This window comes from Paramagnetospirillum sp. (genome assembly GCF_058402745.1).
The window spans coordinates 286,427-343,265 of record NZ_JBZVFI010000019.1; the positions used below are offsets into that span (position 1 = coordinate 286,427).

Here is a 56,839-nt window from a genome sequence, read left to right on the forward strand (position 1 = left end):
CGGAGATGTAGAGCGCCACCTTCGGCGTGGCGCCCGCCCCTCCGTCCAGGATGGTCACCGCCACCGACAGCGGCGTGGAATGGACGCGCGACAGACTCATCACGCCGCCCTCGCCCGTCTCGAAGGCCGACCGGATCAGGGCGTGCAGATGCGACGTTTCCGGCGGAGTGCCGGCACGGCAGACCTGGCGCCCACCGATGACGAGACCATCCTCGGCGGCGCATAGCGCCCCACCCGGTCGATTCATGAACAGGATCCGCGCATCGGCATCCACCACCAGGACGGCAACCGGCAGCTTGTCCAACGCGGTGTCGGCAAGCACCTCCGCCGCCGAGGTCCCCCCGCCGGCGGCAAGGGCGGCCTCGATCCCTTCCACCAGCAGGAACGAGGGGCAGGGCTTGGTGAAGAAGCGGAAGATCTCGGCCTGGTTGATGGCGTCGATGGCGACGCGCAGATCGGCGGTGCCGGTCAGCACGATATAGCGGGCGGCGCCCCCCGCCCGCCGCATGGCCGTCACCATCCCGATGCCGTCGAGGCCCGGCATCTTCATGTCGGTGACGACCACCTGGGGCATCTTCTCCCGGAAGACCTCCACCGCCGTCTCCGGCGACGGCACGAAGGTCATGTCCCACCGCGCCCCATGGGAATGCAGGGACCGGCGCAGGGCCTCGAGCACCCGGACATCATCGTCAACGAACAGAATACGGGCTTTGTGCGACATGACCCCAACATTCCCGGATGTTCACCACCGGCCCTCGGATGGACGGTAACGATAACCCGGTTCCGGTCCGCTCGAAAGGGGCCGGGGCCGCCGGCCACCTGTTCCCCGACACCGGGGGTGGGGGCGCGCGGAACCGCCGCTGTCGCCCTGGCGTCACGAGGTCCGGCTGACGGCGGTGTTCGAGGGGCGGGTCGAGGACAGCGCTCCGGGTGCGGTACCCGCCGCATCCTGGATGCCGGGCAGGCCGCCTAGAATCCGCCGGCGGGGCGGTGCTCGCGAAGCAAGGCGCCGCAAAATGGGCAGGAAGCCACCGCCAGATAGGCCTGACGCTGGGCCTCGGTGGCATCCTGCTCCTCCAGAACGGCATTGATCTGGGCGAGAATGCTCTCGTGCTCCCGCAGCCGCGCACAGCCGGGGCTGACGCTTTCCTCGTCGCACGAAACCACCTGCAGGGCGGCGGCGGAACGGGCCGAGGCCACGCCGCCGACCCCGATCACCAGGGCCGAGGCAAGAAAGCCGCGTCTGTCCATATCATTCCTCCCTATGATCCGGCGCCACTGGGTCCGCACATCAGAAGAACATCTCGGCGAAGGTTCGGATCCGTGTCAAGTGCTCCACGGCTCACCACCGTCACCGTATCGGTGCCCGTCTGGCGCGCTCCGCGTTCGGTAACGCAGTGATGGCGGGCGGACACCACCACCGCGACGCCCCTGGGACGGGCCACCGCCTCGACGATATCGGCGATCTCCCTGGTCAGGCGTTCCTGTCCCTGCAACTGGCGGGTCAAGGCATCGACCACCCGCGCGATCTTGGACAACCCCAACAGATGCCGGTCCGGCAGGTAACCCACATGCGCCACGCCCTCCATGGGCAGCATATGGTGCTCGCAATGGGAATAGATCCGGATTCCGCGCACCAGCACCAGACCGCCATAGCCGTCCGCCGGCTCCATGGCCTCGGCCAGCAAGGCCTGGGGATCGGCATCGTAGCCGCTGAACAGTTCGGCATGGGCGCGAGCCGCCCGACCAGGCGTTTCCACCAGCCCCGGACGCGAGGGATCGTCACCGGTCGCGCCGATCAGGGCGGCCATGGCCCGCGAACGGGCGATCGTCGGGTCTTCCGCGTTCATCCCACCGTCTCCGCCGGGTCCAGCGCCAGAAACATGCGCCAGTCGCCGTCTCCCAGCGGTGGCGAGCGGTGCAGAAGGCCGCCGCCGGTATGGTTGGGCCAGCGCTCGCCCTTCATCACCCCGACCCAGAACGGCTGCAGCGACTGCACTCGCGACCAGTCCCGGACAATGGACTGGTTGTCGCCGGATCCAACACCGGCCCGGTCGCCGGCATCGGCGGGCAGCCACTGGGTTGCGGGACCACGATAGGTACAGACCATGCGGACCGGCACATGGTCCGGATGGAACAGTCGGCAGGCATCGTCGGTGACGCAGTCCAGCCTCAGCTTGACCGAGCCGGCACCGGACAGCCTCGAGAAAGCTACCACCAGACGGGCGATGTCGGCGGCGAAGATCCGGCGCCCATGGCCGGCGGGAAGGCCGGCAGCGACCAGTTCCCGCTCCACCTGAACGGCCGCCCCCACCGCGCGGATCTCGCATCGCAGGCAACGGAAATCGGCTATCGCATGATGTTGCAGGAACGTGGCGATGGCCGGATCCGGCGCCCGGGGCAGGATCGCCATGGTGATGCCGGGCTCGCGGATGGAAGCCAGACCGTCCAGGCTGTCGGCCCAGACCAAATGGGAAAGGGCGAGGTGGGCGGGGGAAACGTTGGTGGTCATGGCGGCCTGTGACGGGAAGGATCTCATTGGAAGCGAATATGTTATGTTATAACATACTGCGCGGATCAAGGGTACCGATCATCTCTTCCGCCGCCGCATCCTCCCTGTTGGCCTGGAGCGCCGCCCGCCGTGTGGTGCCAGCCACCGTGCTGGTCTGGCTGGTGGGCGACGCCATGAGCCTGGGCGGCTTCGCCGCCGGGCTGGCGGTGGCCATGGCCTCTCGGGGCGTCAACACCCGCAAGATGGCGGCCGAGGAGCACGGAGATGACCATGACAATGGCGGCAAGGGTCCGTCCCGCACGGCACCGCCTTGATGACCGTTCGGTGACAACTTCCCGGCATGGGAAGGGTGGCCTTGAATTCGGTCCATGGGTTCATCATGGTCTTTGGCTCCCTACCCCAGTTTTCCGGCGAGAAGCGATGTCGCTGATGGCGGTCACCGAGCTGCTGAACAAGCACCGAATCATCGAGGACATGCTGCGGGTCCAGCCATCGCGCCGTCCCGAACTGGTCGAGACGGTCGTGCAGAACCAGCATACCGCCGAGTTGCGGGCGCTGCTGTCGCGGCTGTCGGCGGGCGAGATCGGCCGCACGCTGGAAAGCGTTTCCCCCGACGACGCCAAGCTGCTGTGGCGCCATGTGGCCCAGGACCGCATGAACGACGTCCTGTGGGAGGTTTCCAGCGGGCTCGGCGCCCATCTGGCCGGCAACGTCGAACCCCTGTTCCTTTCCGGCGAGGTCATGGCCTGCGAACTCATCGACGGCCGGATGCGGATCGTCCAGGTGGTGTCACGCGGCGAGATGGAAGCCCTGCGCCCCATCTGGATCGACGTTCTCGGCGCCTCCAAATCGGAGCGGGGCTGGCTCGGCCGGCATTTCGGCCTCGACCTGCCCGATCCCGAGGATCTGACCGACCTGGAGGTCAGCGCCCGCTTCTATGTGGAGGAGAACGGCGAACTGCACCTCCACTCCAACTTCCTGCTCGACCGCGACGGCCATTCCCGCAGCGTGCCGGTGGCCTTCATCGTCCACGCCGACACCCTGTTCACGGTGCGCAGCGAGGAATTGCCGGTGTTCCGCCTGCAGCGGCTGCGCATGCGCAGCCAGCCGGGAGAGATATCCGATTGCAAGGACCTGCTGCTGGCCCTCTACGGCGCCGACGTGGAATATTCCGCCGACGCCCTTGAAGGCACCTACGAGACCCTGCGCCGGGTCGGCCGCAAGGTCCTGAGCGAGAATGTCAGCGATGCCGACGCCGCCCGCATCCTGGGCAACATCGCCGAGGAAGAGGACCTCAACGGCCGCATCCGCGGCAACATGCTCGACACCCAGCGGGCGGTGTCGTTCCTGCTGCGCGGCAGACAGCTCAACCCGGTGCAGATGGAGGATGCCCGCGAGATCATCCGCGACATCGAATCCCTCAACACCCACACCGCCTTCCTGTTCGAGAAGATCAACTTCCTGATGGACGCCACGGTGGGCTTCATCAACATCAACCAGAACCGCCGCGTCTCGCAGCTGACGGTGGCCGGCGTGGTGTTCATGCCGCTCAACGTCCTGGCCGGCATCGGCGGAATGTCCGAATTCTCCATGATGACCCAGGGCATCCCCTGGCCCGTGGCCTATGGCGCCTTCACCGCCGGGATGATCCTGGTGGGCTGGGGAACCCATACCATCCTGAAGGTCTTCGAGGCCCGGAGCGCCAGGAAGGCGGCCAAGGCCTGACGGCGCCGGCTGACCAAATCCAAGCCACCCTGGGCCAATGGGCTGGCCGAGCGCATGACCAGAACCATCAGGGACGCGACCGTAAGGCGGCGCCTTTACGATAGCCACGGTCACGCTTGGCAGCCACCGCGACGACTAAGTTCTGGCCTACAATTTCGCCAAGCGGCTCAAGCCCCTCGTGCGGGGCACGCCATACGACGACATCCGCAAAATCTGGGCGGCCGATCCGGAACGATTCAGGCACGATCCATTCCAGAAAATGCCGTGACTAGATGTTTAGTCCCGGCATTTGATGGATCGGGTCAAGCTTGAATCGCTTTGGCTCTGTTGTCCAGATTTTGCAGATGTATTCGTATGGTGTGAGGCCCTTGAGGGTCTTGAGGCGCTTGGCGAAGTTGTAGGCCAACACAAAGTCATCGAGGTGGGCGCGAAGCTGAGCGTGGTTGTCGTAGAAGAACCGCTTCACGGTCGCTTCCTTGATGGTGCGGTTCATGCGCTCGACCTGCCCGTTGGTCCAAGGATGCTTGGGCTTGGTCAGGCGATGGTCGATGTCGTTCTGGGCGCAGGCAAACTCGAAAGCATGGGCGCGGAACCGCTCGCCCCGTTGCATCGCCAGCTTGATGTCAGATGCTGCCGAGGCCTTGTTTCCTGGGGTCGTGAAGTGGGTGCCGTTATCGGTCAACACGGTGTGGATCGTGTAGGGCACCGCCTGGATCAAGGCCCGCAGGAAGTCAGCGGAGATACGTGTCGTCGCCTTCTCATGCAACTGGATAAACGCGAACTTGCTGGTGCGGTCTGCCGTGTAGAACCTGGCCCATAGTGCCTCCTTCCACTCCGTGGACAAGAATGCACCATCAAATGCCGGGACTAAACAGCGACCGAACAGATGTTCACCAGCCCGCGGCACCCCTGACTCAGGGCTACATCACCGGCCGGTTCGGTTGACCCTCGCCCTTCGAACGGTGAACTTTTTCTGACGGCCCCTCGCCCCACGTGTTTGTCCATTATCAATTTGGCATGATGCCGCCGTGCGGTCGCCATTTGTGGTGGCAGCGGATCACGAAGCCGTGCCATGCCCCCTCATGTTGAATTGAGCCCTGGATTTCCAGGCCTCCGTCTGGCCTTTCAGGCCATCGTGAACGTCCATACCGGGCAGTGTTTCGGCCACGAAGCACTGCTGCGCGGCTGGAACGGCTGCCAGGAGCAGACCGCCACCGAATTGCTCGACCGTTGCCACGCCGCCGGACGTCTGCTGGACCTTGAACTCGCCGTCCGCGCCCGGATCGCCGAGATGGCCTCGCTGCAGCCCGCCCTGTCCCAGGGGGCGCTGTTCCTCAATTTGGACTCCCGCTCCGCCATCCATCTGGAGACGCTGCTGGGAGATATGCAGCGCGCGCTGCAGACCGTCTTCGCCCACGTGGTGACCGAGATCGCCGCCCTGCCCGCCGAGGCGGATTCACCGGACTATCCCGCCAAGCTCATGCGCCGCGGCGGCGGCATGGTGGCTGTGGACCGGTTCGGAGCCATGCCCCATTCCCTGGCGCTGCTCACCGGCTGCAATCCCGACTTCATCAAGATCGACCAGTCGCTGATTTCCGGCCTGGACAGCGACGCCCGCAAGCGGGTGGTCCTGGCCCAGATCATCGGCATGGCCCACACCCTCGGCGTCGAGGTCATCGCCGTCGGCATCGAGAACGGCCGCGAGCTGATGGTGTGTCGGGAACTGGGGCTGGATCTGGTTCAGGGCAACTTCATCAATCCCCCGCAGGAGGATTTGCAGCGCCTCACCCTCAGCTATACCCATGTGGAGGTGCTGGCACGCGAGGACCGCCGGCAGCGGCAGATCGACCAGAAATGGGTGCTGCAGCAGATGGACCAGGTGCCGGCCATTCTGGCTGATGCCTCCATGAGCGAGATCTTCGAGCGCTTCGCCCGGTCGTCCGACAACGCCTATGCACCGGTCGTGGACCACTCGGGGCGACCGCTGGGCATCGTGCGGGAACGCGACACCAAGAACTACGCCTATTCCAGCTTCGGCAAGGACCTGATCGCCAACAAGTCGCTGGGGCGCCAGGTCCGCGACTTCATCGTGCGCTGCCCCATCGCCGACATCGGAACGCCGCTCGATCAGATGCTGGCGCTCTATGCCGCCGTCGAGGACACCGAGGGAATCCTGCTCAGCGAGCATATGGTCTATCGCGGCTTCCTGAGCGCCCGCTCGCTGATCCGTGCCATGCACGAGAAGACCCTGGCCCGGGCGCGGGATGAAAACCCGTTGAGCAAGCTGCCCGGCAACGTGGTCATCAACGAATACGTGGCCGATCGCGTCACCGCCGGGACCGGAGCGGTGCTCGCCTATATCGATTTCGACAATTTCAAGCCGTTCAACGACACCTACGGCTTCCGTCAGGGCGACCGGGCCATTCTGCTGTTCGCCGAACTGTGCCGCAAGCGGGCCGACCCGCAGACCTGGTTCGTCGGCCATATCGGCGGCGACGATTTCTTCGTCGGAATCAGCGGCGCCGGCCGCGACGAAGCCGCCCAGGCCATCGGCGGGCTGATCGGACGTTTCGCCTCGGACGCCGAGAGCTTCTACGACCACGAGGCCCGCCAGCGCCGCTGCATCACCGCCCAGGACCGCGAGGGCCACGTCAAGTCGTTTCCCCTGCTGTCGGCCAGCGCCGTCCTGTTCGTGCTGCCGCCGGGATGCACCGGCATCACCGTGGACGACGTGGCGTCGGCCATCGCCGCCCGCAAGAAGGACGCCAAGGCATCGCCGGACAAGCTCGTCGTCGTCGAGGCCGGCCTGGATGACCAGAGTCACACCGGAAGTTAATCGAACCTTAACCGCCTGACTGGTCGGACCACGCTATGTTGCGTCGCGGGATGGGGCTTGCGTTTCGTGGATGAAAGGGATGTCCATGCTCGACTCCTCCGCCATAAGGAGAAAGCGGACAGGCTTTTCCGTGCTGGTGATCTGCCTGACGGCCATGATGGCGGTCCGATCCGTCCATGGCGCGGAGAGTCCCCGGACACTGGGGTTCGCCCTCATCTCGCCGCAATCCAGGCAGGAGATGGAAGCCAATTGGGGGCCGGTGGTGACCGCGCTGGGCCGGCATCTCGGCATGCCGGTGACCCTTGCCGTGTCGGCCGACTATGCCGGGGCGATCTGGAGCCTGCGCTCCGGCCGCGCTCATCTCGCCTGGCTGGGCAACAAGACGGCCATCGAGGCGGTGGACCACGCCTCGGCCGAGGTCTTCGCCAAGGAAACCTATCCCTCCGGTCTTGGCGGTTATCACACCTACCTGATCGTCCACAAGGACTCCCCCTATTTCAGCGCCGAGGACGTCATCGCCCACGGGCCGGAACTGACCTTCGCCCAGGGAGACGTCAACTCGACCTCGGGCACGGTGGTTCCCGGCTACTACCTGTTCGCCAGCCGGCAGCTGGAACCCCGCAAGCTGTTCAAGCGAACCGTCCACGCCAACCACGAGGACAACATCCGGGCGGTGGCCGAGGGGCGCAGCCATGCCGCCACGGTAGCCAGCCTGACCTACGACCAACTCCGGCGGAGAGAGCCGGAATTGATCGATGCCGTCCGCATCGTCTGGCGCTCCCCCCTCATTCCGGCCGACCCGCTGGTCCGACGCGCCGACCTGCCGCCCGAACTGAAGACGCGGATCGCGGACTTTCTGTTCGGCTACGGGCAAGCGGCGGCCGGCAAGCCGCCGGCGGTGCTGGCGGAGGAGCGGAAAGTTCTCGACCGCCTCGACATCAGGAGCTTCGTGCCCTCCGACAACCGGCAGCTGATTTCGGTGCGGCTGCTCGAGGTCGCCAAGCGACGGATGCAAGTCGAAATGGACCCGCTGGTGACGCCCGACGACAGACGCCGCCACCTGGAGGATGCCGACCGCCAGATCGCCGAGCTGGAAAGGCTGAACGGCAGGATCGGAAGCGGACAATGAATATCTCCCTGGTCCATCGGGCCCCCCTCGCCATCGGCCGCAAGCTCCTGCTGATCGTCCTGCCGTCCCTGCTGTTCGGAACGCTTGCGATGTTCTCGCTGTTCGAGCATTACAGCGTCCGCGACCGCCTGTCGGCACTCAATGCCCGCCTCGACAGTTTCGCCATCACCCAGGGGGCCTCCCTGGTCAAGCCGCTGTGGGAGTTCGATTCCGCCGCCGTCGACCGGCAGTTCCAGTCCTACGCCGACGTTCCCGAACTCTTCGAGGCGAAGGTCTACGGCGTCGATGAGCAACTCCTGGCCTCGGTCCATGGACGCGACACGGACGGATGGCGCGAGGTTTTCCGCAAGGCCGTGCCCCTGGTGCAGCAGACCCCCGGCGGCAATTATTCCATCGGACGCCTCGAGGTGGCCTTCCATGACGGAAGGGTGCGGGGTGAACTCGGACGCCTGCGCACCGGGGCGGCCATCGTGCTGTCCGGCGCCTTCCTCCTGGTGGCCGCCGTCTCGTTGGCTGCGGTGCGCCATCTGGTCACCGAGCCTCTGAGCCGGCTGCGGCATTCGCTGCACCACAACACCTCGGTTCTGATGCGCGAGCCCCTGGTGTGGTCCAGCCGCGACGAACTGGGCGAGGTGGTCTCCGCCTACAACCAGCTCCTGGCCGAGATCGACCAGCGGACCGAGGACATCCACCAGCTGGCCTACCACGACCTGCTGACCGGCCTGCCCAACCGGCGTCTGCTGGAGGACCGCATCGGCCACGCCATGGCGCTGGCCGAGCGCCAGCACCGTTCCATCGCCCTGCTGTTCGCCGACATCGACAATTTCAAGGTGGTCAACGACACGCTGGGGCACAAGCAGGGCGACGCCCTGCTGAAGATCATCGCCGAACGGATCGGCTCCATCATGCGCGGCATGGACACCGTGGCCCGCTGGGGCGGCGACGAATTCGTGATCATGGTGGAAAGCCTGAACTCGGCGGGCGAGGCCGCCAGCGTCGCCGAAAAGCTGATCGAGACCATCGGCGTGCCGGTCCAACTGGGCAGCAACCTGCTGCGGGTCGGCGTGTCCGTGGGCATCAGCATCTTCCCCCAGGACGGCGCCGACATCACCACCCTGATCAAGAATGCCGACATGGCCCTGTTCGAGGCCAAGGGCCGGGGGCGCAACACCTTCCACTTCTTCGACCAGGCCATGAACGCCCGGGCGCTGCGCCGTCTCGACATCGAGATGGCGCTGCGCCAGGCCATCCCCCAGAACCAGCTGGAACTGCACTACCAGCCCAAGATCGCCTCGGCCGACGGCACGCTGGCCGGGGTGGAGGCGCTGGTGCGCTGGCGCCGGCCGGGCGAGGGGCTGGTGCAGCCCGACGAGTTCATCCCCCTGGCGGAGGAAAGCGATCTGATCGTCGCGGTCGGCGAGTGGGTGCTGCGGGAAGCCTGTGCCCAGATCAAGGCCTGGGACGCCAAGGGCTTGGGCGAGGTCGCCGTTGCGGTCAATATCTCGCCCCGCCACTTCCTCCACGAAAGGGACGTGGATGGTATTTTCCGCATCGTCGAGGAGTCCGGCGTCCGGCCCGAGCTGATCGAGATCGAAGTCACCGAATCCACCTTCATGCACGAGCCGGAAAAGGTGATCGGCTACCTTCGCCGCCTGCGCGAGCGGGGATTCAGCATCGCCATCGACGATTTCGGCAGCGGTTATTCCAATCTGGCCTATCTGCGCCGCCTGCCCATCACCACCCTGAAGATCGACCGTGCCTTCGTGATGGACATCGAGCAGAACGCCGACAATGCCGAGATCATCCGCGCCATCATCGCCATGGCCAACGCCATGGGGCTGGGGTTGATCGCCGAAGGCGTCGAGAACCGGCATCAGTTCGAATTCCTGCGCCGCGCCGATTGCGGCGTGGTGCAGGGATACTACTTCTCCCGCCCCCTGCCGCCCGCCGATCTGGAGGCGCAGCTGGTCCGCATGGAGCCCGAATCGGTCGCGCAGCTGTCGCTGCGCCCGCCGCAAGGGGGGGCTGGAATCCCCCTTTCCGCCGTCCTCGCCACCAGTTGAACCATCACCCTCCGACCTGACGGTGGATGCTCTCGGCCTGCAGGCGCCGGGCAGCGTAATGGCGCCGCACTTCTCGTAGGCCCCAACACGAAGTCCAGGCGGGGGGCTGGCCGCTTGGACAACCGCCCCGCAGTATAATCGGGAGACGTGGCCGGCGGTGCTACGCTTCGCCTGCGCTCATCCTCCTATTTCCGGCCCAGCAGGGTGTTGGTCCGCGCCACCGCCTCCCGGGCCGCTCCCAGCAGGCCCTCCTTGGTGATCACCGCCGCCGTGGAAATGGTGGTGATCTCGGCGGCCCGGTCCAGCAGGTCGAAGGCCAGGGCCAGTTCGCGGCCGGCGTCGATCAATCGGGTCCAGTTTTCCATGATATCCTCCCCTCTTCTTGCTTGGTTCCAGTTCCATCAAAAAATCAGGCGGCCCGGCGGGGCAGCGGCAGGGCGGCGGGTTCCCCCACCTCGACGCGCAGCAGCTCGTCGAAGCCGTTGAACCCGGTCCTGAGGCAGGCGCCATAAGCCCCCATCTGGCCGATCTCGATCCAGTCACCCTCGGCCACGTCGGCGGGCAGCAGGAAAGGTCCCCGCATGCGGTCCAGGGAGTCGCAGGTCGGACCGAAGAAGCCAAACGGGTGCAAGGCGGCATGGCTGGCTCCGGCGGCCTTGATCAGGCGGCAGGGATAGCGCCAGGCCAGCGCCCCGGCGTCGGACAGGGTGCCGTAGACGCCGTCGTTGATGAACAGCATGTCGCCGCGCCGCCCCTGCACCTGGACCACCAGGGATTGGCAGCCGGCCACCAGGGCGCGCCCGGGCTCGCACCACAGGGCGCAATCGGCCGGCAGGTCCATGCGGACCACGCCCTGGCGGATGGCCGCCATGAAGGCCCCCAGCGGCGGCGGCCGCATGTCGGGATAGGCGACGGGGAAGCCGCCCCCCACATCCAGCACGTCCAGCCGGATTCCGGCGGCGCGGATGACCGCGTCGGCCTGGGCCAGGGCGCGTTCCCAGGCCGCCGGATCGCAGCATTGCGAGCCCACATGGAAGGACAGCCCCACCCGGGCGAGGGCGGCGCAGTCGCGCAGCAGCCGGACGGCGGCGTCCGGCGGAGCGCCGAACTTGCCCGACAGGTCGAGGCGGGCCTCACCCTTGGCGAGCCCCAGGCGAACGATCAGCAGCAGATCCTTGGCGCCATCGGTTTCCTCGACGATCTTGCCCAGTTCCTCGGCGCTATCGAGCACGAAGTCGCGCACGCCGTGCGCGGCATAGGCCTCGCGGATGGCCGAGCGGGCCTTGACCGGGTGCATGAAGTGAATTCCGGCATCGGGGAACAGGCGGCGCACCAACCGCACCTCGGCGATGGAGGCGGCATCGAAATGCCGGATGCCGCCCTCGGACAGGGCGCGCAGCACCATTTCGTCGGGGTTGCACTTCACCGCATAGAGGACGGCACCGGGAAAGCTCTCGACGAAGCGGGCCGCCTCCCTGCGCGCCCTGGCCGGGCGCAGGCACAGCATGGGGATTTCTGGACGCAGGGCCAGCACCGCCGCGCGCACCGACGGCAGAGCCCCGTGGTGGCCGGTCAAGGAACGAGGGCGGGTACGATAGCGGGTGACGTTCATGGCGATGACTCCCCCCGAACAGGGATGAATCCACCCGTTCCCCGGACCGAGCCGGGGAAACGGCAACCTTCAGCAAGGAGACGGCCGGAGTTCGGTCAGACGAACGCCGGAACCGTCCTCACAGACTGAGGCGGCGATGAGGATTGAACTGGGGGATTACGCCCAAGACGTGGGTCGTCAACATGTCCACCTCCCTTTCGGGTACCGGCCCATTTCTGCCGGCTCCTCCAAAAAGGACGCGATCGTCGTTGCATAACCTACAAAGGGCCATCGGCACGTGCGTGTGCGTCACTGAATTGACTTATAGCCCCATCCAGGGCAGCGGACAATTGGAGAATTGTTACAATTTTCCAGGAGGTTGCAGGGTCAGGTACTGCCACAGGATCGAGGCCGCCGCCAGGGCGGTGATCTCGGAATGGTCGTAGGCCGGCGCCACCTCCACCACGTCCATGCCGACGAAACGGAGTCCCGCCAGACGGCGCAGGATGGCCATCACCTGCCAGGTGAACAGTCCCCCCACCTCGGGCGTGCCGGTGCCCGGAGCCTGTCCCGGGTCGATGGCGTCGATGTCGAAGCTGAGATAGGCCGGATCGTCGCCAACCACCCGGCGGACGGACTCGGCCACCCATTCCGGCCCCTGAAGGTGAACCTGCTCGGCGGTGACGATGGTCACCCCCCGCCCCACCGTCCAGTCGTACACCTCCCGGGGCATGGGAGAGCGGATGCCGATCTGGATCATCCGCCGGGGATCGACCAGCCCCTCCTCGAGGGCATGGAAGAAAGGCGATCCATGGGCCAGGGGCTGGCCGAAATTATCCGGCCAGGTGTCGATATGGGCGTCGAAATGAACCAGCCCCACCGGGCCGGTCCGCCTGGTCAGGGCGCGCAACAGGGCCAGGGTGACGGTATGGTCGCCGCCGATGGCCAGCAGATGGCCGATACCGCTCGCCTGGCGCTCGATCATCTCCAGGGATTTGGGGATGTCGCCCAGCGCCAGGGAGAAGTCGCCGACGTCGGCGACGGCCAGATCGAACGGGTCCGTCCAGCCGGCCGGATTGGCGCCGTCGGCCAGCATGCGGCTGGCCCGGCGCACCGCGTGCGGCGCCTCGCGGGCGCCGGAGCGATTGGTCACGCCGAGATCAAAGGGAATCCCGGCGATGCAGAAGGTGGCGGAATTCGGGTCCGACGCGCACCCGCCGAGAAACCCCGGCGGCAGGGAAAATGTCGGCAGCACGCTTTCCTCCCTTGAACATTCCACCCGTCCCAACGGGCTTTCCCAACGTAACCCTACCCCACAGCGCCAGAACCTCCATCAGCGATTCCGTCCGGGCGATGACGCTGTTGTGGAAGGCCCGGACCCGGGTCACATCCTCTCCCACCCAAGCGGGCCTGGCGACGGCCTGCCAGGGATGCATCAGCTCCACTTCGGCCAGGCACAGGCCGTCATGACGGCCGAGAAAGCGGTCGATTTCCCAGTGCAGCCCACCCTCGATCCAATCGTGGCGGAATTTCTCGATCGGCCGGTGAGGACAGAGGTCCAGCAGAAGCGCGGCCTGCTCGGGAGGGATCGGATATTCCGCTTCCCAGCGGGTGCCGGCGATGACGGGCGTCTTGGTGGTGATGGTCCCCTGTGCCTCGGTCCACCGCACCCGCAGGGTGATGCCGGGAGCGGCGGGGAAATAGCCCTGGCGGATCAGGCGTCCCGGCGCATGGCGGGGCCACCCGTCAAGAACCAGGAACTTGCGCTCCGTCTCAGTGCCGAGCATCAGGTTTGCCATGGCCAGGTCCGCCGATCCCGCCAAGAGGAAGGAGCGAGTATCCCTCCGATCATCGGCGCGACGCAAGGGTCGAGACCGCCGCCTTGTCGGTCTTGAAGACATGATCCATCAGCCATTCACGCAGAAAGGCCATCATCTCCATGGACAGATTGGCCTTGCCCTCGTGGAAGTCCCGGATAAAGCCGCCGACCCGGTCCAGAAGGTCCCGGTGGACCCGTCGGTGCCCGTCCAGGCTGGGCAGGCCGCCCTCGGCCCAGATACCTTCCTCCCTGGCGAAATGCTCGGTGGTGTAGGCCGCCAGCTTATTCAGGATGCCGCCCAGCACGTCGCGCCCCTTGGACTGCATCATGGCCGAGTTCAACTCGTTGACATAATGGACCAGCCTTTCGTGATCGGCATCGATCACCGCGTTGCCGGTCAGCCAGTTGTCGCCCCATTTCAGGCTGGGGGCGCCGTCCTGGACGCCCATGAGGAAATTGTCCACCGTGGCGCGCAGGACTTCGGACTGGCCGGTCATCCGCGTCGAGGTGTCCAGCATGGCGGAGGCGGCGTTCTGCATCTGGGCGGCCTCCCCCACCACCCAGTTGATGGAGGACGCCACCAGGGTGGTGCCCTGGGCGGCATCCTGGGCCGAGCGGGCGATTTCCTTGGTGGCCGCGCCCTGCTCCTCGACGGCGGCGGCGATGGAGCCGGAGATCTGGTTGACGTTGGCCACCGAGGTGGAGATTTCCCCGATGGCCTCGACGGCAGCCTTTCCCGCCGCCTGGACCGAGGCGATCTGCTGGGCGATCTCGGCGGTGGCCTGGGTGGTCTTGTCGGCCAGTTGCTTGACCTCGTTGGCGACCACGGTGAAGCCGTGGCCGTGCTCGCCGGCCCGAGCCGCCTCGATGGTGGCGTTGAGCGCCAGCAGGCGGGTCTGGCTGGCGATGGTCTGGATGAAGGTCACCACCGTGCCGATGCGGTGAGAGGCCTCGAACAGCGACTGGACGATACAGTCTGTCCGCCGGGCGTTGTCGGCGGCGGCAACGGCGACCTGGGACGCCTCGTTCACCCGGGCCGAGATCTCCTCGATGGAATAGGCCAGTTGCTCGGCTGCCGCCGCCATGGCCTGCACGCTGGCGGTCGCCGCCCCCGAGGACTGGTCGACCTCCCGCATCCTTTGCACGGTCTGGGCGGCGAAGGCCTCCATGTCGCGGGCGGTGGCCTCGGTATCGCCGGCCGAACGGGCCACATCCCGGATGATGGCGGCCACATCGGAATCGAAGCCGGCGATCAGAACCTCCAACTGCTGGCTGCGCAATTCCTTGGCGGCCTGCTCCGCCTCCTGGCGGACCCGCAATTCCTCCATCTTGAGAGCGTTGTCGCGAAAGACCTGAACCGCCTTGGCCATCAGCCCCACCTCATCGGCACGGTGAACGCCCGGAATCTCGATCTGGTTGTTTCCCGCCGCCAGGCGGCTCATGGCCTCTTCCATCAAGAGGACGGGCCGCGCGATGGACCGGCCCGAGACGACACCCACGGCCACGATGCTCAGCACGGTCAGAATACCCATGACGGCGATCGCCACCCCCGCCTGGCTTCTGGTCCGGTCCTGGCGCAATGTGGCCTCGGCCATGCCCGACTGGGCCATGACGGCAAAGTCCCGGATGCGCGGCTGCAGTTCCGCGAACATGGCCCGCAATGTCCCGATCTGGGCCTGCTGGTCGAGATCGGCGGCGCCGTAGGCGGCCATGTCCGCCGAATACCGGGCGGCCAGGACGCGGAAATCCTCCTTGGTGGAATTGGGCAAAGGGGCGGAATCGATGCCGATGTCGAATTGCGCCGCCGCACCCCGCCCCTTGCTCAGATAGGATTCATCCTTGTAGAGCATGAAGTCCTTTTCCGCCTCGCGCAGCCGGAGCATGCGGGCCTTGAGGTCGTCGGTATTGGGCCACATGCCCAGTTCACCATCGATGGCCTTGACCGAGGCGCGGAGCCGGCCGCGCAGGCCGTCGCTTTCGGTCAGGCCCAGGTTCAGAGTCACGTCGGCGACGATCCGGAATTGAGCGGCGGTCTGGCCGATGGCCGCCTCCAGGCCGTCGATCTCGGCCCGATGGCCGGCGGCGGCGGCGGAAGCCTTGATGGCGGCCAGCGCCGTCTCCACCTGGCGGTGGCGGGCCTCGAAATCATCGATGAAGTCGTGACGGCGCTCGGCGGTCAGGCCGTTGGCGGCGGTCTGCATGGCCAAGGCGCCGGCCCGGATGTGGCTGGACTGCTCCCACAGCCGCTGATAATCGGCCTGTTCGGCGATCGCGCCCGAGATGCGGCGCTCGCTCAGGCCGTAGACCACACCCAGCAGAATGCCCGCCACGACGACCAGTCCGATCAGGATGCTGAAGCGCGCCTGAATCCGGATGTCGCGAAGCAGGGGAATGTCGCCGCTATGCCAGGGGCCGGCCATCCAGCCCCGCCACGCCCGGGCCAGGCCGCCCCTGGGGCGCATGCCGCCGATGGAGATCATGTCGGGAAGAGAAAGACCGCGCCAGATCGAAGACGCCAAGGTGGCTCCGGTTGGTTCCCTCATCCTGATATTCTTTCCAAATCTCAGGCATTCAACCGGCGCCATGCCGGCTCAAGCCGAATAAGCCCGAGTGGAAGTATTGGAATATGCGGAAAAAATTATGGGTTAATGTTGCATTAACCTAATGCTTCATTTTTATGTCAGCGCCACTCTCATTCTAATTCGCACCATTCACGAAAGTATCACTTCCCGTCAGGGAATGGCTCCCCCAGGGTGGCGCGGCATGTTCCATGATCAGGCTGGAGGTTGTGACTTGGACGACATCGATTGCGCGGCGGAACGAATCGAAGCCTTCAGGGATGTGGCGTTGAAGGTTGTTCTCGACAGGATGGCTGGTCCGCGCTCGTCCGGAATCTGCAAGACCTGCTACGAGCCGATCGAGCCCCAGCGGATTGCGGTCAACCCCCATGCCCGGCACTGCAGCTTCTGCGCGGCGGAGGAAGAGGCGGCGCAACGCCACACCCGGCTGTGCGGTCCTCGGCGGGTATAGAACGTCCCCCGCCACAGGGCTGCACCCCTGTGGCGGGGGCGATGATCAGGATTTCGCCAGGGCCTGGGCGACGACCATGCGGACCCAGGCGGCCCGCGACAGGCCCAGGGTCTCGGCGCGCGCGTCCACTTGGGGGAGCTGCTGATCATCGAAACGGATGATCACCGCCTCCTTTTTCTTCTTGTCCTTCTTCTTATCCTTCTTCTTGTCCTTCTTCGCCTTCTTGACGGTCTTGTCCTCGGCGACGACAGCCTCCGGCGCGGCCGCCGGCTTGGCCTTCTTGACCTTCTGCTCGGCCTTCTTGGCCTTGGGCGCGGCGGGGAGCTTCGGCTCGGCCTTCTTCTTCGCCGCGACGGGCTTGTCGGCGGTCTTCGGCTCGGCGGCCTCGGACGGAAGGGCGGAAGCGGGGGTTCCGGCCTCCGGGGTCTTGGGTTTATTCGGGGCGGTCATGATTGTCTCCAGGTGGAAGCGGCGAGCGCCGCGATATCGGTGGCAACAACAGTATATCGAAGCGATATCGCTTTCAATCGCATTTATTTTCGCGGGGCGGTTGGGGCGGACGCACCTAACCAACGGATAGTTCAATGCTTTTTCCGCATGGCGGAGGTGCTGTGGGGTGAAAAACGTAATTTGACGTTTCGATGACGATGGCGCATGGTTTACGCACCGTGAGCGAAGAACGGAGGCTCCTTCGCATTGTCGATATGGAGGGGTGCCATGAACACTCTCGACGGCAATGTCATCGTGTTTCGTCCCAAAGCCAAGACTGGGGAATTGCAGCTGGCGCTGACCATCGGCAACGGCGCCCGCGCGGCGGCCCGATGCCTGGACGGCGCCGTCGATGGCTCGGCCGAGCTTTCCGGAAGCGGCAGGGTCTTGGGCGGGATGGCGCGGGAGCTGGACGAGATTTCAAGCCGTTGCGTGGATCTGGCCGCGCGCCTGGAGCACTGCCTCTCCCTGCGCCGCCAGATGGCCGAGTTATAGCGCCACCGCACCGTTTTGTGCGGCGCAGCAAATTCATCTTTCCTTAATCCTTTCGGCGGAGGCGGTTGGCCATAATGGGCGATGACCATTCATCGTGCGAAGGCTTGCCGCCGCCGGAGGGAACATGCTCAACGATCTGCGAATTGGCACGCGTCTATCCATTCTCGTCTCGGCGATGGTGGTGGTGATGGTTCTCGTCGTCGCCCTCGGCCATTGGGGCATGGCCCGGATCAATGCCAGCCTGCAGACCGTCTATGACGACCGGACTGTCCCCCTGGTCCAGCTCGGCAATGTGGAGCGGAGCTTCTTCTGGATTCGGACCCGCATGCTGCTGCTGCAGCGCGAGGACGAAGCCGCCAACGCCACCAGGCTGCGTGCCGAGATCGCCGACCTTGACCAGACCATCGACAGCAACTGGCGGGCCTACATGGCCACGTATCTGACCCCGGAGGAAAAGGTGCTGGCGGCCAATGTCGAGCGCGGCATGGCCGAATACCGGGAATTGCGGCAGAAGGTCCTGGATGCCGTGGCGGCGGGGGATTATGACCGGGCCAGGGCCTTGTCGGCCGCGGAGGTCAGCGCGGCGTTCGACCGCCTGGATCAGGCGCTGGTCGCCGACATCGCCCTGCAGGACCGGGTGGCCAACGAGGAGCATGCCAAAGGACAGGCAACCTTCGAACTGGCCACTCTGGGCAATCTTTTGGCCGCTGCCGTCGGCATCGCTCTGTCCCTGGTCCTGGCCTGGATGATCGTGCGCTCCATCACCCGCTCCATCGCGTCGATGATCGCCGCCATGACCGCCCTGGCCGCCGGCGATACCGGCACCCCGATTCACGGGGGCGAGCGGAAGGACGAGATCGGCGACATGGCCCGCTCGGTGGAGGTCTTCCGCCGCAACGCCATCGAGCGCCGCCGTCTCGAGGACCAGGAGAAGGAAGCCCTCCTGCGCCGCGAGCGGCGCCAGACCGCCATGGACAAGCTGTCGGGGGAATTCGACGCCGCCGTCACCGAACTGCTCGAGGGGCTGGCCGATGCCGCGCTGCGCATGAAGGACACGGCGCAGACCATGGCCGCCAACGCCGAGGAAACCCAGCGCCAGAGCGCGGCGGTCTCGGCCGCCACCGAACAGGCCAGCGCCAACGTCAACACCATTGCCGCCGCCAGCAATGAACTGGTGGCCTCGATCAACGAGATCAGCAGCCAGGTGAGCCGCTCGGCCTCCATCTCGGCCGGCGCCGCTTCGGAGGCCGAAGCCACCAACAGCCGCATGCAGGCGCTGGCCGAGTCCGCCAACCGTATCGGCGAGGTGGTCGACCTGATCAATGACATCGCCAGCCAGACCAACCTTCTGGCCTTGAACGCCACCATCGAGGCTGCCAGGGCGGGCGATGCCGGAAAAGGTTTTGCTGTCGTGGCCAACGAGGTCAAGCATCTGGCCAACCAGACCGCCAAGGCCACGGGGGAGATCGCCTCCCAGATCGGCGCCATTCAGGATGAGACCCTGGCGGCGGTGGAGGCGATCCGGCGGATCACCAGGGTGATCGGCGAGATCAGCGAGATGTCGTCGTCCATCGCCGGTGCCGTCGAGGAGCAGGGCGCCGCCATGCAGGAGGTGGTGCGCAACGTGGAGCAGGCGGCGGTCGGGACCAGCGAGGTGGCGCAGAACATCGTGCAGGTCGCCGACGCCGCCGACAGCACCGGACGCATGGCGGCCAGCGTCCAATCGGCGGCGGGAGCGTTGTCGGTCCAGAGCACGCGGCTGCAGAATTCGGTGGAGGAATTCCTGTCAGGCGTCAAGGCCGCCTGATCATGCGTGTCGGCCGGGACGAAAGGCTTCGTGGATCCGGCCGCAAGCATCCTTGAGATCGCAGCCCAGGTGGGCGGAGCATCGGCATCCGCCGCCCACCATGGCGGCCAGAACAATGTTCTTATCCTCGGCCAGGGCCTGGACCATCGCCGACACCCGGCGGGGCAGACAGTCGCGGACGTTGTCGTGCATGACAGCCTCCTCGGTCGTGGTCTACTTCGGGCCGGCGATCGTCTTCAGTTCATCGAGATTCTCCTTCACCCGCTGGTTCAGGATCGCGGCCGCCTTTTCCGAGGCGGCCGCCAGCATCTCGGACATCCGGCGCAGGTTTTCCAGGGTGTGCTCGGTGGCCGTTCTGGCGATCTCGGCCTGCTTGGAAAGCGCGGCCTCGGGGGAGGAGATCAGTTCGGCGCTCTCGCGGATCGCCGCGTGAAGTATCTCGTTTTGCCGGTTGAAGACCGCATGGAACGCATCGATGGCGTGCTGGTTCGCCTCTTCCAGCGCGGTGAGGTTCTTCATCTGGCTTTCCAGCATGGCCTTCATGCTTTCGTTGGAAACGGGAAGCGAGGACAGCAGCTTGGCGAAATCGGTTCCGATCCAGAAATTTTGCAGCACGAACCGCCTCCATCACGAATGTCATAGTCGGAGGCATTATCGATAGGTGGCCGGCGAAGATTCATGAATGTTTGGTGTCATCGGGCGGCACGGCACCGCCGATGAATGACTGTTCCGTGACAACTCTCGCGCCGACTACCGCCTTCCTGTTCGAGCAGCTGACGGTGGCCGGCGTGGTGTTCATGCCGCTCAACGTCCTGGCCGGCATCGGCGGAATGTCCGAATTCTCCATGATGACCCAGGGCGTCCCCAGGCCCGTGGCCTATGGCGCCTTCACCGCCGGGATGATCCTGGTGGGCTGGGGAACCCATACGATCCTGAAGGTCTTCGAGGCCAGGAGCGCCAGGAAGGTGGCCAAGGCAACGCCCGCCTGACGCCGCCCTTTCCGGTCAGCGAAGGGCCGGCAGGCCCCGGAAGTATCCCACCGCGCCGCGCAGGTTGACGCGCTTGCGCATCTCGTCGCGGAATTCCGGCCGGTACTTGGCCGAATCCTCGGCGGCGCCGGTCAGGACGATATGATCCTGTGGCCGCTCGCCGTTCTGGCCGTCGAGCATCCTGCCTTTCCACACGGAGTCCGTCCGAGCTTGGTCGAATCGATGCCGCCCCCTCGCCCGTCACCCCGGCCTTGAGCCGGGGCCCAGGGGGAGCATAACCAAATGTCATCGTCTGCAACTCCTGGGTCCCGGATCAAGTCCGGGAGGACGCGGCCAAGAGCTTCAACCTAAGCCGGAGAGACTCCAGGACATGGCGGTGAGCGGCCGGCGTCCGGTGCCGTCATGGGGCTGATTGTCCCCGGCACTTGGCGTCAAATTTGCAGAGATCAAAGACGGTCCGCCCCAACTCGCTTTCTCTGCTATAAAGCGATCTGGTCGGGCTGAGATTTCGCCTAACCTCGTGGTCGTGACGGGGGATGGCGGCTGACGTGGGAACTTGAGATGTCGGGCTGCCGTATTCGGATCTGGATCGGGGCGTTATTGCTCCTTATCGCCGGCGCTGCAGCCGGCGAGGCGGCGACTCCGGCCGACACCTACCAGGCCATCGAAGCCGTCAACGCCCAACTCGCGGCCTTCCATGATGCGAACGGCACCATGCCGGCGGTGGATCCCCAGGCGCCGCCCCTGACGGAACGGCTGCCCCGCCACGTCCTGCAGAAGGCCCGCGAGGTGCTTTTGAAGATTCAGGCCGTCCGCCAGCTCAACGGACTGCCGCTCCAGCCGGTGCCTGAAATCGCCGTGCGGGAGGTCCAGCCCGACGACGTCAAGTTCTTCGTCGAGAGGATGCTGCAGGGCTTGAAGGATTTGCGGCCGATCTTCGGCAATCCGCCGGTTGCCAAGGTGCCGCGCGCCTCGCGGGAAATGAAGCCGACCGACAATTTCGCCGCGCTGCGCCGGGCGGAATTGCAGGTCGACGGCCTGGGCCTGCCGGCGACATCACCCAATGACGTCATGCGGATTGCCCTTTCCATCGTCAATGATCTGGAGCTGGTGAGGTCGTCGCTGGGAATCACCACGCCGGTACCACCATCGCATGTCATTCCCGCCCGACGACCGGCGGACACCTACGACAACGCCATGGGCCTGCTGGCCGACATCAAGGCACTGACCGAGAACAATCCGAGTCTGGCCATCCCCATGGGGGTCGTGCTGCCCGAGCGCCGGAGCGGAACCATCAAGCCGGCCCATGTCATGGATCTCCTGGGCACCGTATTGGCCGAAATTTCCGCGATCAAGGCGAAGACCGGGGTGACGATTCCCACCGTGCTGGCCCCGCCCCAGACCGGCATGACGCCATCGGACGTCCATTCGGCGGTATCCCATGCCCGCGCCCTGGTCGCCAGCCTTCCCGGAGCACGGGCCGGCGGTACACCCGATAGCAGCCGCAAGGTTTACGAACCCGTCGCCGTTCGAAAGGACGGAACAACGAACAGGGTCTACACCGTCGAGGATTTCGCCAAGCCCGATGCCAGGATGGTCCGGCGCCACGTCATCAGCCAATCGGAGCATGCCGTCGTCACCGGCTGGCACGTCGCGCCCGGCCAGGGACTGGAGCCTCATCGCCATCCCGAGGGCCAGGACACCTGGGTGGTGCTGGCGGGCGAGGCCGATTACCTGATGGGTGGCGGCAAGAGCCGCAAGATCAAGGCCGGCGACATCGCCATCGCCACCACCGGGCAGGTGCACGGTGCCCGCAACACCGGGACCTCACCCTTTATTTTCGTCTCCACCGTCACCCCGGCCGATGCCGGTCTCGAGCCCGGCGACAACTAGCACGGTTCTTGCTCCATCCCGGCATCAGGCGCCATGCCTGATGCCACGGGAGCAGGCCGATGTTGATGGATTCTCACGGACGCAGGATTTCCTATCTGCGGGTCTCGGTGACCGACCGCTGCAATCTCCGCTGCTTCTACTGCATGGCCGAGGACACCGAGTTCCTGCCGCGTCGGGATCTGCTGTCCCTGGAGGAAATGGCCAGGGTCTGCCGCGCCTTCGTCGCCCGTGGGGTGCGCAAGATCCGCCTGACCGGGGGCGAGCCGCTGGTGCGGCGCAACGTGATCAGCCTCGTGGCCGATCTGGGGGCGCTGATCGGGCAAGGCGGCCTCGACGAACTGACCCTGACCACCAACGGCACTCAGCTGGCGCGGTACGCGTCATTGCTGGCGCAGGCCGGCATGCGCCGGGTCAATGTTTCCCTCGACACCCTCGACCCCGTCCGATTCAGCCGCCTGACCCGAGGCGGCCGGGTGGAGACGGTCATCGACGGCATCCTGGCCGCGCGCGAGGCCGGACTGGCCGTCAAGGTCAATGCCGTGGCGCTGGCGGATCAACCGGCCCGGGACTGGGACCGGCTGATCGGCTGGTGCGGCAGCCTCGGCCTGGACCTCTGCCTGATCGAGGCCATGCCCATGGGCGGCGGCGCGGGCATCGGGCCGTCCCTGGCCCGACTGCGCGCCGCGCTGGAGCGGCGATGGACGCTGACCGATTCGCCCCACCGCACCAGCGGTCCCGCCCGCTATGTGGATGTGGCGGAAACCGGTAGGCGGATCGGCTTCATCACCCCTCTCAGTCATGGTTTCTGCGGCACCTGCGACCGCATGCGGCTGACCTGTACCGGCATGGTCCATCCCTGCCTGGGAAGGGACGATGGCTTCAATCTGGGGGCTGCTCTCAGAGCGGATTCCACCGGCGCCATGCTGGAAGACGCCATCGATAATGCCGTCGCCGGCAAGCCTTGGGAACACGACTTCGCCCAGGGGCGTCAGTCGCGCCCCATGAGCATGACCGGGGGCTGATCAGGGGCTTCCTCTTCGCAGGCGCAAGATGATCGTTTCGTTCAATCGATCCGAAGGCGATTGAACGAAGCGTCGGAATGGTCGGGTGCATCTTCTGATCCAGATCAATTAGCAGAATCTGCAATACCCGGAAATCCCGTGAGGTTACTGCCGGAGGCGATTTCTGGCGCTTCTGGCACGTCCCTTGCGCTTCTCTCGGCACCTTGCTCGGCCCCGCGCCGACACCAGCACATCATGCCGACCAATTCGAGGCAGATACTTCAAGGAGCGCATCATGGCCGAACGTTCACGCCGCTCATTCCTCAAGGCCGCCGGAGCCACCTCCCTGGGCGTGGGCCTTGCCGGGACAATTCCCTTCCGCGCCCTGGCCGCCACCGATCCCGGTCGGGAGTTCGAATACAGCGGCTGGGAGCAGTTTCATCGCGACCAGTGGAGCTGGGACAAGAGGACCCGGGGCGCCCACCTGATCAACTGCACCGGCGCCTGTCCCCATTACGTCTACCAGAAGAACGGCGTGATCCTGCGCGAGGAGCAGTCCAAGGACGCCCCCATGCTGAAGGGGGTGCCCGAATACAATCCGCGCGGCTGCAACAAGGGCGAATGCGCCACCGACTACGTCTACAGCTCCACCCGCCTGAAGTATCCGCTGATCCGGGTCGGCGAGCGCGGCGAGGGCAAGTGGCGCCGGGCCAGCTGGGACGAGGCGCTGGGCATGATCGCCGACAAGATCGTCGATACCATCAGGACGGAAGGCCCCGACGCCATCAGCGTCTATTCGCCGGTCCCGGCGGTGGCGCCGGTGTCGTTCTCGGGCGGTCACCGCTTCGCCCACCTGATCGGCGCCCATGCCCACACCTTCTTCGACTGGTACGGCGACCAGCCTCCCGGCCAGACCCAGACCTGCGGCGTCCAGGGCGACACCTGCGAGACGGCCGACTGGTACAATGCCCGCTACATCATCCTGTGGGGCGCCAATCCCTCCCAGACCCGCATTCCCGACGCGCATTTCCTGGCGGAAGCGTCGCTGAACGGTACCAAGATCGTCAGCGTCGCCCCGGACTACAACGCCTCGACCATCAAGGCCGATCTGTGGGTCCACCCCAAGCCGGGCACCGATGTGGCCCTGGTGCTGGGCATGGCCAACGTCATCCTCAAGGAAAAGCTGTTCGACGCCCATAACCTGAAGGAGCAGACCGACATGCCCCTTCTGGTGCGCTCGGACACCAAGATGTTCCTGCGTGAATCCGACATGGTGGCCGATGGCTCCAAGAACCGGTTCTACGCCTGGGACATGAAGACCAACATGCCGGTGCTGATGCGCGGCAGCTGGGGCGACGACCCCGAGGTCAAGCCGACGGTGCAGCCGCCCTTCCTGGCCCGCAACACGCTGACCTTCCCCGACGGCACCCTTGATCTCGGCGCCCTCGACCCGGCCCTGGAGGGCAAGTTCAAGGTCAAGCTGGCCAACGGCAAGACCGTGGAATGCCAGCCGGTCTACGAACTCTACCGCGCCCGCATCATGGCCGATTATACCCCCGAGAAGGTGGCGGCCATCACCGGCGTCAACGCCAAGACCATCGTCCAGATGGGCCGCGAATACGCCATGGCCAAGCCGGCCATGATCATCACCGGCGGCGGTACCGGCCACTGGTTCTATTCCGATATCCTGATGCGGGTGTTCCATTTCCTGTCGTCGCTGACCGCCAACGAGGGCAAGAACGGCGGCGGCGTCAACCACTACATCGGCCAGTGGAAGCCGACCTTCGTGCCCGGCGTGGCCGCCCTGGCCTTTCCGCAGGGCGCGGCCAAGCAGCGTTTCTGCCAGACCACCATCTGGACCTACGTCCATGCCGACGCCTATGACGGCATGGAGAAGGTGGGCATCGACACCGCCAAATATCTGAAGCAGTCGCTCGATACCAAGCAGATGCCCATCTATCCCCGCGACGGGCGCGACCCCAAGGTCTTCATCTGCTATCGCGGCAACTTCCTCAATCAGTCCAAGGGCCAGAAATACGTTCTGCGCAACCTGTGGCCCAAGCTGGACCTGATCGTCACCGCCAACATCCGCATGGACAGCCAGGCGCTGTACTCGGACATCGTGCTGCCCTCGGCCCATTGGTACGAGAAGACCGACCTCAACGTCACCGAGGAGCACACCTTCATCAACATGACGGAACCGGCGATTCCGCCCCAGTGGGAGTCCAAGACCGACTGGCAGATCTTCGTCGCCCTGTCCCGCAAGGTCCAGGAAGCGGCCATCGCCAAGGGCTTCCCCAAGTTCTTCGATGATCAGTACAAATGGAACCGCGACCTGTCCACCTTGTCGGCGCAGTTCACCGACAACGGAAAGCTGGAAGCCGACGAGGCCGCCGCCCAGTTCATCCTGGACAACGCGCCCCAGAGCAAGGGCATCACCCTGGACCAGATTCGCGAGAAGCCGGTGCGCTTCAAGGCCAACTGGACTTCGCCCATGAAGGAAGGCGTGCCCTATACGCCGTTCCAGTTCTTCGCCGTCAACAAGCGCCCCTGGCCGACGCTGACCGGCCGCCAGCAGTTCTACATCGACCACGAGGTGTTCTTCTCCATGGGGGTCGAACTGCCGGTCTACAAGGCGCCCATCGACGCCGACAAGTATCCGCTGCGCTTCAACACGCCGCATTCGCGCCACTCGATCCATTCCACCTTCAAGGACAACCCGCTGATGCTGCGGCTGCAGCGCGGCGGCCCCATGGTGGAAGTCCCCCGGGTCGAGGCGGAGGCCCGCGGCCTCAAGGACAACGACTGGGCCGAGATCTTCAACGATCACGGCAAGGTCATCGTCCGGATCAAGGTCAAGGACGGCGAGCAGCCGGGCCGCATCTCCATGTACCACACGCCCGAGCTTTACATGGACCTGATCGAGGGCAGCACCCAGAGCGTCTGCCCCATCCGCATCACCCCCACCCATCTGGTCGGCAATTACGGCCACCTGCTGTTCCGGCCCAACTACTACGGCCCCGGCGGCAGCCAGCGCGACACGCGGGTGGAGATGCGCAAGTACACGGGAACCGTCACCAAGCAGCTGTGACCTGACCTCGATCCAACAATGTCCTCCGCCGGGCCATGAACGCGGCCCGGCGGAACCGAAAACAGGAGTTCCGACATGACCACCAAAGCAATGGCGGTTCCCACCCGGCAGATCGCCTTCGTCGTCGACCTCAACAAGTGCATCGGCTGCCAGACCTGCACCGTGGCCTGCAAGCGGCTGTGGACCGGCCATCCCGGCCAGGCCTTCATGTACTGGCGCAACGTCGAGACCGCTCCGGGCCAGGGCTATCCCCGCAACTGGACGGCCAAGGGCGGCGGCTACAAGGACGGCGAACTGCAGAAGGGCAAGCGTCCCGGCGGCGCCGATTACGGCGTGCCCTTCGACTTCGACTATGAAGGCCGCCTGTTCCAGGGCAAGCCCGACCGGGCGCGTCCCAGCCCGACGCCCCACAGCGCCCCCAACTGGGACGAGGAACAGGGCGCCGGCGAATACCCCAACAACCACTATTTCTTCCTGCCGCGCATGTGCAATCACTGCTCGCAGCCGGCCTGCCTGGAAGCCTGTCCCAACGACGCCATCTACCGTCGCGTCCAGGACGGCATCAACGTCATCAACCTGGACAAGTGCAAAGGCACCGGGTCGTGCGTCGAGGCCTGCCCCTACGGCAAGGCCTTCCTCAACATGGCCGATCTCAAGGGCAACAAGTGCATCGGCTGCTATCCCCGCATCGAAAAGGGCGTGGCCTCGGCCTGCGTCGCCCAATGCGCCGGCCGCGCCATGCATGTGGGCTTCCTCGACGACATGAACAGCTCGGTCCATAAGCTGGTCAACGTCTTCAAGGTCGCCCTGCCGCTCTACCCCGAAAAGGGCACCAAGCCCAACGTCTTCTACATCCCGCCGGCCTTCGGCCCCATGGTCGAGGACGCCCAGGGCAACCTGACCAACACGCCCAAGATCCCGCTGGCCTATCTCGAACAGCTGTTCGGCCGCGAGGTCGGTTCGGCCCTGGCCCTGCTGCGGTCCGAGCGCAGCCGCAAGATGGGCGGCATGCCCTCCGAAGTGATGGACACCATGATCGGGGTGCGCAGCGCCGACATGATGATCTCTCCCCTGACCTGATAAGGCGCCGTTCCGATGAAAAAGCTCTTTCCGTTCATTGTGGCCGTGGGGCTGGCGCTGTTGGCGCCGGCCGCCCAGGCGGCCGACAAGGCCACGTTCGAAGGCACCAAGGTCTGCGGCAAGTGCCACGACCTGCAGGCCGAATCCTGGCAGACCACCGGCCACGCCAAGGCCTTCGATCTGCTGAAGCCCGGAATCCGCTCCGAGGCCAAGGCCAAGGCCAAGCTGGACCCGGCCAAGGACTATACCGCCGACGCCAATTGCCTGGGCTGTCACACCACCGGCCATGGCGAGCCGGGTGGCTATGATCCCGCCATGCCGCCCGCCCAGGCCAAGGCCCTGGCGTCGGTGGGCTGCGAATCCTGTCACGGCGCCGGCAGCCTGTTCAAGAAGGAGCACGGCGACGCCGAGGGGCGCTTCAAGAAGGGCGGCGCCACCACCGACCGCAAGGTGCTGGTCGAGGCGGGTCAGACCTTCGACTACGAGAAGGCCTGCGCCAAATGCCACGGCGCCGCCACCAAGGTGGCCAGCCCCTTCACCCCGGCCGTAGACCCCAAATACGCCTTCGATTTCGACAAGGCGGTGCGGGCCGGCGGCAAGGCCAAGGGCGTCCATGACCACTTCAAGCTGATCGGCGTCTTCGCGGGCGAACCCGTGCACAGGCTGCGCCCGGAATTCCAGAAGAACGCCAAGGAGGGCGGAGAATGACCCCCGCGCCGACGATCGCGGCCTGCCGCGCCGAAGCCTACGGCCTGCTGGCCGAAGCCTTCACCTATCCCGAGGAAACGCTCTGCCGGAACATCATCGACGGCCACCTGCAGGCGGAATTGTGCGACACCATTTCCCAGGCCTATCCCGGGTCGGCCATCGCCGTGCTGGCCCTGGCCGACGAACTGGCCATACCGGCGGGAACCGGCTGCGACGAGGTGGAGAGCGCCTATCTCTCCAGCTTCGAACTGGATGCGCCGTCGTCGCCCTGCCCGCTCTACGAGGGCGCCCATATCCGCGACACCGACCGGGCCGCGATCCTGCTGGAGGTCAAATCCTTCTACCAGCATTTCGGCCTGATGGTCGCCGACGGGCTCAACGCTCCCGAGGACCATCTGGCGGCCGAGCTCGAGTTCATGGCCTTCCTGGCCGCCAAGCAGGCCGACGCCGAAGAGGCGGGACGGGACCCGGCCCCCTATCTCAGGGCGCAGCGCGACTTCCTCGAGCGCCATCTCGGACGCTGGCTGCCGCTTCTGGCGACGGCGGCCGAGCACAAGATTGCCTTCGGGTTCTATCGCGGCATGTGCCGTCTGGTGGGCACCTACGTCGCCGGCGACCTGGACCTGATGCAGCGCCAGGTCCCCCGGGTGCCGTCGGCCGCCCGCCTGGAGCACTGAATCATGAGTCTTCCCAAGCTTCCCCGCTGGATGTTGCTGGGAGCCCCATTGGGCGCCGCCGTGGCGTTCTTCATCGCCGGCATCGTCTTCTGGGGCGGCTTCAACACCGCCATGGAGGCGACCAACACCCTGGGGTTCTGCATCTCGTGCCACGAGATGAAGGACACCGTCTACAAGGAGTACGTGGGCACCACCCATTACACCAACCGCAGCGGCGTGCGGGCGGTGTGCTCCGACTGCCACGTGCCCCATCCCTGGGTCTACAAGATCATCCGCAAGATCCAGGCCTCGGGCGAGCTTTACCACAAGGTCATGGGCTCGGTGGACACCCCCGAGAAGTTCGAGGCCAAGCGCCTGGAACTGGCCAAGCGGGTCTGGTCGACCATGAAATCCACCGATTCGCGGGAATGCCGCAACTGCCATTCCTTCGCCGCCATGTCCAAGGATGCCCAGAAAAGTACGGCCTGGCGGCGCCACAGCTCCGCCGACGAGAAGGGCAAGACCTGCATCGATTGCCACAAGGGCATCGCCCACAAGGACATCTCCTCGCTCTACGAGGAGGACGAGGCCGGCGCGGCGAAGTGATCAACCATCGCACATTCAACAAGAGAGGGAGTTTATTATGAAACGCTTCAATACCAGCCGTCTTCTGGCCTTCGGCACCGCCCTGACCCTGACCCTGGCGGTGGGCATCGGTACCGCCGCCGCCCAGGGCATGGCCAAGCCCGGCGACATGAAGGCCGCCCCCATGGCCGACATGAAGACGGCCCCCATGGCTCCCATGGCGCCGATGATGGCCGATCGGGCCAAGCTGCTGACCTCGCCCGGCGTGTTCGGCAATTTCTCCACCTACAAGCTGCGGGCCGATTTCGCCAAGCTGCCCGCCGCCGAGCGCAAGATGGCCGCCGCCGAGGTCATGAAGGTGGTGGACAAGCACAAGGACAAGGTGATCGTCGACGCCTATCTGACCCGTGGCTTCGAGGCCAACAGCGACTTCCTGCTGCGCGTTCATTCCACCGATATGGCCGCCACCCAGTCCTTCCTGGTGGATTTCCGCGCCACCCGCTTCGGCATGCACGCCGACGTCACCGAAAATCTGGTGGGAATCACCAAGGCGCTGAACTACATCTCCAAGGACAAGTCGCCCGACCTCAACGCCGGCCTGTCCTCGGCCTCCTACAGCGGTGACGCGCCCCGCTACACCATCGTCATTCCGGTCAAGAAGAATGCCGAATGGTGGAACCTGACCGACGCCCAGCGGCTGAAGGAGATGGAAGTCCACACCATGCCGACGCTCCCCTATCTGGTGAACGTCAAGCGCAAGCTCTATCACTCCACCGGTCTCGACGACACCGACTTCATCACCTATTTCGAGACCAACGACCTCGGCGCCTTCAACAACCTGCTGCTGGCCCTGGCCGCCGTGCCGGAGAACAAGTACCACGTGCGCTGGGGCAGCCCCACCATCATGGGCACCATCCTGCCCTTCGAAACGGTGGTGAAGACCCTTTCGGGGATGTAGGCGGTCGCTGTCCGGCCGGACTCCCCGCCAGCCTCCCGCGGTCGGAACAGCCGAGCCCGCCGGTCACGATTGCCCCCGTGACCGGCGGGTTTGTTTTTGGCGTTTGGATGGTTCGTTCAAATGGGCTTCAGGGAAATTGAACGATTCGTTCAGTCGTCGTCGCCGTTCCTGCCGCGCGGCGAGACCAGCCCGAACTCCTTGATCCTCCGCTCCAGCCTGGGGCGGGATACGCCGAGGATGTCGCAGGCCTTGCCCTTGTGCCAGTTGGTCTCCGCCAGCACACGGCGGATATGGTCGCGTTCCAGTTCCCGCAGCGAACACAGGGTGCCGGAACAGCCCGTGTCCGACATCCCCCCGGGCTGCACGCGGTGGCGAAGCTCGGGCGGCAAGCAATCCGGTGTCAGGACGTCGCCACGCTGGAGGACCGCCGCCTTCATCAGGACATTCTCCAGCTCGCGCACGTTGCCCGGCCAGTGATACTCCTCGAGGCAGGCGATGGCTTCGGCCGACACCCGGCGGATGGTCTTGCGCAGATCCTTGTTGATCTTCTTCAACAGGAATTCCGTGAGCAAGGGGATGTCTCCCCGCCTCTCGCGCAGGGGCGGCAGGTTGATGGTAGCGACGTTCAGGCGGTAGAACAGGTCCTCGCGGAACTGTCCCGCCGCCACCCGCTCCTTTAGGTCGACGTTGGTGGCGGTGATGAAGCGCGCCTTGCTGGTCTTGACCTGCGACCCGCCGACGGGGGTGTATTCGCGCTCTTCCAGGATGCGCAGCAGCTTGCTCTGCATGGGCGGCGAAAGCTCGGCGATTTCGTCCAGGAACAGGGTGCCCTCGCCCACCTGCTCCACCTTGCCCTTATGGGCGCTGACGGCGCCGGTGAAGGCGCCGCGCTCGTGGCCGAACATCTCGCTTTCCAGCAGGGTTTCCACCAGGGCGGCGCAATTGACGGCCACGAAGGGGTGGTGACGGTCGGCGCTGGCGTTGTGAACGGCGCGGGCCACCAGTTCCTTGCCGGTACCGGATTCGCCCAGGACCTGAACCGTGATGCGACTTTGCGCCACCAGGCCGATGCGCTTGAAAACCTCCTTCATGACGAAGGACTGCCCGATGATCTGTGTGGTTCCGGCTCCGGCGGCGGTGCCGATCACCAATCCCTCGCCGGAGCGGCCTTGCGACAGGGCCCGCTCCACCGCCGCATCCAGTTCATCCAGGTCGATGGGCTTGGGGACATAGTCGATGGCGCCCCCCTGCATGGCCGCCACCGTGGTCTCGAAATCATGGAAGGCGGTGATCATGATCACCGGCAAGGTCGGGCGCTGGGCCTTGATGGAGGATAGGAGTTGCATGCCGTCCGCTCCCGGCAGGCGGACGTCGGAAATCACCACGTCGATGTCAGGGTCCTCAGCCTTGTTGATGCCGTCCTCGGCCGAATGCGCGACGGTGACCGAGTAATCGATCTGCTGGAAATGCAACTCCAGGGTCCGGCAGATGGCGCGGTCGTCATCGACGAGCAGGATGTGCGGCATAATGGACTCGCGATCAGCAGGAAGGACGGCACCGGAATTGCAATAACTCGGCCAACTCGTCGAGACAGCATAGCACCGTCCGGCGGGGAAGATTAAGCTTGGGCCGAGATGGCCGGCCGCCGCAGGGGACAGCGCGCTCCATGAAGACATCGCGGAAGATTTTCGGCCTGACCTATCTGATATCGGTGCTGGCCATTGCCGGCATTGCCCTGTTCACCCTGTCTCGAACCACCGCCACCCTTCACGACCTGTCGCGCCAGCGCCTCTCCGAAAGCGTCAATCGCGAGTCGCGGATCATCTACAATACCCTCGACATGGTCAGAAGCGACCTCCAGGTCCTGGCCGAGGAGGGAGGGGCCGGGGCTGGCAAGGATCCGGAAATCCGCAGGAGACTGACCGAGCGATATGCGGGACTGATGCAAAAGCGCCCCGCCTATACCCGAATATTGCTGCAACCGAACGCGGCCGGTGCGGCAACCATCTCGGTTGAGCAGACGGAGCTGGGGCTGCGCGCCAAGGGGGTGGGGGCCGCGATCGAGTCCGATTTCCTCATGATGGCCGAGGAAGCGGTCAAGCTTTGGCCGGGCAACGTCACCCTGTCGCAGGTGTTGATCCGTAATGTCCGCGAGGAGGTGGATCAGAAGGCGCGGGTCATCTACGCCGCCACCCCCGTCGCCACCAAGGATGGCCGGGTGGAAGGCGCCCTGGTGATCGCCATCGATTTCGACACTCTGGTCGGCGGCTTCGGACGCCCACGAACCGATATCACCTTCTTCATCGGCAACCGTGACGGTGAATACCTCTACCGCCCCACAGCGCAGCAGGAGACCAGGTCCATCACATGGTCCAACTCCATGATCAGGGATTTCAGGCTGGGTGAGCGCTGGCAGAAATGGTCATACGGCAGCGACCCGCAATTGCGCTTCGACAGCCCAGAAACCCATATGGCCGTGGTGTTGTACCGGGTGTTGCTGGCCGATCCCCTGCTGGGGCCGAACGCACCGGTCCTGGTGGTCGGAGGCGCAGCCTCCCTGACCGAGATGGACAGTCAGATTCTCGGTTTTCGCACGGAACTGGCCGTGATGGCCCTGGTGGTGGGGGGCATGGTGGCCTTCGCCCTGGCCCTTGCCACCAAGTACCTGACCCAGCCGATTCAGGAACTCACCTTGCTCGCGGATCGCATCCGGGATGGCGAGCGCGACATCACATCACCCGCCAGCGATCGCCGAGACGAGTTCGGCGTTCTGGCTCGGGCCATGATGCGCATGCTCGATGCCCTGCGGGACGCGGCCAAGAACGAGGAACAGGCGGCCCTGGGGCGCATGGCGACCATGATCGCCCACGACATCCGCAACGCGCTGTCCTCGGTGAAGATGAACCTGAAGATTCTCGATACCCACCACCGGGCAGCGGCCGACGAATTCACCGATGGCTGCGACATCGCCCTGCGGCAAATCTCTTACATGGAGAACATCCTGACCGACATGCTCGACTTCGCGCGCCCCAACGGCCTGGAGCCCGACTGGGTCGATCTGGACGACGTCATCGAAGTTGCGACGGTCTCCATGCTTCCCGAGATCACCGAACAATCCATCGTGGTGTGTACCGACGGTCACCATTCCCTGCCCAAGGTGTGGGGGGACCGCACCCGGCTGATCCAGGTGTTCCAGAACCTTCTGGCCAATGCCATCCAGGCCATGGGGCCCGGCGGTCATCTGACCATTGAAGCAAGGTCGGCGCTGTTCAAGTCACGACCGGCTGTCGAGGTCAGCATCGCGGATACCGGACCGGGCATCCCCGACAGCATCCGCGGCAAGGTTCTCGAACCCTTCTTCACCACCCGGGCCAAGGGAACCGGCCTCGGCCTCACCATCGTTCACCGCCTGGTCAAGAGCCATGACGGGGAATTGCACCTGGAGCCCAATCCGGGTGGAGGGACCATCGCCCGGGTGATCCTGCCCCTGGTTTCGCCCCACTGGCAGGCCGAACAATCCATGACGGAGATCCCATGAACCGCATCCTCACCATCGACGAGCACACCCGCCCCAACCCCGATCAGGTCGAACGGGTGGTGGTCGCCCAGTCGGAGCAGGCCGCCCTGGTGGTCTGGCATTTGCTGCCCGGCCAGGAGATCGCCCCCCATCGCCATCCTTACGGACAGGATACCTGGGTGGTCATCGCGGGAGAGGCCGATTATCTGCTCGGCGGTGGCGAGACCCGGGTGGTAAAAGCCGGCGACCTGGCCATCGCCGCCCCTGGACAGACACATGGCGCCCGCAACCGCGGCGCGGTCCCATTTGTATTCGCTTCGGTCGTTGCCCCGGCGGATGCTGGGTTTGAGGTGACGGAGCCCTGAGCCGAGACCGTTCTCTTGTGACCGCTTGCCCTGAATTGAAGGCACCAATCGTCTCATAGCCCTCAGTCAGCCGTCCCGCAACTCGAACGGAGCCGTCCTGACGGCGGGACGTAAACACCACCATTAACCCGCCCAATAATTCTACGACCCAAATCGTTGGAGAGCTGATCATGCAGAGCCCGCAAAACCCGAGACACCACTCCATACGGCCCGGCCTATCGGATCACCTCCAGGTCTGCCGCACGATTGGCGGCATAGATCTCGTCCGGACTTGATCCAGGCTTGTCCGCAGAAACGGCTGACAGTGGTGACAGCAAGGGCAGGATGGCCAGGGCCAAGAACAGCTTTTTCATGATGGTCTCCATTTCTTATTCAGAAACCCCATTCACGGATCAACACAGCGGCGGCGGAGCGTAAAGAGCCTCCCAGCAGGGATTGGTGCTGGCCATCCATGTGGACCTGGCCACGTCGGGGGCTGGAGAATGCGGGCGGGGCATCGATTGAAAGGCGGACGCGATAGAAGGCGCCATCAGGAACCAGATTTTTGTCAGCGAAGCGGGCGGGGATGGTGCCGCCGTAAGCGGTGGCCAGAGCTGGTTCGGTGAGGGATTTGACGGCGACGCGGTCAATAGCCGAGATGGCGGCATTCAACGCCTTGCCGCCACCTTCGGGGATGAAGCGGGCTGGATGGCCGACGGCAATGCGGGGCAGGTCGGATTCGGCGACGTAGGCTTCCAGCACAGTGCCGGAGCGCAAGCCCAGGATGGGTTCTCGCCCATTGATCCACTGACCAGGCTGCAAGTTGGGCGAGATGTCGGTGATGGTGGCAGCCATGGGAGCCACCAGGGTCAGCCTGTCGGTTTCCGCTTGGATGGCGGCGCGTTCGGCTACGGCGCCGGCCAGTTCCTGGGTGATGGATTGGGTGCGGTTGCGGAAGCTGTCCTCGAACCCGCTGGCGGACAGTTCGTATTTCAGCACGCCGATGCGGCGTTCCACCTGCTGGCGGCGCAAGGCCAGATCGGGGTTGTCCAGGCGGGCCAGCACGGTACCGGCCTGGACACTTTGCCCGTCGGTCACCATGACTTCCGCCAGGATGGCGGAACTGGGGGCATAAAGCGCCATGTGGCTTTCGGCCTTTAGGATGGCGGGGGCGGAAACGCGACCCGACCACGGCAGCATCAAGACCAGCAGCAGGATCAGCATCGCGCCCAGCGGCCAGCGGCTGCGGCGACTGGCGCGGATGGCGGGCAGGCGTTTCTTCCACTCCTTGATTTCCGCCCAGAACGGCTTGACCACGAACCAGCCGATTTCCACCACGAACAGGACGATGCCGACGACCTTGATGAAGAAGTGGTAAACCAGCACGGCGATGCCTAAGAACAGCGCCAGCCGATAAATCCATACCGCCCAGGCGAAGACGATCATCCAGCCGCGCGTGGTGGTGGACAGGTGTTCCGGCACCGGCTCATTCAGGCCGAACAGCATTTCCCGCAGATGCCAGCGGGCCAAAGCGAAGCTGCGCGGGTGCAGATTGGGCTGATCCAAGGCGTCCATGGCCAGGAAATAGCCGTCGAAGCGCATGAACGGGCTGAGGTTGATGGCCAGCGAAGAAATCAGGGTGGTGACCGCCAGGGTGAAGGCCATGCCCTTTGCGGTGCCCTCGGGCAGCAGGCCCCAGGCCAGCAAAGCCCAGGCGGCGATACTCATCTCGGCCAGAATGCCCGCCGCCCCCACCATCAGCCGCTGACGCCGATCCGTCAGCTTCCACGCATCGTTGACGTCGGTGTAGAGCATGGGCCACAGCACCAGGAAGGCCACGCCCATGGTGGGGACCCGGCAGCCATAGGATTTGGCGACCAGCGCATGCCCCAGTTCGTGGGCCATCTTGGCGAAGCCCAGCGCGATGCCGAAGGCGGCCAGCCCGCTCAGCGAGAAATGATCGACGAAGGTGGCGGCGAAGCGGTCCCATTGCCGCCCGACCATCAACAGCCCCAGCAGCAGCGCGGCCAGCGTGCACAGGCGGAAGGCGCGTGACCCCATCCAGGCCACCAGCGGAAGGGCCCGGCTCAGCCAGGCATCGGGCCGCACCAGGGGGATGCGGAAGAACAGATAATGGTGCAAGGCCCAGGTGAGCCAACTGGTCCTGGCCGCGTCGCGGAGGGCCAGCAGACGATCGACGTCCTTGGGCGTCTCGGCCTTCAGCAAGCCGCCCCGGGCCAGGAACTCGACCACACTGGCCACATCCTGATCGTCCAGATCCAGCGGAGTCTCGGCACAAACGGCTTGGGCCACCTCGCTCGGGCTGCCCAAATGCCAGCGGGACAGCACCTCGAAGGCCGGCCAGGACAGGCGGAAGAAGCGGTTGGACAACGGATCATGCAAAGTCCAGGTGGGAGCGCCGTCATGGGCGGGCGGGCCGGACAGCAGCGCCAGATCGTCGCGCAATCGCGGGAAAACGGCGGGGGCGATCATGATACCCCGGACGGTGAGAGAACCACGGAGGCACAGAGACACAGAGATGGCACAGAGAAACAAAAACAGGATTTTTCTTTTCCTCTGTGTTTTCTCTGTGTCTCTGTGCCTCTGTGGTTAATCCCCATGGTCAGCCTCAAAAGCCGATGACCTGACGCACCGTCGCCAGCGGGCGGCGGAAGATCCACCACACCAGGGGCACGGTGTCGCCGTCGATGCGGGCGGTGCCTTTCAGGCCCAGGCGAGGCTTTTGGGGAGAGGTCAGGCTGGCACGGACCCGGTGGGCGATGGTGGAATCTGGGCGCGCACTGGCTTCGTAGGCCACCGAGCGGACCTTGGCCTTGACCGGGCTCAGCGGATCGGTGTTGAGGAAGAAGGTCAGTGTGCCATCCACCCGCACCTCGCCCACATCCGATACCGAGACCCAGGCTTCGATCTCGGTGTCGGTCTCGTCGGCCACCGCCATCACCTTTTCGCCCACCACCACCGGACGGCCGATCCAGTCGGCGGCATCATCGAACACGGCGATTCCGGGACGCGGCGCCTTGGCCTCGATGCGGGCCAGCTGGCTTTCCAGCAGACGGACTTCGGCGGCCTTTTCCTCGGCCTTGCCGGCCAGGATGGCCACCTGCGCCTTGGCCTTGGAATCGAACACCATGGCCTGGGCGGCCTGGCGGTATTCAGCCTCCGCGGTAGCCTGGGTCTGGCGGGCCACGTCCAGGCGTCCGGTCAAAGTGGTGGCATCCAGCGAGAACAGCACCTGGCCTTCGGCGACCGCATCGTTCGGTCTGACCAGCACCTTGTCCACCACCCCGTCCAGGGGGGCACGCACCATCACCGGATGGGCGGGCACGCTTTCGGCAGGCGCCAGGACCGAGCCGGTGACGGGGAAGAACAAGGCAGCCAGTCCCAGCGCGCCCACGGCCCAGGCGCGGCGGCCCGTCGGCATTTTGAAGGCAAGCTTGCGCGGGGACAGTGCGGTGCGGGTCATGCCGACCAGATCGGCCAGACGCTCCAGCAGGGCGACTTCGCCTTCGATGAAGGGCTCGTCACGGGCGAACAGCAGAGTGGCGGACCCGCAAGGTAGCACCAGACCATGGGCGGGCAGCCACTCGCCCCATTGACCGGCCAGACGGTCGGGCAGGCAAGCGGCATCGACAGGGTTGGGATGATCGGCCCGCATCTGGCGGATGGCCTGATCCAGCCACAGCACATAGGGCGCGTTGGCCTCCACATTGGCCGCCCCCGACAGGGCGACCACACCATCATCCCACAATACGGCCTGACGATAGGGCACCAGGGTATGGGCCAGATTGATTGCGGCGAACTCGCCCTCCACCGCCCGCTTGGCCTTCAGGATCCGGTGTTCGAGCTCAAGCCAGGCATGGATGATGTCGGTCATGGGGGCGAGAGCAGAACTCTGCCCGACATGCCCGCCGACAATTCCGGGAAGTGGCCGCCGATGGCGCCGGTGATGCGCACCGACTGGCTGACCGGATCGATGCGGGCTCCCACTCGGGTCAGCTTCACCGGATAGGTCTTGCCTGTCTCGTCGATGGCCACCTGGAAGCCGTGGCCGGGCTTCAACCACACCAGCCATTTGCTGGGCACCACGAAGTCCAGCTCCAGCACCGAATCGTCCAGCACATCCAGCAGGGCCTGGCCGGGCTGGACATATTGCTGGGCGCGGACCTTCTGTTCCACCACGCGGCCGTCGAAGGGGGCCGGCACAGCGCATTTGGCGGTTACCGCTGCACCGGCGGCTTCACGGGCACGGGCCTTGTCGCGTTCGGCCAGGGCCACATCGCTTTCCAGCTTGCCGATGGTCTGCAATTCCAGAAGCCGGGCGTTGACCGCCACCGTCTTGTCGGCGGCCGACAGGGCAGCCCTGGCCTCGGCCAGCTGCGCCCGCTGGATGGAACAGTCGAAGGCGATCAGGACGTCGCCCTTCTTGAAGCGGTCGCCTTCGCGGGCCGAGATGCGTTCCACCTTGGCCCCGATCTCGGCGGCCAAGGTGGTGAAATCGCGGGGGCTGAGCTGGGCCCGCAATTCCTGGCCCAGCGCCGGCACGCTTCCCAGCACCAAAAGGATGATGGCGGGAAGACCCGCCTTCATGGCGCCGAGGCCTGGGTCAGGTCGCGGATATGGGCGATGTTGCGTCCCACGTCGGTCCTGACCATATCCTCGCTCTCCTCAATTCCTAGGAAGCGCGAGACGCTGTTCAGCCAGCCTCCCCCAATGGGTTGATCAGGCAAGGCCGGTTGCACAGGGGGTACAACCGGCTGGGAAGCCAGGATTGGGGATTCCTGCTTCGCCTTGTTGTCCGAGGCCCCCCAGGTCGCCAGCCGTTCGGCGACGGCTGCCGACAGGCCGGGAAGGTCGTGGCTGGCAACGCTCTCGGGCATCAGGTCCTGCCCCAGGGACGCCTGCATCTTGGCGTAGGATTGTTCCACCTGGGCATAGGTCTGGAAGCGGCGCAGGGCCGAGGCGATGGCCGAGGCGCGGCCCGCCACCCGTTCCAGCATGCCCTGGGCGTCATTGGCGGTCTTGGCCTCCGACAGTTGGAACAGCCGGGCATCCACCCGCCACAGCTTGTCGGATTGCTGGTACTGGCTGATGGAGTTGCGGAACTGGCGTTCCGACACATGCACCTGGGCCAGGACTGCCATGCGCAGCGCAAGACGCTTGGCCTTGCCCACCTCCTCGGTGGTTTCGGCGTATTTGATGGCGTCGGGGCCGCTGACCAGATTCATCAGGTTCCACGACAGTTTTGCCCCGGCTTCGTACCAGTGGTTGGCCATCAGGAACGAGTTGTGGTCGTAATTGCGGCTGGCGGAAAAGGTGATGCCGGGGAACAGCCGGGCGATGGCCTTCCTGGTGTCGTTGGCGGAAATGCGGGCCTGATAACCCTGCTCGCGCAGATCCGGGTTATTGACGAAGGCAACTTCCTCCATCTTTTCCAGATCCAGATCCCAGGCCGGCACGGTCATGTCCTTGGGCACATCCAGCACCAGCTTGGTGCCAGGAGGCGCGTTGATCAGGGCGGCCAGCTCGATCTCGGCGGTGCTGAGTTCCTGCTGGATGGCGGTCAGTTGGCGCAGGGTTTCCAGCAGGCTTTTCTGATAGCGCAAAGCCTCGGCCGGCGCCTTCAGGTTTTCCTTTTCCACCGTCTCGGCGCGATCCAGCGCCACCTTGGCCTCGGCGACGGCGGTGTCGACGTCGGCCTTCAATTCCTGGTGAGCGGCCGCCCGCCAGTAGGCAAAGCGTACTTCCTGCACCAGATTGTGGACGGCCTTGCGCTTGCGCTCGGTGGCGATCAGGGCGCGGTCGGCATTCTGCCTGGCGGTAAAATAGGACAGGCCGAAATCCAGGACGTTCCACGACAGCCCCAGGTCCATGGTGTAATTGTCCCGATCCGTCGAATAGGTGGGATTGGACGTGCTGGTGGTCTGGGTGATCAGATCACGTGAGCGGGTGGCGTTAGGCTCCGACCGGCTGGTGAAATTGGTGTTGGCCACCAGCTTGGGCAGCATGTCCCAGCGGTCGATGTCGGTCTGGCCCAGGGCCAGGGCCTCTTCCATCACCTTGGCGCGGCGATCCAGATTGTGCTTCAGCGCGCGGGCGATGGCCTCGGATACGGTCAGCGGACCCGTCAACGGCTCACCCGATCTGAACATGTCGGCGCGATCATCCTTCGAGCTTTGGGCAAGTTGCTCGGGGGTGAAAGGCTCGGGCGTCATGGCGCAGGCGGAAAGCAGCGCGACCAAAGACACGGATGCCAGCAGGCGCTTGGCACCGAAAGCGGAAATAAGCATAACCATCCCCCTTGATAAACGCGCCCTACGCGGCCTTCCCGCCACGCTTGACGGCTTCAAACATCGCGATCTGACGGGCGACACCGCCCTTGAAACTCAAGGCATGCAATTGCTCGGTCAGGCTGGGGCGGCCGATCGGCTTAGTGTTGGCCTGTTTGGCCCCGTCCATAGGCCCAGCATCACCGGTACGACCGGGAACACCCTGGGGTTGGCCTTCTCCGCCTTGCGGCTGTCCTTGGCCTTCACCTTGGCCCAGGCCTTCGCCACCGCGACCGCCGGGGGCGATGTTGCCCTGACCGGCGGCACCGACGACGATCTTGAAGGTCTGCACGGCCTCGCGGCCGTCCTGGTCGCGGGCCACCACCTTGACGACCACCTCGCCCTTGAAGCCGGGCGGCGGCGTGCCCTCGAAGGTGCCGGTCTGCGGGTTGAAAGCCATCCAGGCGGGCAGCGCAGCGCCGGTGTCGCGGGTTGCGGTCAGGGTGACCGTGGCGTCGGCCTTGGTGTGGGCGAAGGCTTCCGATGGCACGGTCACGGCGATGCGGGTGCCCTCGGCGATCACCGCGTCGCGCACCGGCGCGTTGACCACCAGGGCGTCACCACCCCCAGCCGCCTTGACGGCCACCGCCACCTGGAAGGCTTGCGCCGACGGAGCGGTCAAGGTCGCCGGGATCACCGCGACCTGGGCCGGGCCTGTGGGGGTCAGAGTCGGTGCGGCAGGCGCTTGGGTCGGCGTAGTCACCGTAACCGTTGGCGCTTGGAAGGTTATCGGAGCAGGCGTGTTGTCGCGCACCACCGTCAGCAGTGGCGCCACCGGGCCGCTATCCTTGGGCGGGGCTGGCTTGGGGGCCTCGACCACCGGCGGCGGCGCGGGCGGCGGGGGGGCGGCAGGCGGAGCCACCACCGGGGCCGGAACGTTCGACACCGTCACGCCGTTGCCGGTCAGGTCGGCGGCGGCGACATTGGAGCCCCGATTCCAGCTGCCAGCCGCAGCCAGGTTGTAGGTGGTGCCGCCATTGGACGCCGTGCCGTTCTTGTTCAGCAAGGCATTGATGGCGGTCTTGTCGGCGTTGTTCAGCGTCACCGTGAAGCTGGTGCCCGAGGTGACCTCAACATCCGTGCTGGTGAGCGTATGGGTGGTGCCGGTGCCGCCGGTGAGCGTCAGCTTGGTCAGATCGATGTCGTTGGCGGCCCCGCCGCGCTTAAGCAGACCAGTGCCGGTCACGGTCAGGGTGCCGGTGCCGTAATCATAGGTGGCGCTGGTCACCGTGGGGGCGGCGACGTTGGACACGGTGATGCCGTTGCCGGTCAGATCGGCCACATTGACGGCCGTGGCTGCACCCGCCGCCCAATCCTCGGCCGCCGCCAGGTTGTAGGTGCCGGTACCAGTAGACGACGTGCCATCCTTGTTGAGGATCAAGTTCAGTGCCGCCTTGTCGGCGGCGGACAGCACGATGGTGAAGCTGGTGCCGTCGGTGATCTCGACGCTGGAGGTGGTCAGCGTATAGGTCTCGCCGCCCTCGCCGGTGATGGTGAATTTGGAGACGTCCACGTCGTTGGCCGCCCCCGACTTCTTCAGCAGGCCGGTGCCGGTGACCACGAAGGTGCCGGTACCCGCGTCATAGGTGGCGCTGGTGATGGTGGGCGTGTCCGGATTGGACACCGTCACCGCGTTGGTGGCATCCGCCGCCCCCGACACCGCGCCAGACCAATCGGCGGCGGCGGCGATGTTGAAGGTGGTGCCGCCGGTCGAACTGGTGCCGGTCTTGTTGAGGATCTGGTTCACCGCCGCCTTGTCGGTGGCGTTCAGCGTCACCGTGAACTGGGTGGCCGAATCCCGCTCGACGCTGGTGGTGGTGAGCGTATAGGCCGCCCCACCTTCGCCGGTCAGCGTCAGCTTGGACACGTCGATGTCGTTGTTGGCCCCGCCGAACGCCTGGATGTTGGTGCCGGTCACCACCAGGGTGCCGGTATTGGCGTCATAGGTGGCCGAGGTGATGGCCGGATTGATGCTGACCGTGATGGCGTTGCCGGTGGCATCGGCGATGTCCACCACCGCTTCGGCGGCATTCAGCCAATTGTCGGCGGCGGCCAGGTTATAGGTGGTGCCGGTGCCCGATTGGGTGCCCAGCGCGTTCATCAGCGCCGCCACATTGGTCAGGTCGGTGCCCGACAAGGTGGCGGTGAAGCTGGTGGCGCTGGTGATTTCCACCTGCGTTGCCGTGGTCAGGGTGAAGGTGGCGTTGTTGCCGCCGGTGAAGGTCAGCTTCGACAGGTCGATGTCGTTGGCCGCACCCACCTTCTTGAACAAATTGGTGCCGGTCACGGTCAGCACGCCGGTGTCGGAATTGAAGGTGGCGCTGGTGATGGTGGGCGTCGCCACATTGCTGACCGTGGCGCCGTTGCCGGTGGTATCCGAAATGTCGGAGGCCGAGGGCGATCCCGCCATCCAGTCGTCGGCCGCAGCCACGTTGTAGGTGGTGCCGCTGCCCGACGACGTGCCGGTCTTGTTGAGCAGACCGCGCACATTCATCAGATCGCTGGCGGACAGGGTGATGGTCGCCGCCGTGCCGCTGGTGATTTCCACGTTGGCGGTGTCGGTCAGGGTGTAGGTGTCGCCATTCTCGCCGGTGAAGGTAAACTTGCTGGCGACGATGTCGTTGGTGGCGCCGGTGATGTTGACGAAATTGGTGCCGGTCAGCACCAGCGTGCCGGTATTCCAGTCGAACGTGGTGCTGGTGATGGTGGGCACCGCCCAGTTGGACACGGTGATGCCGTTGCCGGTCAGGTCGGCCACGGTGACGGCCGCATCGGCGCCCACCGCCCAATCCTCGGCTCCGGCCAGATTATAGGTGGTGCCGCCCACCGACGAGGTGCCGTCCTTGTTGAGCAGCGCCTCGACGTTATGGATGTCGGCACCGCTTAAGGTGAGGGAAAAGCTGGTATCGCTGGTGATTTCCACATTGGTGGTGGAGGCCAGGGTATAGGTCGCCCCGCCCTGCCCGGTCAGCGTCAGCTTGGTCAGGTCGATGTCGTTGGCCGCCCCGGATTTGGAGACAAAGCCGGTGCCGGTCACCACCAGCGTGTTGGTGGTGTAGTCGTAGGTGGCAGAGGTAATGGCGGGGGCCGCCATGTTGGACACGGTGACCGGCGTGGTTCCATCCACCACGTTGACCGCCGCCTCGGCGCCCGCCGCCCAATCCTCCGCCGCCGCCACGTTATAGGTGGTGCCGCTGGTGGAAGAGGTGCCGTTCTTGTTGAGCATGCGGTTCACCGCCGACTTGTCGGTGGCCGATAGGGTCAGAGTGGCGGTGGTGCCGTTGGTGATCTCGACGTTGCTGGTGTCGGTCAGCAGATAGGTCGCCCCGCCTTCGCCGGTCAGCGTGAACTTGTTGGCGACGATATCGTTGGTCGCCCCCGACAGTTTCAGGAAGCCGGTGCCGGTCAGGGTCAGGACGCCAGTGCTGGCATCATAGGTGGTGCTGGTGATGGTCGGCGTGGTCGGGTTGGACACGGTGATGCCGTTGCCGGTGGTATCCGCCACATTGACCGCCGCCGCCGCACCCGCCGCCCAATCTTCCGCCGCCGCCAGATTGTAGGTGGCGGTGCCGGTGGCGCTGGTGCCCGCCTTGTTGAGGATCTGGTTCACCGCCGCCAGGTCGGTGGCGTTCAAGGTCACGGTAAAGCTGGTGCCGTTGGTGATCTCGACACTGCTGGTGGTCAGCGTATAGGTCGCGCCACCTTCGCCGGTGATCGTCAGCTTGCTGACATCGATGTCGTTGGTGGCGCCCGACAGCTTCAGGAAGCCGGTGCCGGTCACCACCAGGGCGCCGGTCGAGGCATTGTAGGTGGCGCTGGTGATGGTGGGCGTGTCGGGGTTGCTGACCGTCACCCCATTGGTGGCGTCGGACGTGTCGCCCGCCGTCACGTTGGTGCACCAATCGTCGGCGGCTGCGATGTTGAAGGTGGTGCCGCCGGTGGACGAGGTGCCGGTCTTGTTCAGGATCTGGTTCAGCGCCGCCTTGTCGGTGGCGTTCAGGCTGACGGTGAACTGGGTCACCGAATCCCGCTCCACATTGCTGGTGGTCAGGGTATAGGTCGCGCCACCTTCGCCGGTCAGGGTCAGCTTGGACACATCGATATCCATGCCGCCGCCATTGGCCTGGATGTTGGCGCCGGTCACCACCAGGGCACCGGTGTTGGCGTCATAGGTGGCGCTGGTGATGGTCGGCGCGATGCTGACGGTGACGGCGTTGGTGGCGTCGGCGATGTTGGTGCCGGAATCCTGCGCCGCCAGCCAACCATCGGCCCCGGCCAGGTTATAGGTGGTGCCACCGGACGAGGTGGTGCCGATCTGGTCGAGCAGGGCGTCCACCCCCGTCTTGTCGGCCCCGGTCAGGGTCATGGTGAAGCTGGTGGCGCTGGTCACCTCGATATCCGCCGTGGCGTTGTCGATGGAGTAGGTGCCGCCGCCCTGGCCGGTCAGCGTCAGCTTCTGCACGTCGATGTCGTTGGTGGCCCCCACCTTCTTGAACAGATTGGCGCCGGTGACCGTCAGCACGCCCGAGGTGGAATCGTAGGTGGCGCTGGTGATGGTCGGCGCGGCGACGTTGGATACGGTCGATCCGGTGGTGGCGGCGGCGATGTCGGTGGCCGACGGGCTGCCGGCCATCCAGTCATCGGCGGCGGCGACGTTATAGGTCACCGCGCCCGAGGATTGGGTGCCGTTCTTGTTCAGCAGGCCCCGCACGTTCAGCAGGTCGGTGGCCGACAGCGTAATGGTGGCCGCGGTGGCGGATGTGATTTCCACATTGCTGGTGTCGGTCAGGGTGTAGGTGCCGCCCTCGCCGGTGAAGGTGAACTTCGACGCCACGACGTCGTTGGCGGCCCCCGACAGATTGACGAAATTGGTGCCGGTCAGCACCAGGGCACCGGTGTTCCAGTCGAAGGTGGTGCTGGTGATGACGGGTGCGGCCCAGTTGGACACGGTCACGCCCGAAGTGGCGTCGCCGATGGCGGCGTTGTCGCCGCGCAGGAAGCTGGCGGCGGCGGCGATGTTATAGGTGGTGCCGCCCACGGACGAGATGCCGTTGGCGTTCAGCAGGGCCTCGACATTATGGATGTCGGCACCGCTCAGGGTGACGGTGAACTGGGTGCCGGACTCCACCTCGACGTCGGTGCTGGTAGCCAGGGTATAGGTGGCTCCGCCCTGGCCGGTCAGGGTCAGCTTGGTCAGGTTGACGTCGTTGGCGGCACCCGACGAGCGGACAAAGCCGGCACCCGTCACCACCAATGTGTTGGTGGCATAATCATAGGTGGCGCTGGTGACGGTGGGGGTGACCAGATTGCTGACGGTGACGCTGGAAGTGGCATCCACCACATTGACCGCCGCTTCCGCGCCCGCCGCCCAATCTTCCGCCGCCGCCACGTTATAGGTGGTGCCGCCGGTCGAGCTGGTGCCCGCCTTGTTCATGATCAGGTTGACGGCGGCCTTGTCGGTGGCCGACAGGGTCAGCGTCGCCGACGTCGCCCCGGTGATCTCGATATTGGCGGTGTCGGTCAGGGTATAGGTGGCCCCGCCTTCACCGGTAAACGTGAACTTGTTGGCGACGATGTCGTTGGTGGCCCCATTCAGCTTCAGGAATCCGGTGCCGGTGAGGACCAGGGTGCCATTTGTGGCGTCATAGGCCGTGCTGGTGATGGTGGGCGTGGTCGGGCTGGACACGGTGATGCCGTTGCCGGTCAGATCGGCCACATTGACCGACGCCTCGGCGCCCGCCGCCCAATCCTCGGCACCCGCCAGATTATAGGTGGTGCCGCCGGTGGCGCTGGTCCCCGCCTTGTTGAGGATCTGGTTCACGCCAGCCAGATCAGTGGCGTTCAGCGTCACGGTAAAGGCGGTCCCAGAGGTGATTTCCACGCTGCTGGTGGTGAGCTGATAGGTCGCGCCGCCTTCACCCGTGATCGTCAGCTTACTGACGTCGATATCGTTGGTGGCCCCCGACAGCTTCAGGAAGCCAGTGCCGGTCACCACCAGGGCACCGGTCCCGGCGTTATAGGTGGCGCTGGTGATGGTGGGCGTGTCGGGGTTGCTGACCGTCACCGCGTTGCCGGTCGTATCGGAAATGTCGCCATTGGTGATGACCGTATTCCAGTCATCGGCGGCGGCGACGTTATAGGTGGTGCCGCCGGTGGATGCGGTGCCGGTCTTGTTGAAGATCTGGTTCAGCGCCGCCTTGTCGGTGGCCGACAGCGTCAGCGTGGCGCTGGTGGCGCTGGTGATCTCCACATTGGCGGTGTCGGTCAGGGTATAGGTGGCCCCGCCTTCGCCGGTCAGGGTGATCTTGTTGGCGGTGATGTCGTTGGTGGCACCCGACGCCTTCACCATGTTGGTGCCGGTCAGAACCAGGCTGCCATTGCTGGCGTCATAGGTAGCGCTGGTGACGGTGGGCGTCTGCACGTTGCTGACGGTAACGGCATTGCCGGTCAGATCGGCATTGCCGGTACCATGCCAATCCGCAGCACCGGCCAGATTAAAGGTGGTGTTGTCCACCGCGCTGGTGCCCGCCTTGTTCAGCAGACCTTCCACGTTCATGGCATCGGTGTCGTTCAAGGTGACGCTGAACGACGTGGTGGTGCTGGCCGTGATCGCCCCGGTCTCGGTCAGGGTATAGGTCGCCCCGCCCTGCCCGGTCAGCGTCAGCTTGGTCTCGTCGATGGCATTGCCCTGGGTCATGCCGGTACCGGTTACGGTCAGCACGTTGGTGCTGGCGTCGTAGGTGGCCGAAGTGATGGCGGGACCGGCTGGAGCGGTGCTGGAAGAGGTGAACGAGAAGATGATGGTGCCCGCGGCATTCGCCCCGTCGGGAGTGGTGAAGGTGATGCTTTTGTCGTTGCCGGTGCAGGATGCCGAAAAGTTTTCGGCCTGTGCCGAGGTGCCGCCGGTACGGCTGGCAGTCAATATCTTGTCGAGGGTCCCGCCGCTGAACACTACTTTGAAACCGGCGGTGTTATTGGTAAAGCCGTCGACAATGGTCAGCGTGATGGTCCCGTTGTTGCCACTATTGGCCACGTCGAGCAGATAGAGGTTATTGCCTCCGCTAATATCGAGTTCTATTTCGCCGTTGGTGCTGTTGACGGCAACGGTAGCCAGACCGAAATCCTCGTCGGAGGTGCCGACGACGGTGACGTTGGCACCCGTCACCGACAGATCGCCGCCAAAGCCATCCAGCTGCAATGCGGCGGTTCCAATGGTGCCGGTGCTGGCTTCCAGCGCCCAATCGCCCCCCTGGCCGGTGACGTCATCCGACGCCGCCACGTCGGCCCCGGTGGATGCTGCCAGGGCGGCAATGAAATCCTGACCCGCCTGTCCACTGGCCACATCGCAGCCATACAGCATCAAATCGCCGTCATCGGTCAGCGATTGACCCAGCCGGGTCAGGGCCGCCAGGACTGTCTCATCGGACAAGGATTGAAGCGTGATGTTTCCCGCCCCCAGGGACAGGGTTGCCTGGGCCCCGTGCGACAGCACATGAATGGAATCATAGCCCGCATGGCTGTCGGCCCATTGGGCCATCTGCTCCAGCCCATCCTGTCCGGCGGCCAGGATCACCACCTCGATGCCTGGGCGGATGCCGTCCACCAGCGTCTGATAACCCTCGACCGCGCTATCGACGAAGGCCACTTCCTTGCGCTCTTGGCCAGACGCCGCCGGGGCCGGGCTGTCGCTCTCCGTCTCGGCCGAGGCAACCGGATCATCGGCCACGACCTGCGCCACATCGACGGCTCCGGCCCCGTCGAACATGATCCGGGGTTCCAGAGCCATGATCATCGCGCCAACGCGACGATGCCCAGTTGAACGTCTGGTTTGATGCTTGGAACGAGCCATGATCGATATCTCAGTCTGAAAGCCGGTTCGGGGCGATTTCCCCCGGGGATTATGGGATGGCTTTCAAAAACCCGCCCCCACGGTTTTCCGTGGTGGACAGAGTTCTGGAAACTGTGAATATGACAAAAATAATAGAATGAATGGTGGGGGAGGGCTTGTGACCTGTAACGGGTGGTCGGAGCTACAACTATTCTCTGATAAGGCGAGAGAGGCCTCGGATGCCGAGGCGCTCTATGCTGTTTTTCTGAACACCATCACAAGCCTGGATTACCCCTTGATCATGTACGGGGCCTTGCGCAACCATCCCGAGATGGGCAAGCCATGGATCAAGAGCACCTATCCCAAGGAATGGCTTGATCACTACGTTGCCAGCGGCTATGCGCTGACCGATCCGACGCGCACCTTCCTGATCAGTTCCGCACGCCCCTTCACCTGGGCGACCCTGATCAAAAGACTGGACGGCGCCGGACATGTGATCTTCGACGAAGCCAAGCGGTTCGGTCTGCACAGCGGCATCACCGTTCCCGTTCATGGCCCGCGCGGCGAATGCGTCGGCATCGGCCTGGCTTCGCCCACAATCGGCCTGGACACGCCGGAAATGACCGATCTGCTGGGCCAGATCTGTTACCAGTTCCATACATCGTATCGAAGCCTGGCCGGCCATGACGTCAATGACATGCCACGCCTGACACCGCGTGAAATCGAAATATTGCTATGGTGCCGGAACGGGGCAAGAAATCATCAAATCGCTGAACAGTTGCGCATTTCGATGAATTCCGTCGAATGGCATCTGCGCAACATATTCGACAAGCTGGGGGTTTCAAATCGCACGTCGGCAGTCGTTCGAGCCATACAGTTCAATCTTATCGTCTAATAAGCGCACACCCATTGGAAACCGTGGGTTACTAATTTCAGTGATTTCGCCATGCTGCTGATAGACCTGACGCCTTTCAGGCACGCACCACCATCAAAGGGTAATCCCCCCGTTTTTAACGGGGTGAGAACGTAGAACTCACGCGGCCAATTTGAGTTTCTGGGCGGGTGTGATACCGCCGATGGCCATATTGGGTCTGTCGTTGTTGTAGGTCCATAGCCAATCTGTGGCGTAGTCCTGCACCTCCTGGATGGTTTCGAAGAGAAATTGGCCTAGCCATTCGTGGCGGACCGTGCGGTTGTAGCGCTCCACATAGGCGTTCTGCTGCGGTTTGCCGGGCTGGATGTGTTGGAGAGCAATACCCCGCTTCCCGGCCCAAGCCGCCAGCGTGCCGCTGATGTATTCCGGGCCGTTATCGACCCGAATGGACGCAGGCCTGCCCCGCCATTCGATGATGCGGTTCATCGTCGATAATGGCCACACTCTTAAGGGTCCGCTCGCCGCGTTGGCGCCGCCATTCATCAAAAAAGGCGTCGAGCGCGACGCCCTCGACCTCGGGGGCCTCTCCCAATTCCGGGAGACAGGACGCCAGGGCGCGGGCTTGGGCCGCCACCGCCAACATACCGCCGGGATTGGTGTTGATCTCGATCAGGCGAGGCCCGTCCGGAGTCAGGTGGAAGTCAAAGCCCAGGATCCAGCCGCCCAGGCCGTGATCGGGCAGGCCGTCACCCCGGGCAACCTCCAACGCCGCCTCCACCAGCGACGGCGTCGCGAAAACCGCGTGCAGCGCCCACACCGCCTGTTCCACCCGCTCGATCTCGTGGCGTGGCAGAACCACGGCGCTAGGCGACAGCAAGCCCTGGCGATTGCGCAGGGACAGGCATAGTCCGGCATCGGCGATATCGGCTTCCAGAGCCGCCCACATCCGGTCCTCGGGAACGCAAACAGCCTTCACTTCACTCCGCCCTTGTCGAGGCTTTTCAGCAATTCGGCGCCGACCTGATCGAAGGTCAGGATACGCTTGCCCTTGTGATCGGCCATGAACTCGTCCGCATCGGCCTTCGAGGCCAGCGGCACCAGTTCATGGCCCATGGGCCCCAGCACGTCGGAGCCGACCACGAAGAACGCCCCACGGGCATCCAGGGTCTTCACCCCGTAATAATCGGTCACCGCCACGATGGCGATGTCGCCGGAACCATGGCCGGGGGCATAATCCCGACAGGATCGACCGGGCCATTACCCGTTCGGGGAGGCTGGATCGTCACATTATGATCGGGCTACCAGACGAGAGTGGCCTGACCAAAATCTTGCGCCATCACCTTGGCGATGATCTTTCCGGCGTAGACTTGTCTGCCGCCGCCAAACTGGGCCTCGGCGGTACAGGGGCAGACGCGGCTCGCTGGGTCCGGGGCGCCAAGCGTCGCGGGCGACAAGGAGCCCGGTCCATGCTCATGGCAGATCTTATCGCTGAAATCCGGGGCAATGCACCGGACGTGTGCCCTTCCATCCTTCGTCGTTGTGCAGTCCACGAGGCCGGTCACGCCATTGCCATTGCCGTCCTCCATCCCGCGACATTGCGCCATGTCAGCATCAGGCAGACTTCAGCAACGGGAGGCGGCGTGATCAGCCTGCGACCTGAACTCGACCTGGCTACATCCGCCGATATCGATGAGTTGATTACGATCCAGCTGGCAGGCCGGGCCGCCGAAGAGATTATCCTCGGCACGGCTTCAAGTGGATCTGGCGGTGGAGTCGAGAGTGATTTGGCTAATACCAGCCTGCGCTGACCGCGACTCACGAAGGGGATTCCCAAGAAGGGCAGAATGTGAGTCACTCTGGCAAACAGCCGGAGATTTGCCGTGGCAGCGCCGATCCCCCTTCGCCTCGATTATGATGGTCCCGTCCTTCGGGCTCTTGCTCGTCGGTCGAGGGATGCTGACCAGACGCGTCGTCTTCTGGCGCTGGCGTCAATCTACGACGGTGGCAGCAGGAGATCGGCGGCCAAGCTGGGCGGGGTTGGCCTGCAAATTGTCCGGGATTGGGTTGTTCGGTTCAACACGCACGGCCCGGTTGGCCTGATCGACCGCAAGGCTCCTGGTCCGGTGTCGAAACTGAACACCGCCCAACGCCAGGCCTTGGTGGACAAAGTGGAGCGCGGCCCGATCCCGGCGGTGGATGGCGTCGTCCGCTGGCGGCTCAAGGATTTGGCCCTGTGGATTTTCGAGGATTTCGGCATCTCGCTGGATGAGACGACGCTGGGGCGGGAACTGAAGGCCCTGGGCTTCCGCAAGCTGTCGGCCCGCCCCCGCCATCATGCCCAGAACGGCGATGCCGTCGAGGATTTTAGAGCGGCGTGCGTTTAATCTGAAACATACCCGGCTTCCCTGAGGTAGTTCCAGCATTCGTCTGGGGTGTAGAGATCGCAGATATTGCCGACGGCCTTCCAGAGGTCGTCGATGGTGCGCGTGCCGATCCGTCGGAGATGAGCCTTGAGTTTGGCAAAGGCCATCTCGATTGGGTTTAGGTCTGGGCTGTATGGGGGTAGGAACAGGAACCAGGCGCCTCTCTCCTTGAGGATGGCCTTGGCCTTCTCGCTTTTATGGCTGGAGAGGTTGTCGAGGATGACGACGTCGCCCGGCTGGAGCGTCGGGGCCAGTTGGGTCTCGACGTAGACCTCGAAGGTTTGTCGGTTCATGGGGCCGTTTATGATCCAGGGTGCCGTCAGACCGTCACAGCGCAAGGCGGCGATGAAGGTTTGGGTTCCCCAGTGGCCGAATGGCGCGCGGGCCTTGAACCGTTGCCCTCGCGGTGCCCGTCCCCGCAACCGGGTCATCTTGGTGGTGGTGGCGGTCTCGTCGATGAACGCCAGCCGGTGAGGCTCCTGGCACATCCGGGGCTGGCGGTGGCTCAGCCAGGTCCGGCGCTCCGCCACCACATCATCGCGACCGGCTTCGGTGGCCAGCAGCGTTTTTTTGACGCTGAAGCCTTGCCCGATCAGAAACCGCGAGAGTGACGCCGGGTGGGCCGTGACGCCGCATTCGGCCTTCAGCTTGGCCGCCAGTTCCGGCATCGTGATGTCGCCTTGCGCCTCCACCCAGCCGGTCAGAAGAGCGGCAAAGGCCGCCAGCTTACCACCGCCCGGCGGACGGCCTTGCCGCAAGGGCTCCAACGAACCCGTCGCCGCCATCCGTTGTGCAAGACGGACGCTGGTCGCGGCGCTCACTCCAAAATGCCGAGCCGCCGCTCGCCGCGATTCGCCGTGTTCGATCTTACCGTAAACACGGACCCGAAGATCTGATGATAGCCATTTGCCCATGATCCACCGATGGACTCACATTTCAAGTGCAACACCGAGATCGATGGCTTTTCCGAGGAAAGCCTCAAGCGGAGTTCGATATCCGAGGCACTTTCGCGGGGTGAGGTTGTAGTCCATGGCCAGGTCGTCCAGATCGGCCTGGGAAACTGCCGCGAGATCTGTTTTTCGCGGCAGTCCCCGCCGCATTCGCCCGATGGCGTTCTCGACGCCGCCCTTCTGCCAGGGGCTATGGGGATCGCAGAAATAGGTTTTCATGCGAAGCCTTGTCTTCAGGCGGCGATGGGCCGCGAATTCAGAGCCGTTATCGAAGGTGATGGTGCGGCGCTGCTCGGCAGGAAATCGCCGCAGCATGGCGGTCAGGCTGTCGGCGATTGGCTCGGCGGCTTTGCTGAGGTGATGCCGGAGCAGAAGCAGGCGCGAGCTACGTTCGTGCGCCACCAGGACGGCTTGGCGATAGCGGGAGAACAGCATCAGATCGGCTTCCCAGTGGCCGGTCTGGCGCCGGTCGGCGACCTCGGCGGGACGCTCGGCTACCGGCACTCGCTGGGGAATGAAATGCACCGAGCTGCCGCCCTTGCGGCCACGCCAGCCACGCTGAAACTTGGCGCGCGGCAGCAGCCGGTGCAGATAGTCCTTGTGGCTGTTCACGCGCCAGTAGATGTAGCGGTAAATTGACTCGTGGCTGATCACCGGCCTACCTTGCTCAAGCTCGAGCCGCCCGGCGATCTGCTCCGGGGACCATCCCATCGCAAGGCCGTCCAAGGTCAGTTTCCTGAGCGCGCTCGAGCGCTCCAGTTTGTAAAGCTTGCGCCGCCGCCGGGCGCGGGCCTGGATCATCGCCCAATCCACCTTGTAGCCGACTTGGGCGCCACTGTTGCGCTCCAGCTCTCGGCTGATTGTTGACGCCGCCCGGCCCAAGGCCCGGGCAATGGCTCGCCGAGATTTACCGTCTGCATGCAGACGGTAAATCTCGCACCGCTCATCCAGACTGAGCTGATTGTATCGTTGTCCCATCGCAGCACCCATTATAGCGGGTGATCGAGGTTGAAACCTTGAATGGGGATGAGGTGCTGGCCCTGCTGTTGCCCGGAACGCCGTCGCCAGACCAGGAGGCTTGCTGATGGGCGCCATGGTCCGAACTTCATGGTCGTCGCCACGATGCGTCAAATGACGACAGGGAGCAGCAGAACGGCGCCTCTGGGCGCCATTTCAAACGGACACGGTACGGACACAGATTTTCGCGGACACGGGGCCAAGAATCAAAAAGCCCGTAACTTATTGAAGTTACGGGCTAATTTGGTTGCGGGGGCAGGATTTGAACCTGCGACCTTCAGGTTATGAGCCCGAAGCTTATCCCCTTGACCAGAGCCAATTTGCCGGGCAAACCCCAGAAAACCTGCCAAATTCCGTCCTGTCGAGTCCTCTCCAATCCTCTCTAGTTCCCGCTCGCATTGGAGCAAATTTGGAGCAAAAGAGAGGACACGGACACCCCGATGTTCGCAAAAAATTCTAGCACCGCAGGATGACGAGGTCATCAGAATTTCGGGCACGCGAAGAGGACCGATACGCAGCCCGATAGGTGAGATGCCCGCGGCGATCTGGTTAATACGCCCTATCGCTGATCGCCGTCACGGCCGAGCCGTTCGCGGTCTGAGCCGCATCGACCTGCCGGGGATAGCCTCGGCCGCCCTGGTAGTTAGGTTGTTGAGGCTTTTTACTTCGTTGACGGCTACAGCGGAGTCAAATGCGCCAGCCCACACGGCGGCAGCGCAATTATGTTTCAGCGTTTCAATGAATCTTGTACAGGCCCTCTCTCTCCTCGGCCATCGTTCGATGGACTCGGTCCGGCCCGGGTCAAGCGACCTTCGTCTTCACCGGCCGGCCGCCCTTCCTGCCGTTTTCGCGGGAGCTTTGCGCCTTGGCGTCAGAGGACGCCGATCCACCCTTTCGTCCAAGGGCCGAGGCCATCAGATGCGGCGAAATGAACCCGGTCACCAGACCGTGGACATTGATGTGAATGTCATGGGCGTCTAGCAGAAGACCGGTGCCCACCGGCGAGATCTCCAGCTTGCCCATGTCTTGGGACGGGATCTCGGCAAGTTCGGCCACTGCCGAACGAAGTAAGACCAGACCCCAGCCGTCCACCATGGTTAATTCTATGGCGTCCCGCACGGGATCATAGCGCACCGAACCGGCGCGAAACTCTGTCACCATGCGGCGGTGCCCAGCTTCGATCGCCTGTGACAGTTCTTCGCTCGTGACTTGGATCCCGTTCATCGTTCAACCTCTCCATCACCTGCGTTGATGCTCACCGTCGACCCGTCCGACATGGCCAGCGTCAGGACGGTGCTGCCGGGATCGTACTTGGCCCCCAAGACCTGTGACGCCCCTTTCCTGCCCTTCTTCAATACGGCTGGCACGCCCTCCGCCGAAACCCTGATCCACCTGTTGACGAGGCAGGTATCCCCGTAAATCCGCCACCACCCACGTCGGCAGAGATCCAAGTGCTGCCCAACTTCATCCAGCAGTTTACCAAGGGTTCGCCTCGTCGGCTCGTTCGCGACAGGCAGCACCTCCATCAGCACCACGTTGTTATCGACAAAGGAAATCTCAACCTTGGCTTCCCAGCGGTCCGCCCAGTTCAACGCATGCACATGTGGCGGGCAATGATCCTCAGTCTGGATATCGACACGCGCGTTGGCACCGGCTGAATGAAACAACTTCATGATACACGATAACCTATACGCTTAGGTTTTTTCAAGGTGGCTGACTAATGCCGGATGCGAGCACGTGATGTGAGCCTTGAGCTGTATCCGCACCCTGGCTGAAATGCCCCCCCAATCGATACAAAGCTTATTTTATAGGCTGCTTTAGCCGGACGCCGGGTCCACCCTCCCCTTCGTATCGTCCATCACCAAATAAGGTGATACCAGCCTGCTCCAACGCCGCCTGCAGCGCATCGGTCGTGCGGGCAAGCCCCCCGACCGGACCATGAATCTTCTCTAGGCGCTTGATCGTCTCGATCGACAGCTTTGCCGCTTCAGCAAGATCCCTTTGCTCCCACCTGAGCAGAGCTCGAGCCGCGCGAATTTGTTCCCCAGTCAGCAATTAACACCTCAGGTGTAAAATATTGCACCCAGGGTGTTGACACCTGAGGCGCTTGCAGTTACACTCTAGGGGTAATGACGAATTCCGACCACCAAATTCTAAAGCTGGCTGAGGATCAAAATGCTCTCTCCGAATCACCATATGGAAAGTACATGGATTAGCACCCGCCCAGATCTCACACTCGCGCAGATTCTCCATGCAACGGCGACCGGCGGGGTTCGCGCAGACTGCGACAGCCGCATGCTGGAAATGCTTATAACGGCCCAATCCATCGCAGTGTCGGAGATCGAGATCCTGATCCCGGATGCGATCGATCAATTGCTCGTACCCGCGCGTCATGGCAACGAAGGTCCCGCGCATCGAAATCTCCGCCGCCTTGGGCTGGTCTTGGCGAAGGCAATCGACCCGCATGCAGGCGTATCGTTGGAGCATTGGGTCCCCTGTGGCTCGGCCCATGCATTGATCGATATTTTCGCCGAGACTCGCCATGGTCGGATTGCCATCGAATGCGGAACCCGCGATGGACGTGACATTCCTCGCCTGCTGAAGGCTTCAGCCGATCACGTTGTCATCCTCCCATTTGCCGGTTGGCAAGGGAGCCGTTTCAACGCCTTGGGATTTTCCAACCAGCACGCCCGCCCCCTTCCTCGTATCACCTATACCGCCATGGTTGCTGCACTCGAGATGCAGGACCTTGACGCTATCAACACCATCTAAATAAGGACGCCCACTATGCTTAACCTGCCCCAAGATTTCCCCATCACAACAGACACCCTTCTTACCAGTCTTAAGGCGCTGCAACTTCCCTCATTGCTGAAACGTGGCATGCTTGGATTGACCCAGCAGAAGACGGGTCGCTTCAGGGCTGACCAGGACATCGACGATATGGCACGCTTGGTGTATGCCCCGACGGCGATCCTGCTGCGGTTCATTGCAACAACGCCTGGCCTTGCCCTTCCTCTGCTTTTCCCGACCCCTCGTGAATTTCTCAAGACCCTGAGGAGTGCTTTTCCAACTGAACCAGACC

The 56,839-nt window shown here is 64.5% G+C and carries 50 protein-coding genes and 2 pseudogenes (2 of these 52 cut by a window edge); 24 read left to right on the plus strand and 28 right to left on the minus strand.

Features of this window, described 5'->3' with window-relative positions:
• From ACV4UZ_RS20635 to ACV4UZ_RS20650, 4 genes are all read right to left on the minus strand, one after another.
• On the minus strand, positions 1-721 hold the 5' portion of the coding sequence (locus ACV4UZ_RS20635) for a DNA-binding response regulator (RefSeq protein ID WP_491602664.1). The gene continues 269 nt to the left of window position 1, outside the view; only the first 721 of its 990 coding nucleotides appear in the window; its start codon is at positions 719-721; the stop codon falls past the left edge of the window.
• A gap of 248 nt (positions 722-969) precedes the next feature.
• Complete coding sequence (locus ACV4UZ_RS20640) at positions 970-1,251, minus strand: hypothetical protein (RefSeq protein WP_491602665.1); 282 nt, start codon at positions 1,249-1,251, stop codon at positions 970-972.
• Between the two features lie 11 nt (positions 1,252-1,262).
• Positions 1,263-1,850 carry a GTP cyclohydrolase I gene (gene folE / locus ACV4UZ_RS20645; RefSeq protein WP_491602666.1) on the minus strand — a complete coding sequence of 196 codons (588 nt, stop codon included), beginning with the start codon at positions 1,848-1,850 and terminating at the stop codon, positions 1,263-1,265.
• A complete protein-coding gene (locus ACV4UZ_RS20650) occupies positions 1,847-2,512 on the minus strand; it encodes a DUF1826 domain-containing protein (protein ID WP_491602667.1) in 666 nt (221 codons plus the stop codon). The genes folE and ACV4UZ_RS20650 overlap by 4 nt, the downstream gene beginning before the upstream one ends.
• Before the next feature lie 134 nt (positions 2,513-2,646).
• Here ACV4UZ_RS20650 and ACV4UZ_RS20655 point away from each other — a divergent pair, with 134 nt between their 5' ends.
• Both ACV4UZ_RS20655 and ACV4UZ_RS20660 read left to right on the plus strand, forming a co-directional pair.
• Positions 2,647-2,826, plus strand: a complete 180-nt coding sequence (locus ACV4UZ_RS20655; RefSeq protein WP_491602668.1) for a hypothetical protein — start codon at positions 2,647-2,649, stop codon at positions 2,824-2,826.
• A gap of 106 nt (positions 2,827-2,932) precedes the next feature.
• On the plus strand, positions 2,933-4,237 hold the full coding sequence (locus tag ACV4UZ_RS20660) for a magnesium and cobalt transport protein CorA (protein ID WP_491602669.1): 1,305 nt from the start codon (positions 2,933-2,935) through the stop codon (positions 4,235-4,237).
• A 268-nt stretch (positions 4,238-4,505) separates the two neighbouring features.
• On the opposite strand, the pseudogene ACV4UZ_RS20665 reads toward ACV4UZ_RS20660, so the two are convergent.
• Positions 4,506-5,045, minus strand: a pseudogene (locus ACV4UZ_RS20665) (integrase core domain-containing protein); the annotation flags it as partial.
• Between the two features lie 264 nt (positions 5,046-5,309).
• On the opposite strand from ACV4UZ_RS20665, the gene ACV4UZ_RS20670 reads away from it, so the two are divergent.
• The 3 genes from ACV4UZ_RS20670 to ACV4UZ_RS20680 all read left to right on the plus strand — a co-directional run bounded on the left by ACV4UZ_RS20670 (position 5,310) and on the right by ACV4UZ_RS20680 (position 10,265).
• Positions 5,310-7,073 carry an EAL domain-containing protein gene (locus ACV4UZ_RS20670; RefSeq protein ID WP_491602670.1) on the plus strand — a complete coding sequence of 588 codons (1,764 nt, stop codon included), beginning with the start codon at positions 5,310-5,312 and terminating at the stop codon, positions 7,071-7,073.
• A 79-nt stretch (positions 7,074-7,152) separates the two neighbouring features.
• Positions 7,153-8,202 (plus strand): phosphate/phosphite/phosphonate ABC transporter substrate-binding protein, encoded by a 1,050-nt coding sequence (gene phnD, locus ACV4UZ_RS20675; protein WP_491602671.1) that lies wholly within the window; start codon positions 7,153-7,155, stop codon positions 8,200-8,202.
• Positions 8,199-10,265: a putative bifunctional diguanylate cyclase/phosphodiesterase gene (locus ACV4UZ_RS20680; protein WP_491602672.1), complete on the plus strand. Its 2,067-nt coding sequence runs from the start codon at positions 8,199-8,201 to the stop codon at positions 10,263-10,265. Before phnD ends, ACV4UZ_RS20680 begins: the two co-directional genes overlap by 4 nt.
• Before the next feature lie 185 nt (positions 10,266-10,450).
• Here the strand turns inward: ACV4UZ_RS20680 and ACV4UZ_RS20685 are convergent, their stop codons facing one another.
• From ACV4UZ_RS20685 to ACV4UZ_RS20705, 5 genes are all read right to left on the minus strand, one after another.
• Complete coding sequence (locus ACV4UZ_RS20685; RefSeq protein WP_491602673.1) at positions 10,451-10,630, minus strand: hypothetical protein; 180 nt, start codon at positions 10,628-10,630, stop codon at positions 10,451-10,453.
• Positions 10,631-10,674: 44 nt separating this feature from the next.
• Positions 10,675-11,877 (minus strand): type III PLP-dependent enzyme, encoded by a 1,203-nt coding sequence (locus ACV4UZ_RS20690; protein ID WP_491602674.1) that lies wholly within the window; start codon positions 11,875-11,877, stop codon positions 10,675-10,677.
• Positions 11,878-12,217: 340 nt separating this feature from the next.
• On the minus strand, positions 12,218-13,009 hold the full coding sequence (gene speB / locus ACV4UZ_RS20695) for an agmatinase (RefSeq protein WP_491602675.1): 792 nt from the start codon (positions 13,007-13,009) through the stop codon (positions 12,218-12,220).
• A 7-nt stretch (positions 13,010-13,016) separates the two neighbouring features.
• Positions 13,017-13,655, minus strand: a complete 639-nt coding sequence (locus ACV4UZ_RS20700; protein ID WP_491602676.1) for a CYTH domain-containing protein — start codon at positions 13,653-13,655, stop codon at positions 13,017-13,019.
• A 49-nt stretch (positions 13,656-13,704) separates the two neighbouring features.
• Positions 13,705-16,194 (minus strand): bacteriohemerythrin, encoded by a 2,490-nt coding sequence (locus ACV4UZ_RS20705; protein ID WP_491602677.1) that lies wholly within the window; start codon positions 16,192-16,194, stop codon positions 13,705-13,707.
• Between the two features lie 274 nt (positions 16,195-16,468).
• Here ACV4UZ_RS20705 and ACV4UZ_RS20710 point away from each other — a divergent pair, with 274 nt between their 5' ends.
• A complete protein-coding gene (locus ACV4UZ_RS20710; protein WP_491602678.1) occupies positions 16,469-16,705 on the plus strand; it encodes a TraR/DksA C4-type zinc finger protein in 237 nt (78 codons plus the stop codon).
• A 45-nt stretch (positions 16,706-16,750) separates the two neighbouring features.
• Here the strand turns inward: ACV4UZ_RS20710 and ACV4UZ_RS20715 are convergent, their stop codons facing one another.
• On the minus strand, positions 16,751-17,155 hold the full coding sequence (locus ACV4UZ_RS20715; protein ID WP_491602679.1) for a hypothetical protein: 405 nt from the start codon (positions 17,153-17,155) through the stop codon (positions 16,751-16,753).
• 267 nt (positions 17,156-17,422) lie between these two features.
• Between ACV4UZ_RS20715 and ACV4UZ_RS20720 the strand changes: the two genes are divergently transcribed.
• Positions 17,423-17,689 (plus strand): hypothetical protein, encoded by a 267-nt coding sequence (locus tag ACV4UZ_RS20720; RefSeq protein ID WP_491602680.1) that lies wholly within the window; start codon positions 17,423-17,425, stop codon positions 17,687-17,689.
• A gap of 124 nt (positions 17,690-17,813) precedes the next feature.
• A complete protein-coding gene (locus ACV4UZ_RS20725; RefSeq protein ID WP_491602681.1) occupies positions 17,814-19,496 on the plus strand; it encodes a methyl-accepting chemotaxis protein in 1,683 nt (560 codons plus the stop codon).
• Here the strand turns inward: ACV4UZ_RS20725 and ACV4UZ_RS20730 are convergent, their stop codons facing one another.
• Together ACV4UZ_RS20730 and phaP are read right to left on the minus strand one after the other, a co-directional pair.
• A complete protein-coding gene (locus tag ACV4UZ_RS20730; RefSeq protein WP_491602682.1) occupies positions 19,497-19,688 on the minus strand; it encodes a hypothetical protein in 192 nt (63 codons plus the stop codon).
• Between the two features lie 21 nt (positions 19,689-19,709).
• A complete protein-coding gene (phaP, locus tag ACV4UZ_RS20735; protein ID WP_491602683.1) occupies positions 19,710-20,039 on the minus strand; it encodes a TIGR01841 family phasin in 330 nt (109 codons plus the stop codon).
• A gap of 188 nt (positions 20,040-20,227) precedes the next feature.
• Between phaP and ACV4UZ_RS20740 the strand changes: the two genes are divergently transcribed.
• Positions 20,228-20,485, plus strand: a complete 258-nt coding sequence (locus ACV4UZ_RS20740; RefSeq protein WP_491602684.1) for a hypothetical protein — start codon at positions 20,228-20,230, stop codon at positions 20,483-20,485.
• A 15-nt stretch (positions 20,486-20,500) separates the two neighbouring features.
• Here the strand turns inward: ACV4UZ_RS20740 and ACV4UZ_RS20745 are convergent, their stop codons facing one another.
• The gene (locus ACV4UZ_RS20745) at positions 20,501-20,665 is read right to left on the minus strand and encodes a hypothetical protein (RefSeq protein WP_491602685.1); all 165 of its coding nucleotides are present in this window, start codon (positions 20,663-20,665) and stop codon (positions 20,501-20,503) included.
• Between the two features lie 420 nt (positions 20,666-21,085).
• On the opposite strand from ACV4UZ_RS20745, the gene ACV4UZ_RS20750 reads away from it, so the two are divergent.
• The 8 genes from ACV4UZ_RS20750 (at position 21,086) to ACV4UZ_RS20785 (ending at position 30,457) form a co-directional block, all read left to right on the plus strand.
• On the plus strand, positions 21,086-22,378 hold the full coding sequence (locus tag ACV4UZ_RS20750) for a cupin domain-containing protein (protein ID WP_491602686.1): 1,293 nt from the start codon (positions 21,086-21,088) through the stop codon (positions 22,376-22,378).
• Between the two features lie 59 nt (positions 22,379-22,437).
• On the plus strand, positions 22,438-23,400 hold the full coding sequence (gene moaA, locus ACV4UZ_RS20755) for a GTP 3',8-cyclase MoaA (protein ID WP_491602687.1): 963 nt from the start codon (positions 22,438-22,440) through the stop codon (positions 23,398-23,400).
• Positions 23,401-23,674: 274 nt separating this feature from the next.
• Positions 23,675-26,470: a molybdopterin-dependent oxidoreductase gene (locus ACV4UZ_RS20760; RefSeq protein WP_491602688.1), complete on the plus strand. Its 2,796-nt coding sequence runs from the start codon at positions 23,675-23,677 to the stop codon at positions 26,468-26,470.
• 75 nt (positions 26,471-26,545) lie between these two features.
• Complete coding sequence (locus ACV4UZ_RS20765) at positions 26,546-27,550, plus strand: 4Fe-4S dicluster domain-containing protein (RefSeq protein ID WP_491602689.1); 1,005 nt, start codon at positions 26,546-26,548, stop codon at positions 27,548-27,550.
• A gap of 15 nt (positions 27,551-27,565) precedes the next feature.
• Positions 27,566-28,258: a cytochrome c family protein gene (locus tag ACV4UZ_RS20770; RefSeq protein WP_491602690.1), complete on the plus strand. Its 693-nt coding sequence runs from the start codon at positions 27,566-27,568 to the stop codon at positions 28,256-28,258.
• Entirely contained in the window at positions 28,255-28,935 is a 681-nt protein-coding gene (locus tag ACV4UZ_RS20775) for a molecular chaperone TorD family protein (RefSeq protein ID WP_491602691.1), read from the plus strand. Before ACV4UZ_RS20770 ends, ACV4UZ_RS20775 begins: the two co-directional genes overlap by 4 nt.
• Positions 28,936-28,938: 3 nt before the next feature.
• Positions 28,939-29,520 carry a NapC/NirT family cytochrome c gene (locus ACV4UZ_RS20780; RefSeq protein WP_491602692.1) on the plus strand — a complete coding sequence of 194 codons (582 nt, stop codon included), beginning with the start codon at positions 28,939-28,941 and terminating at the stop codon, positions 29,518-29,520.
• A 37-nt stretch (positions 29,521-29,557) separates the two neighbouring features.
• On the plus strand, positions 29,558-30,457 hold the full coding sequence (locus ACV4UZ_RS20785) for a chlorite dismutase family protein (protein ID WP_491602693.1): 900 nt from the start codon (positions 29,558-29,560) through the stop codon (positions 30,455-30,457).
• 149 nt (positions 30,458-30,606) lie between these two features.
• Here the strand turns inward: ACV4UZ_RS20785 and ACV4UZ_RS20790 are convergent, their stop codons facing one another.
• A complete protein-coding gene (locus ACV4UZ_RS20790; RefSeq protein WP_491602694.1) occupies positions 30,607-31,983 on the minus strand; it encodes a sigma-54-dependent transcriptional regulator in 1,377 nt (458 codons plus the stop codon).
• Between the two features lie 140 nt (positions 31,984-32,123).
• On the opposite strand from ACV4UZ_RS20790, the gene ACV4UZ_RS20795 reads away from it, so the two are divergent.
• Together ACV4UZ_RS20795 and ACV4UZ_RS20800 are read left to right on the plus strand one after the other, a co-directional pair.
• Complete coding sequence (locus ACV4UZ_RS20795; RefSeq protein ID WP_491602695.1) at positions 32,124-33,995, plus strand: two-component system sensor histidine kinase NtrB; 1,872 nt, start codon at positions 32,124-32,126, stop codon at positions 33,993-33,995.
• On the plus strand, positions 33,992-34,339 hold the full coding sequence (locus ACV4UZ_RS20800) for a cupin domain-containing protein (RefSeq protein WP_491602696.1): 348 nt from the start codon (positions 33,992-33,994) through the stop codon (positions 34,337-34,339). Before ACV4UZ_RS20795 ends, ACV4UZ_RS20800 begins: the two co-directional genes overlap by 4 nt.
• A gap of 215 nt (positions 34,340-34,554) precedes the next feature.
• Here the strand turns inward: ACV4UZ_RS20800 and ACV4UZ_RS20805 are convergent, their stop codons facing one another.
• The 6 genes from ACV4UZ_RS20805 to ACV4UZ_RS20830 form a co-directional block, all read right to left on the minus strand.
• Complete coding sequence (locus ACV4UZ_RS20805; protein WP_491602697.1) at positions 34,555-34,692, minus strand: hypothetical protein; 138 nt, start codon at positions 34,690-34,692, stop codon at positions 34,555-34,557.
• 19 nt (positions 34,693-34,711) lie between these two features.
• Positions 34,712-36,811 (minus strand): site-2 protease family protein, encoded by a 2,100-nt coding sequence (locus ACV4UZ_RS20810; protein WP_491602698.1) that lies wholly within the window; start codon positions 36,809-36,811, stop codon positions 34,712-34,714.
• 136 nt (positions 36,812-36,947) lie between these two features.
• Positions 36,948-38,213, minus strand: coding sequence for an efflux RND transporter periplasmic adaptor subunit (locus ACV4UZ_RS20815; protein WP_491602699.1), 1,266 nt, complete (start codon positions 38,211-38,213; stop codon positions 36,948-36,950).
• A complete protein-coding gene (locus ACV4UZ_RS20820; RefSeq protein ID WP_491602700.1) occupies positions 38,210-38,926 on the minus strand; it encodes an efflux RND transporter periplasmic adaptor subunit in 717 nt (238 codons plus the stop codon). The genes ACV4UZ_RS20815 and ACV4UZ_RS20820 overlap by 4 nt, the downstream gene beginning before the upstream one ends.
• Positions 38,923-40,626 carry a TolC family protein gene (locus ACV4UZ_RS20825; RefSeq protein WP_491602701.1) on the minus strand — a complete coding sequence of 568 codons (1,704 nt, stop codon included), beginning with the start codon at positions 40,624-40,626 and terminating at the stop codon, positions 38,923-38,925. Before ACV4UZ_RS20825 ends, ACV4UZ_RS20820 begins: the two co-directional genes overlap by 4 nt.
• Before the next feature lie 25 nt (positions 40,627-40,651).
• On the minus strand, positions 40,652-48,451 hold the full coding sequence (locus tag ACV4UZ_RS20830; RefSeq protein WP_491602702.1) for a DUF4347 domain-containing protein: 7,800 nt from the start codon (positions 48,449-48,451) through the stop codon (positions 40,652-40,654).
• 220 nt (positions 48,452-48,671) lie between these two features.
• Between ACV4UZ_RS20830 and ACV4UZ_RS20835 the strand changes: the two genes are divergently transcribed.
• A complete protein-coding gene (locus ACV4UZ_RS20835) occupies positions 48,672-49,388 on the plus strand; it encodes a helix-turn-helix transcriptional regulator (RefSeq protein ID WP_491602703.1) in 717 nt (238 codons plus the stop codon).
• A gap of 138 nt (positions 49,389-49,526) precedes the next feature.
• Here the strand turns inward: ACV4UZ_RS20835 and ACV4UZ_RS20840 are convergent.
• The 3 genes and pseudogenes from ACV4UZ_RS20840 to ACV4UZ_RS20850 all read right to left on the minus strand — a co-directional run.
• Positions 49,527-49,853, minus strand: a pseudogene (locus ACV4UZ_RS20840) (integrase core domain-containing protein); the annotation flags it as partial.
• Positions 49,801-50,313 (minus strand): hypothetical protein, encoded by a 513-nt coding sequence (locus tag ACV4UZ_RS20845; protein WP_491602704.1) that lies wholly within the window; start codon positions 50,311-50,313, stop codon positions 49,801-49,803. The pseudogene ACV4UZ_RS20840 and the gene ACV4UZ_RS20845, both read right to left, overlap by 53 nt.
• A gap of 26 nt (positions 50,314-50,339) precedes the next feature.
• Positions 50,340-50,564, minus strand: coding sequence for a nitrous oxide reductase accessory protein NosL (locus ACV4UZ_RS20850; protein ID WP_491602705.1), 225 nt, complete (start codon positions 50,562-50,564; stop codon positions 50,340-50,342).
• A 269-nt stretch (positions 50,565-50,833) separates the two neighbouring features.
• Between ACV4UZ_RS20850 and ACV4UZ_RS20855 the strand changes: the two genes are divergently transcribed.
• Positions 50,834-51,175, plus strand: a complete 342-nt coding sequence (locus ACV4UZ_RS20855; protein WP_491602706.1) for a hypothetical protein — start codon at positions 50,834-50,836, stop codon at positions 51,173-51,175.
• 72 nt (positions 51,176-51,247) lie between these two features.
• Positions 51,248-51,751 (plus strand): helix-turn-helix domain-containing protein, encoded by a 504-nt coding sequence (locus ACV4UZ_RS20860; RefSeq protein ID WP_491602707.1) that lies wholly within the window; start codon positions 51,248-51,250, stop codon positions 51,749-51,751.
• Here ACV4UZ_RS20860 and ACV4UZ_RS20865 read toward each other — a convergent pair.
• The 4 genes from ACV4UZ_RS20865 to ACV4UZ_RS20880 all read right to left on the minus strand — a co-directional run bounded on the left by ACV4UZ_RS20865 (position 51,748) and on the right by ACV4UZ_RS20880 (position 55,430).
• Positions 51,748-52,704, minus strand: a complete 957-nt coding sequence (locus tag ACV4UZ_RS20865; RefSeq protein ID WP_491602708.1) for an IS630 family transposase — start codon at positions 52,702-52,704, stop codon at positions 51,748-51,750. The two genes, ACV4UZ_RS20860 and ACV4UZ_RS20865, sit on opposite strands and share 4 nt — an antisense overlap.
• Before the next feature lie 15 nt (positions 52,705-52,719).
• Complete coding sequence (locus ACV4UZ_RS20870) at positions 52,720-53,730, minus strand: IS30 family transposase (RefSeq protein WP_491599453.1); 1,011 nt, start codon at positions 53,728-53,730, stop codon at positions 52,720-52,722.
• 828 nt (positions 53,731-54,558) lie between these two features.
• Positions 54,559-54,981 (minus strand): DUF2442 domain-containing protein, encoded by a 423-nt coding sequence (locus ACV4UZ_RS20875; protein WP_011383455.1) that lies wholly within the window; start codon positions 54,979-54,981, stop codon positions 54,559-54,561.
• On the minus strand, positions 54,978-55,430 hold the full coding sequence (locus tag ACV4UZ_RS20880) for a hypothetical protein (RefSeq protein ID WP_011383454.1): 453 nt from the start codon (positions 55,428-55,430) through the stop codon (positions 54,978-54,980). Before ACV4UZ_RS20880 ends, ACV4UZ_RS20875 begins: the two co-directional genes overlap by 4 nt.
• Before the next feature lie 502 nt (positions 55,431-55,932).
• Here ACV4UZ_RS20880 and ACV4UZ_RS20885 point away from each other — a divergent pair.
• Both ACV4UZ_RS20885 and ACV4UZ_RS20890 read left to right on the plus strand, forming a co-directional pair.
• A complete protein-coding gene (locus ACV4UZ_RS20885; RefSeq protein WP_011383453.1) occupies positions 55,933-56,529 on the plus strand; it encodes a hypothetical protein in 597 nt (198 codons plus the stop codon).
• Between the two features lie 15 nt (positions 56,530-56,544).
• Positions 56,545-56,839: the 5' portion of a hypothetical protein gene (locus ACV4UZ_RS20890; RefSeq protein ID WP_011383452.1), read on the plus strand. It continues 278 nt past the right edge of the window; only the first 295 of its 573 coding nucleotides appear in the window; its start codon is at positions 56,545-56,547; its stop codon lies off the right edge, out of view.

Bases quoted from the DNA above. Each gene is read 5' to 3' on its own strand.
- ACV4UZ_RS20775 (WP_491602691.1), top strand. From the start codon at position 28,255: ATGACCCCCGCGCCGACGATCGCGGCCTGCCGCGCCGAAGCCTACGGC.
- ACV4UZ_RS20685 (WP_491602673.1), bottom strand. From the start codon at position 10,630: ATGGAAAACTGGACCCGATTGATCGACGCCGGCCGCGAACTGGCCCTG.
- ACV4UZ_RS20720 (WP_491602680.1), top strand. From the start codon at position 17,423: ATGAACACTCTCGACGGCAATGTCATCGTGTTTCGTCCCAAAGCCAAG.
- ACV4UZ_RS20790 (WP_491602694.1), bottom strand. From the start codon at position 31,983: ATGCCGCACATCCTGCTCGTCGATGACGACCGCGCCATCTGCCGGACC.
- folE (WP_491602666.1), bottom strand. From the start codon at position 1,850: ATGAACGCGGAAGACCCGACGATCGCCCGTTCGCGGGCCATGGCCGCC.
- ACV4UZ_RS20760 (WP_491602688.1), top strand. From the start codon at position 23,675: ATGGCCGAACGTTCACGCCGCTCATTCCTCAAGGCCGCCGGAGCCACC.
- ACV4UZ_RS20730 (WP_491602682.1), bottom strand. From the start codon at position 19,688: ATGCACGACAACGTCCGCGACTGTCTGCCCCGCCGGGTGTCGGCGATG.
- ACV4UZ_RS20820 (WP_491602700.1), bottom strand. From the start codon at position 38,926: ATGAAGGCGGGTCTTCCCGCCATCATCCTTTTGGTGCTGGGAAGCGTG.
- ACV4UZ_RS20640 (WP_491602665.1), bottom strand. From the start codon at position 1,251: ATGGACAGACGCGGCTTTCTTGCCTCGGCCCTGGTGATCGGGGTCGGC.
- ACV4UZ_RS20725 (WP_491602681.1), top strand. From the start codon at position 17,814: ATGCTCAACGATCTGCGAATTGGCACGCGTCTATCCATTCTCGTCTCG.
- ACV4UZ_RS20690 (WP_491602674.1), bottom strand. From the start codon at position 11,877: ATGAACGTCACCCGCTATCGTACCCGCCCTCGTTCCTTGACCGGCCAC.
- ACV4UZ_RS20780 (WP_491602692.1), top strand. From the start codon at position 28,939: ATGAGTCTTCCCAAGCTTCCCCGCTGGATGTTGCTGGGAGCCCCATTG.
- ACV4UZ_RS20830 (WP_491602702.1), bottom strand. From the start codon at position 48,451: ATGGCTCTGGAACCCCGGATCATGTTCGACGGGGCCGGAGCCGTCGAT.
- ACV4UZ_RS20795 (WP_491602695.1), top strand. From the start codon at position 32,124: ATGAAGACATCGCGGAAGATTTTCGGCCTGACCTATCTGATATCGGTG.
- phnD (WP_491602671.1), top strand. From the start codon at position 7,153: ATGTCCATGCTCGACTCCTCCGCCATAAGGAGAAAGCGGACAGGCTTT.
- ACV4UZ_RS20875 (WP_011383455.1), bottom strand. From the start codon at position 54,981: ATGAACGGGATCCAAGTCACGAGCGAAGAACTGTCACAGGCGATCGAA.
- ACV4UZ_RS20810 (WP_491602698.1), bottom strand. From the start codon at position 36,811: ATGATCGCCCCCGCCGTTTTCCCGCGATTGCGCGACGATCTGGCGCTG.
- ACV4UZ_RS20855 (WP_491602706.1), top strand. From the start codon at position 50,834: ATGCTCATGGCAGATCTTATCGCTGAAATCCGGGGCAATGCACCGGAC.
- ACV4UZ_RS20825 (WP_491602701.1), bottom strand. From the start codon at position 40,626: ATGCTTATTTCCGCTTTCGGTGCCAAGCGCCTGCTGGCATCCGTGTCT.
- ACV4UZ_RS20745 (WP_491602685.1), bottom strand. From the start codon at position 20,665: ATGCTCGACGGCCAGAACGGCGAGCGGCCACAGGATCATATCGTCCTG.
- ACV4UZ_RS20785 (WP_491602693.1), top strand. From the start codon at position 29,558: ATGAAACGCTTCAATACCAGCCGTCTTCTGGCCTTCGGCACCGCCCTG.
- ACV4UZ_RS20865 (WP_491602708.1), bottom strand. From the start codon at position 52,704: ATGGGCAAATGGCTATCATCAGATCTTCGGGTCCGTGTTTACGGTAAG.
- ACV4UZ_RS20870 (WP_491599453.1), bottom strand. From the start codon at position 53,730: ATGGGTGCTGCGATGGGACAACGATACAATCAGCTCAGTCTGGATGAG.
- ACV4UZ_RS20800 (WP_491602696.1), top strand. From the start codon at position 33,992: ATGAACCGCATCCTCACCATCGACGAGCACACCCGCCCCAACCCCGAT.
- ACV4UZ_RS20700 (WP_491602676.1), bottom strand. From the start codon at position 13,655: ATGGCAAACCTGATGCTCGGCACTGAGACGGAGCGCAAGTTCCTGGTT.
- ACV4UZ_RS20680 (WP_491602672.1), top strand. From the start codon at position 8,199: ATGAATATCTCCCTGGTCCATCGGGCCCCCCTCGCCATCGGCCGCAAG.
- phaP (WP_491602683.1), bottom strand. From the start codon at position 20,039: ATGAAGGCCATGCTGGAAAGCCAGATGAAGAACCTCACCGCGCTGGAA.
- ACV4UZ_RS20845 (WP_491602704.1), bottom strand. From the start codon at position 50,313: ATGTGGGCGGCTCTGGAAGCCGATATCGCCGATGCCGGACTATGCCTG.
- ACV4UZ_RS20660 (WP_491602669.1), top strand. From the start codon at position 2,933: ATGTCGCTGATGGCGGTCACCGAGCTGCTGAACAAGCACCGAATCATC.
- ACV4UZ_RS20770 (WP_491602690.1), top strand. From the start codon at position 27,566: ATGAAAAAGCTCTTTCCGTTCATTGTGGCCGTGGGGCTGGCGCTGTTG.
- ACV4UZ_RS20670 (WP_491602670.1), top strand. From the start codon at position 5,310: ATGCCCCCTCATGTTGAATTGAGCCCTGGATTTCCAGGCCTCCGTCTG.
- ACV4UZ_RS20650 (WP_491602667.1), bottom strand. From the start codon at position 2,512: ATGACCACCAACGTTTCCCCCGCCCACCTCGCCCTTTCCCATTTGGTC.
- moaA (WP_491602687.1), top strand. From the start codon at position 22,438: ATGTTGATGGATTCTCACGGACGCAGGATTTCCTATCTGCGGGTCTCG.
- ACV4UZ_RS20715 (WP_491602679.1), bottom strand. From the start codon at position 17,155: ATGACCGCCCCGAATAAACCCAAGACCCCGGAGGCCGGAACCCCCGCT.
- ACV4UZ_RS20880 (WP_011383454.1), bottom strand. From the start codon at position 55,430: ATGAAGTTGTTTCATTCAGCCGGTGCCAACGCGCGTGTCGATATCCAG.
- ACV4UZ_RS20765 (WP_491602689.1), top strand. From the start codon at position 26,546: ATGACCACCAAAGCAATGGCGGTTCCCACCCGGCAGATCGCCTTCGTC.
- ACV4UZ_RS20885 (WP_011383453.1), top strand. From the start codon at position 55,933: ATGCTCTCTCCGAATCACCATATGGAAAGTACATGGATTAGCACCCGC.
- ACV4UZ_RS20815 (WP_491602699.1), bottom strand. From the start codon at position 38,213: ATGACCGACATCATCCATGCCTGGCTTGAGCTCGAACACCGGATCCTG.
- ACV4UZ_RS20805 (WP_491602697.1), bottom strand. From the start codon at position 34,692: ATGAAAAAGCTGTTCTTGGCCCTGGCCATCCTGCCCTTGCTGTCACCA.